Source organism: Pseudomonas sp. LAM2023, assembly GCF_016620375.1.
In the GTDB taxonomy this organism is placed as follows: Bacteria; Pseudomonadota; Gammaproteobacteria; order Pseudomonadales; family Pseudomonadaceae; genus Aquipseudomonas; species Aquipseudomonas anuradhapurensis.
Window position 1 is genome coordinate 798,570 of sequence record NZ_JAENHV010000009.1, and the last position, 55,224, is coordinate 853,793.

General features: G+C 64.4%; 54 protein-coding genes and 1 pseudogene (2 of these 55 running past the window's edge). 30 read left to right on the forward strand and 25 right to left on the reverse strand.

Translation table 11 applies throughout. The annotated features are described in order from the left end of the window. Positions 1-318: the 3' portion of an MFS transporter gene (locus JKP78_RS03725; RefSeq protein WP_186684714.1), read on the forward strand. Its footprint begins 1,008 nt before the window's first position; only the last 318 of its 1,326 coding nucleotides appear in the window; the start codon falls outside the window, past its left edge; its stop codon occupies positions 316-318. A 141-nt stretch (positions 319-459) separates the two neighbouring features. Here the strand turns inward: JKP78_RS03725 and JKP78_RS03730 are convergent, their stop codons facing one another. The 3 genes from JKP78_RS03730 to JKP78_RS03740 form a co-directional block, all read right to left on the reverse strand. Continuing rightward, positions 460-1,275, reverse strand: a complete 816-nt coding sequence (locus JKP78_RS03730) for a sugar phosphate isomerase/epimerase family protein (protein ID WP_186684712.1) — start codon at positions 1,273-1,275, stop codon at positions 460-462. 29 nt (positions 1,276-1,304) lie between these two features. Beyond that, positions 1,305-2,357 (reverse strand): Gfo/Idh/MocA family protein, encoded by a 1,053-nt coding sequence (locus JKP78_RS03735; RefSeq protein ID WP_186684710.1) that lies wholly within the window; start codon positions 2,355-2,357, stop codon positions 1,305-1,307. Between the two features lie 140 nt (positions 2,358-2,497). Further along, a complete protein-coding gene (locus JKP78_RS03740) occupies positions 2,498-3,274 on the reverse strand; it encodes an IclR family transcriptional regulator (RefSeq protein ID WP_186684708.1) in 777 nt (258 codons plus the stop codon). 194 nt (positions 3,275-3,468) lie between these two features. On the opposite strand from JKP78_RS03740, the gene JKP78_RS03745 reads away from it, so the two are divergent. Further along, entirely contained in the window at positions 3,469-5,187 is a 1,719-nt protein-coding gene (locus JKP78_RS03745; RefSeq protein ID WP_200626083.1) for an FAD-dependent oxidoreductase, read from the forward strand. 73 nt (positions 5,188-5,260) lie between these two features. Continuing rightward, a complete protein-coding gene (locus JKP78_RS03750) occupies positions 5,261-6,601 on the forward strand; it encodes a D-serine ammonia-lyase (protein WP_186684703.1) in 1,341 nt (446 codons plus the stop codon). A gap of 48 nt (positions 6,602-6,649) precedes the next feature. Here the strand turns inward: JKP78_RS03750 and alr are convergent, their stop codons facing one another. From alr to JKP78_RS03775, 5 genes and pseudogenes are all read right to left on the reverse strand, one after another. After that, a complete protein-coding gene (gene alr / locus JKP78_RS03755) occupies positions 6,650-7,879 on the reverse strand; it encodes an alanine racemase (RefSeq protein WP_186684701.1) in 1,230 nt (409 codons plus the stop codon). 137 nt (positions 7,880-8,016) lie between these two features. Further along, positions 8,017-8,147 (reverse strand): annotated as a pseudogene (locus JKP78_RS03760) (IS5/IS1182 family transposase); the annotation flags it as partial. Between the two features lie 59 nt (positions 8,148-8,206). Beyond that, positions 8,207-9,274 carry a lipocalin-like domain-containing protein gene (locus JKP78_RS03765; RefSeq protein WP_200626084.1) on the reverse strand — a complete coding sequence of 356 codons (1,068 nt, stop codon included), beginning with the start codon at positions 9,272-9,274 and terminating at the stop codon, positions 8,207-8,209. Beyond that, on the reverse strand, positions 9,264-11,726 hold the full coding sequence (locus JKP78_RS03770) for an ABC transporter permease (RefSeq protein ID WP_200626085.1): 2,463 nt from the start codon (positions 11,724-11,726) through the stop codon (positions 9,264-9,266). The genes JKP78_RS03765 and JKP78_RS03770 overlap by 11 nt, the downstream gene beginning before the upstream one ends. After that, entirely contained in the window at positions 11,726-12,391 is a 666-nt protein-coding gene (locus JKP78_RS03775; RefSeq protein ID WP_186684694.1) for an ABC transporter ATP-binding protein, read from the reverse strand. The genes JKP78_RS03770 and JKP78_RS03775 overlap by 1 nt, the downstream gene beginning before the upstream one ends. Before the next feature lie 307 nt (positions 12,392-12,698). Between JKP78_RS03775 and mrdA the strand changes: the two genes are divergently transcribed. Further along, on the forward strand, positions 12,699-14,594 hold the full coding sequence (gene mrdA / locus JKP78_RS03780) for a penicillin-binding protein 2 (RefSeq protein ID WP_186684692.1): 1,896 nt from the start codon (positions 12,699-12,701) through the stop codon (positions 14,592-14,594). A 37-nt stretch (positions 14,595-14,631) separates the two neighbouring features. Here mrdA and JKP78_RS03785 read toward each other — a convergent pair whose 3' ends face one another. Then, positions 14,632-15,258: a glutathione S-transferase family protein gene (locus JKP78_RS03785; protein ID WP_186684689.1), complete on the reverse strand. Its 627-nt coding sequence runs from the start codon at positions 15,256-15,258 to the stop codon at positions 14,632-14,634. A gap of 209 nt (positions 15,259-15,467) precedes the next feature. Here JKP78_RS03785 and JKP78_RS03790 point away from each other — a divergent pair, with 209 nt between their 5' ends. Continuing rightward, the gene (locus JKP78_RS03790; RefSeq protein WP_170029397.1) at positions 15,468-15,785 is read left to right on the forward strand and encodes a DUF2388 domain-containing protein; all 318 of its coding nucleotides are present in this window, start codon (positions 15,468-15,470) and stop codon (positions 15,783-15,785) included. Between the two features lie 92 nt (positions 15,786-15,877). On the opposite strand, the gene glcC is transcribed toward JKP78_RS03790, so the two are convergent. Beyond that, complete coding sequence (glcC, locus tag JKP78_RS03795) at positions 15,878-16,642, reverse strand: transcriptional regulator GlcC (RefSeq protein ID WP_170029396.1); 765 nt, start codon at positions 16,640-16,642, stop codon at positions 15,878-15,880. 196 nt (positions 16,643-16,838) lie between these two features. On the opposite strand from glcC, the gene glcD reads away from it, so the two are divergent. The 7 genes from glcD to pdxR all read left to right on the forward strand — a co-directional run bounded on the left by glcD (position 16,839) and on the right by pdxR (position 25,347). Next, the gene (gene glcD / locus JKP78_RS03800; protein WP_186684685.1) at positions 16,839-18,338 is read left to right on the forward strand and encodes a glycolate oxidase subunit GlcD; all 1,500 of its coding nucleotides are present in this window, start codon (positions 16,839-16,841) and stop codon (positions 18,336-18,338) included. After that, positions 18,338-19,390, forward strand: coding sequence for a glycolate oxidase subunit GlcE (gene glcE / locus JKP78_RS03805; RefSeq protein ID WP_186684683.1), 1,053 nt, complete (start codon positions 18,338-18,340; stop codon positions 19,388-19,390). The genes glcD and glcE overlap by 1 nt, the downstream gene beginning before the upstream one ends. Positions 19,391-19,399: 9 nt before the next feature. Further along, positions 19,400-20,635: a glycolate oxidase subunit GlcF gene (gene glcF / locus JKP78_RS03810; protein WP_200626086.1), complete on the forward strand. Its 1,236-nt coding sequence runs from the start codon at positions 19,400-19,402 to the stop codon at positions 20,633-20,635. Next, positions 20,628-21,026 carry a heme-binding protein gene (locus JKP78_RS03815; protein WP_200626087.1) on the forward strand — a complete coding sequence of 133 codons (399 nt, stop codon included), beginning with the start codon at positions 20,628-20,630 and terminating at the stop codon, positions 21,024-21,026. The genes glcF and JKP78_RS03815 overlap by 8 nt, the downstream gene beginning before the upstream one ends. Positions 21,027-21,073: 47 nt before the next feature. After that, on the forward strand, positions 21,074-23,245 hold the full coding sequence (locus tag JKP78_RS03820; protein WP_200626088.1) for a malate synthase G: 2,172 nt from the start codon (positions 21,074-21,076) through the stop codon (positions 23,243-23,245). Positions 23,246-23,446: 201 nt separating this feature from the next. Next, entirely contained in the window at positions 23,447-23,788 is a 342-nt protein-coding gene (locus JKP78_RS03825) for a hypothetical protein (protein WP_200626089.1), read from the forward strand. Between the two features lie 125 nt (positions 23,789-23,913). Beyond that, positions 23,914-25,347: a MocR-like pyridoxine biosynthesis transcription factor PdxR gene (gene pdxR / locus JKP78_RS03830; RefSeq protein WP_186684672.1), complete on the forward strand. Its 1,434-nt coding sequence runs from the start codon at positions 23,914-23,916 to the stop codon at positions 25,345-25,347. Here the strand turns inward: pdxR and JKP78_RS03835 are convergent. Then, complete coding sequence (locus tag JKP78_RS03835) at positions 25,340-26,536, reverse strand: cyanate transporter (protein ID WP_186684670.1); 1,197 nt, start codon at positions 26,534-26,536, stop codon at positions 25,340-25,342. The two genes, pdxR and JKP78_RS03835, sit on opposite strands and share 8 nt — an antisense overlap. Next, entirely contained in the window at positions 26,533-26,991 is a 459-nt protein-coding gene (locus tag JKP78_RS03840; RefSeq protein WP_200626090.1) for a nucleoside deaminase, read from the reverse strand. Before JKP78_RS03840 ends, JKP78_RS03835 begins: the two co-directional genes overlap by 4 nt. Before the next feature lie 195 nt (positions 26,992-27,186). Here JKP78_RS03840 and JKP78_RS03845 point away from each other — a divergent pair, with 195 nt between their 5' ends. After that, entirely contained in the window at positions 27,187-27,624 is a 438-nt protein-coding gene (locus tag JKP78_RS03845) for a carboxymuconolactone decarboxylase family protein (RefSeq protein ID WP_200626091.1), read from the forward strand. A gap of 97 nt (positions 27,625-27,721) precedes the next feature. Here the strand turns inward: JKP78_RS03845 and JKP78_RS03850 are convergent, their stop codons facing one another. Further along, positions 27,722-28,732, reverse strand: coding sequence for an AraC family transcriptional regulator (locus JKP78_RS03850; RefSeq protein WP_186684668.1), 1,011 nt, complete (start codon positions 28,730-28,732; stop codon positions 27,722-27,724). 168 nt (positions 28,733-28,900) lie between these two features. On the opposite strand from JKP78_RS03850, the gene JKP78_RS03855 reads away from it, so the two are divergent. Genes JKP78_RS03855 through JKP78_RS03865 form a run of 3 tightly spaced genes read left to right on the forward strand, consistent with a single transcriptional unit; the run spans position 28,901 to position 31,539 of the window. Next, positions 28,901-30,085, forward strand: coding sequence for an acetyl-CoA C-acyltransferase family protein (locus JKP78_RS03855; protein ID WP_186684666.1), 1,185 nt, complete (start codon positions 28,901-28,903; stop codon positions 30,083-30,085). A gap of 11 nt (positions 30,086-30,096) precedes the next feature. Next, positions 30,097-30,945 (forward strand): 3-hydroxybutyryl-CoA dehydrogenase, encoded by an 849-nt coding sequence (locus tag JKP78_RS03860; RefSeq protein ID WP_186684664.1) that lies wholly within the window; start codon positions 30,097-30,099, stop codon positions 30,943-30,945. 12 nt (positions 30,946-30,957) lie between these two features. Continuing rightward, positions 30,958-31,539, forward strand: coding sequence for a TetR/AcrR family transcriptional regulator (locus JKP78_RS03865; protein ID WP_186684662.1), 582 nt, complete (start codon positions 30,958-30,960; stop codon positions 31,537-31,539). Between the two features lie 110 nt (positions 31,540-31,649). Here JKP78_RS03865 and JKP78_RS03870 read toward each other — a convergent pair whose 3' ends face one another. Genes JKP78_RS03870 through JKP78_RS03890 form a run of 5 tightly spaced genes read right to left on the reverse strand, consistent with a single transcriptional unit; the run spans position 31,650 to position 38,148 of the window. Next, positions 31,650-32,027 (reverse strand): response regulator, encoded by a 378-nt coding sequence (locus JKP78_RS03870; RefSeq protein WP_170029381.1) that lies wholly within the window; start codon positions 32,025-32,027, stop codon positions 31,650-31,652. A gap of 43 nt (positions 32,028-32,070) precedes the next feature. Next, complete coding sequence (locus JKP78_RS03875) at positions 32,071-33,297, reverse strand: hybrid sensor histidine kinase/response regulator (RefSeq protein WP_200626092.1); 1,227 nt, start codon at positions 33,295-33,297, stop codon at positions 32,071-32,073. Next, positions 33,291-33,866, reverse strand: coding sequence for a chemotaxis protein CheB (locus JKP78_RS03880; protein WP_186684658.1), 576 nt, complete (start codon positions 33,864-33,866; stop codon positions 33,291-33,293). Before JKP78_RS03880 ends, JKP78_RS03875 begins: the two co-directional genes overlap by 7 nt. Further along, positions 33,863-34,684: a CheR family methyltransferase gene (locus JKP78_RS03885; protein ID WP_186684656.1), complete on the reverse strand. Its 822-nt coding sequence runs from the start codon at positions 34,682-34,684 to the stop codon at positions 33,863-33,865. The genes JKP78_RS03880 and JKP78_RS03885 overlap by 4 nt, the downstream gene beginning before the upstream one ends. Beyond that, positions 34,681-38,148, reverse strand: coding sequence for a response regulator (locus JKP78_RS03890; protein WP_186684655.1), 3,468 nt, complete (start codon positions 38,146-38,148; stop codon positions 34,681-34,683). Before JKP78_RS03890 ends, JKP78_RS03885 begins: the two co-directional genes overlap by 4 nt. 248 nt (positions 38,149-38,396) lie before the next feature. On the opposite strand from JKP78_RS03890, the gene JKP78_RS03895 reads away from it, so the two are divergent. After that, positions 38,397-38,747 (forward strand): response regulator, encoded by a 351-nt coding sequence (locus JKP78_RS03895; RefSeq protein WP_186684654.1) that lies wholly within the window; start codon positions 38,397-38,399, stop codon positions 38,745-38,747. 70 nt (positions 38,748-38,817) lie between these two features. Here JKP78_RS03895 and cobF read toward each other — a convergent pair whose 3' ends face one another. After that, positions 38,818-39,567, reverse strand: a complete 750-nt coding sequence (gene cobF / locus JKP78_RS03900) for a precorrin-6A synthase (deacetylating) (RefSeq protein ID WP_186684653.1) — start codon at positions 39,565-39,567, stop codon at positions 38,818-38,820. Positions 39,568-39,634: 67 nt separating this feature from the next. Continuing rightward, positions 39,635-40,924 (reverse strand): OprD family porin, encoded by a 1,290-nt coding sequence (locus JKP78_RS03905; protein WP_186684652.1) that lies wholly within the window; start codon positions 40,922-40,924, stop codon positions 39,635-39,637. Between the two features lie 360 nt (positions 40,925-41,284). Here JKP78_RS03905 and JKP78_RS03910 point away from each other — a divergent pair, with 360 nt between their 5' ends. From JKP78_RS03910 to JKP78_RS03920, 3 genes are all read left to right on the forward strand, one after another. Further along, positions 41,285-41,644 (forward strand): histone-like nucleoid-structuring protein, MvaT/MvaU family, encoded by a 360-nt coding sequence (locus tag JKP78_RS03910; RefSeq protein ID WP_170034136.1) that lies wholly within the window; start codon positions 41,285-41,287, stop codon positions 41,642-41,644. A 225-nt stretch (positions 41,645-41,869) separates the two neighbouring features. Further along, a complete protein-coding gene (gene gloA, locus JKP78_RS03915) occupies positions 41,870-42,397 on the forward strand; it encodes a lactoylglutathione lyase (RefSeq protein WP_186684651.1) in 528 nt (175 codons plus the stop codon). A 97-nt stretch (positions 42,398-42,494) separates the two neighbouring features. Next, positions 42,495-42,737: a hypothetical protein gene (locus tag JKP78_RS03920; protein WP_170029372.1), complete on the forward strand. Its 243-nt coding sequence runs from the start codon at positions 42,495-42,497 to the stop codon at positions 42,735-42,737. 64 nt (positions 42,738-42,801) lie between these two features. Here JKP78_RS03920 and JKP78_RS03925 read toward each other — a convergent pair whose 3' ends face one another. Further along, the gene (locus JKP78_RS03925; protein WP_186684648.1) at positions 42,802-43,623 is read right to left on the reverse strand and encodes a shikimate 5-dehydrogenase; all 822 of its coding nucleotides are present in this window, start codon (positions 43,621-43,623) and stop codon (positions 42,802-42,804) included. 152 nt (positions 43,624-43,775) lie between these two features. Between JKP78_RS03925 and JKP78_RS03930 the strand changes: the two genes are divergently transcribed. The 3 genes from JKP78_RS03930 to JKP78_RS03940 all read left to right on the forward strand — a co-directional run bounded on the left by JKP78_RS03930 (position 43,776) and on the right by JKP78_RS03940 (position 45,396). Beyond that, on the forward strand, positions 43,776-44,111 hold the full coding sequence (locus JKP78_RS03930; protein ID WP_170029370.1) for a hypothetical protein: 336 nt from the start codon (positions 43,776-43,778) through the stop codon (positions 44,109-44,111). Positions 44,112-44,204: 93 nt separating this feature from the next. After that, positions 44,205-44,387 (forward strand): hypothetical protein, encoded by a 183-nt coding sequence (locus tag JKP78_RS03935; RefSeq protein ID WP_170029369.1) that lies wholly within the window; start codon positions 44,205-44,207, stop codon positions 44,385-44,387. A gap of 190 nt (positions 44,388-44,577) precedes the next feature. After that, entirely contained in the window at positions 44,578-45,396 is an 819-nt protein-coding gene (locus JKP78_RS03940; protein ID WP_186685059.1) for a S24 family peptidase, read from the forward strand. Positions 45,397-45,433: 37 nt separating this feature from the next. Here JKP78_RS03940 and JKP78_RS03945 read toward each other — a convergent pair whose 3' ends face one another. After that, positions 45,434-45,745, reverse strand: coding sequence for a DUF1654 domain-containing protein (locus JKP78_RS03945; RefSeq protein ID WP_200626093.1), 312 nt, complete (start codon positions 45,743-45,745; stop codon positions 45,434-45,436). Between the two features lie 246 nt (positions 45,746-45,991). Between JKP78_RS03945 and JKP78_RS03950 the strand changes: the two genes are divergently transcribed. From JKP78_RS03950 to JKP78_RS03960, 3 genes are all read left to right on the forward strand, one after another. After that, entirely contained in the window at positions 45,992-46,666 is a 675-nt protein-coding gene (locus JKP78_RS03950) for a polysaccharide lyase family 7 protein (RefSeq protein WP_186684644.1), read from the forward strand. Between the two features lie 171 nt (positions 46,667-46,837). Further along, on the forward strand, positions 46,838-48,202 hold the full coding sequence (locus tag JKP78_RS03955) for a DUF2599 domain-containing protein (protein WP_200626094.1): 1,365 nt from the start codon (positions 46,838-46,840) through the stop codon (positions 48,200-48,202). Between the two features lie 105 nt (positions 48,203-48,307). Then, positions 48,308-49,546: a DUF2599 domain-containing protein gene (locus tag JKP78_RS03960; RefSeq protein ID WP_200626095.1), complete on the forward strand. Its 1,239-nt coding sequence runs from the start codon at positions 48,308-48,310 to the stop codon at positions 49,544-49,546. 103 nt (positions 49,547-49,649) lie between these two features. Here the strand turns inward: JKP78_RS03960 and JKP78_RS03965 are convergent, their stop codons facing one another. Next, positions 49,650-50,714, reverse strand: coding sequence for an SDR family oxidoreductase (locus JKP78_RS03965; protein WP_200626096.1), 1,065 nt, complete (start codon positions 50,712-50,714; stop codon positions 49,650-49,652). Positions 50,715-50,786: 72 nt separating this feature from the next. Here JKP78_RS03965 and JKP78_RS03970 point away from each other — a divergent pair, with 72 nt between their 5' ends. Further along, positions 50,787-51,191: a MerR family transcriptional regulator gene (locus JKP78_RS03970; protein WP_200626097.1), complete on the forward strand. Its 405-nt coding sequence runs from the start codon at positions 50,787-50,789 to the stop codon at positions 51,189-51,191. Between the two features lie 41 nt (positions 51,192-51,232). Here the strand turns inward: JKP78_RS03970 and JKP78_RS03975 are convergent, their stop codons facing one another. Then, a complete protein-coding gene (locus JKP78_RS03975; protein ID WP_170029362.1) occupies positions 51,233-51,601 on the reverse strand; it encodes a hypothetical protein in 369 nt (122 codons plus the stop codon). Between the two features lie 295 nt (positions 51,602-51,896). Between JKP78_RS03975 and pbpG the strand changes: the two genes are divergently transcribed. Next, positions 51,897-52,823: a D-alanyl-D-alanine endopeptidase gene (gene pbpG / locus JKP78_RS03980; protein ID WP_170029361.1), complete on the forward strand. Its 927-nt coding sequence runs from the start codon at positions 51,897-51,899 to the stop codon at positions 52,821-52,823. A gap of 147 nt (positions 52,824-52,970) precedes the next feature. Here pbpG and JKP78_RS03985 read toward each other — a convergent pair whose 3' ends face one another. Beyond that, entirely contained in the window at positions 52,971-53,408 is a 438-nt protein-coding gene (locus tag JKP78_RS03985) for a hypothetical protein (RefSeq protein ID WP_200626098.1), read from the reverse strand. Between the two features lie 203 nt (positions 53,409-53,611). Between JKP78_RS03985 and JKP78_RS03990 the strand changes: the two genes are divergently transcribed. Both JKP78_RS03990 and JKP78_RS03995 read left to right on the forward strand, forming a co-directional pair. Further along, positions 53,612-54,946, forward strand: a complete 1,335-nt coding sequence (locus tag JKP78_RS03990; RefSeq protein WP_200626099.1) for a lysine N(6)-hydroxylase/L-ornithine N(5)-oxygenase family protein — start codon at positions 53,612-53,614, stop codon at positions 54,944-54,946. Positions 54,947-55,119: 173 nt separating this feature from the next. Continuing rightward, on the forward strand, positions 55,120-55,224 hold the 5' end (the start) of the coding sequence (locus tag JKP78_RS03995; RefSeq protein ID WP_186684630.1) for a PepSY-associated TM helix domain-containing protein. The gene runs 1,089 nt beyond the window's last position; 105 of the gene's 1,194 nt are visible here — the first part of the coding sequence; its start codon is at positions 55,120-55,122; its stop codon lies off the right edge, out of view.

Sequence of the window (55,224 nt, forward strand, 5' to 3'; positions counted from 1 at the left end):
ACCTTCGCCGCCAATGCCAGTGGCCTGTGGGTCGCGGTGGTCGCCATCTCGCTGGCAGTGGGCGCGCACCAGGCGTGGACGGCCAATATCTGGAGCCTGGTGATGGACTACACACCCCGGCACCTGGTGAGTACGGTGTTCGGCTTTGGCAGCATGTGCGCGGCGATTGGCGGCATGTTCATGACCCAGATCGTCGGCAGCGTACTGACCGCCACAAACAACAACTATGCGGTGTTGTTCACCCTGATTCCGGCCATGTACTTCCTGGCGCTGGTGTGGATGTACTTCATGGCGCCGCGCAAGGTCGAGCACGCCTAGGCGCGCTGCCACTTACCTCTACGGGGCCCCTTGCGGGCCTTTTTTTGTTCAGGCCGCAATGGGCAATGCCTGCACCGGCCCCGCCGTCGCCAAGCCGGCTCCTGCCGCACAGCAGCTGGCTTGCCGGCGAACAGGTTTCGGTCAGACCTTGGCCAGCACCGCCATGGCTTTCTCCAGTGCCATGCGCGCACGCTGTTCCCCACTGATGCCCTGCGCCAGCAGCTGCCGCGTGGGAATTTCCAGGCTCAGCGGTACGTTCGGCGGCAAGGCGCGCAGCAGGCCGACCAGGTCGGCATCGCCTTCGCCGGGGAAACGCCGCTCATTGCGTGCCTGGCGCAGGATTTCGTCCATGTCGGCCGGCACCGGGCCAGCGACGTCGCACAACTGGGCGTAGCGCATGCGCTGCGGCGCCAGCTGCACCAGGTCGTGCAACGAACAGCTGGAGCGGTTGAAGTGGAACGCATCCACCAGCACGCAGCCGTTGCCGCGGTCGGCATTGGCTACCACCCGCATGGCCTGGCGCAAGTCACGTACATCGGTCCAGGGCATGAACTCCAGGTGCGGATGAATACCGTAGTCCGCCGCCAGGTCGCACAGCGCGGCGAAACGCTCGGTCAGTCGTGCCTCGTCCGCATCGTTGCCAGCCACCAGAAGTTCTGTGCCACCCAGTTCGGCGCCCACGGCCAGAATCGGCTCGAAACTGGCCACACTGGTGTCCGCCTTCAGGCGCAGGATTTCCAGGTCGAGCACCTTGATACCCGTGTCGCGCAGACGCGCCTGGGTCTTGCGGCGCAGGTCACCATCGGCCACCAGCGGAAAATGCTGCTCCTGCTCGGTGGCAGGTACCAGGCGCAGGCCAACATGGCTGTAGCCGGCGCGGGCTGCGGCTTCAACCATGGCGGGTGGGGACAGTTCGAGAACGGTCAGCGCCGCCAGGGAGAACATTCGATCAGTCATCAGTTGTCACCAGTCGATGAAGGGCGCATTCAGGCGACCTGTTCGGGCGCACAGGCCCGGCCGCTGTACGCTGCCTTGCGAATCGCTTCGATCAAGGCCAGGGTGCGGCCACCGTCGGCCGCGTCGATCAGCGGCGCCTGCTCGCCCCGGGCAACCCGCACGAAGTGCTGCAACTGCAGGGTCAGTGCTTCGCCTGCGGGAATGGTTTCCTCGCTGTGCAGCAATGGCGTGTGCCAGCCCGCGCCTGCCTCAGCGTAGTGCCAGCGCTTGAGCTGGGGAATGCTCAGCGCGCCCCGGGTACCGGCGAGCAAGTAGCATGGCTGGCCCTCCTGACGCGGGTACACCGGGCTTTCGCCAGAATCCAGTTCCCAGCTCCAGGGCGCGGCTACCGCGTCGGAGCCGGTCAGGCTGCCCAACGCCCCATTGGCGAACTGCAGCAACACCGCTGCGCTGTCTTCGTTGGCATACCCGCGCACATCGTTGCGGGTGAAGGCCTGTACCTGCTCCACCTCGCCGCACAGGTAGCGCAGCAGGTCCAGATCATGGATCAGGTTGGTCAGCAGGAAACCGGCACCCGGCTCGCGGCGCCATGGGGTGTCGAAGTAGCTGTCGGGCTTTTGCAATTGCCACAGCGCGGTAACGTTGATCAAGCGGCCCAGCTTGCCGTCGGTAATTACCTGGCGAGCCTGGTTGATCAGCGGGTTGTGCCGACGGTGATGGCCGACCAGTACCGGCACATTGCGCCGACGCGAGGCCTCGACCAGCGCGCGTACTTCATCCAGGTGCACACCCACCGGTTTTTCCACCAGCACGGGGATGCCGGCCTCGATGCAGTCCAGCGCAGTGGCGACGTGCAGGTTGTTCGGGTTGGCGACGATCACGGCCTCGGGACGCGCGCTTTCCAGCATGCGCCGATGGTCGGCAAAACATGGCACGCCGCATTCGGCGGCAAAGGTCTCGGCCTGCGAGCCCGGATCGGCCACGGCACACAGGCGGGCTTGCGGCACAGTGAACAGATGCCGGTAATGCTGCCGGCCCATGATGCCAGCGCCGATCAAGGCGATACGAAGGGGTGCGTTCAACAGCCTGTCCTCTTGTGATTGTTGTATTGAGGATTCCGGAACCAGGTTCCACAATCTGCGTTAAACAATCTAGAACCAGGTTCTGCTTTTAAGAAGTACAAGCACCACAAACTGTGCGGTTATCGACCAGAAATGCGCTCTCAGGCAAACAGCTCGCTGGCCCGGCTGGCTTGCGAGAGTTCCTCCGCTGCCGCCAGCAGCAACGGCGCCAGCTCCGTCAGGCGGCTCTGTGCCAGGCGCGCACTGGGCCCGGCGATGCTCAGCACACCGATCACCTGGTCACTTTGCGGGCGCCGGACGACCGCCGCCAGGGCCGAGGTGCCAATCGCCGAGGTTTCCTCGACCCAGGCGTAACCGCGCTGACGCGCCCGGTGCAGATAGGCCAGCAGCTCATCGGTGGAGCGTGGCGCCTTCGGGCCGAACTGGGCCGGGTCGGCAATCCCCTGCCGCAAGACCATCTGCAGCGCCTGTTCATCATCCAGGCTGGCCAGCCAGGCATGCCCGGACGCCGTGTAGAACAGCGGCGCATCGCGGCCCATGTCCGGGTCGTAGCGCAGCCCCGAGCGGGCGCCCTGGGACTTGGCAATCCAGGTCTGGCGGGCGCCGTCGATCACGCCAAGGCGCACCAGTTCGCCGCTGTCCTGAGCCAGGCGGTCGAGAATCGGCTGGATGATGTCGGCGCCGCTGCTGGCCAGGTAACGAAAGCCCAGAGCCACCAGCTTGGCCGAGAGCTGGTAACGGCTGTTGTCACGGTTCTGCCGCACATAGCCCAGCCTTGCCAGCTCGGTGAGCATGCGGTGGGTAGCACTCTTGGGGATGTCCATACGCTCGGCCAGGGTTTGCAAAGGCAGCCCCTGCGGTTCACCGGCCAGGTGTTCTACAAGACTGAAGGCGCGTTCGATCTGACTACCAGCCATGACTCAGGTCCCTGAAATTTTTGCGGATTCTAGAAGATGATTCCACAGGCACGATAGCTGGCGCAGCCAGGTCAGCAAGAATTGTCCGGTGATCGCCCATAACTTGCCATACCGGGCCTGCTCCCCCTTGCAGCGTGGTGCACCACCGAGAAAAATGTGGAACCTTGTTCCAGAAAAAACAGAGGACACCTGTGATGCCTTCCGCCTCGATTGAAACCGAATGCGATGTACTGGTCATAGGGTCCGGCGCCGCCGGGCTGGCTGCCGCGGTGACGGCTGCCTGGCATGGGCAGAAGGTAATCGTGGTGGAAAAGGAACCGGTGTTCGGCGGAGCCACCGCCTGGTCCGGCGGCTGGGCCTGGGTGCCGCGCAACCCGCTGGCACGCCGCGCCGGGATCGAGGAAAGCATCGAGCAACCGCGCACTTACCTGCGTAACGAGTTGGGGGCGTATTACAACGCAGAGCTGGTAGACGCCTTCCTCGAGGCGTGCCCGCACATGGTGGCGTTCTTTGAACAGCACACGGCGTTGCAGTTTGCCGACGGCAACGGCATACCGGACATGCACGGCGACACGCCAGGTGCGGCCGAGGGTGGGCACCAGGTGATTGCCGCGCCCTATGACGCCCGCGAAGTGGGCACACTACTACCGCGCCTGCGCCAGACCCTGCGCGAAACCTCGTTCATGGGCATGCCGATCATGGCCGGTGCCGACCTTGCCGCGTTCCTCAACCTGACCCGCTCGCCCAAGGCCTTGCTGCACGTATGCAAGCGTCTTGGCCGCCACCTTTACCACCTGGCCCGGTATGGCCGGGCGATGCACCTGGTCAACGGCGTGGCATTGGTGGCGCGCCTGGCCAAGTCGGCGCAGGACCTGAGCGTGCAACTGCAAGCGTCGGCACCGGCCAGGCGCCTGCTGGTCGAGAATGGCCGTGTGTGCGGGGCAGTGATCGCCACGGCGCAGGGCGAACAAGCGGTGCGCGCTAATGCAGTGGTCCTGGCTACCGGCGGCTTCCCCAACGACCTTGCGCGGCGCCAGCAACTGTTCCCGCGCGATGCCAGCGGCCACGACCACCTGGCCTTGCCGCCCAAGGGCTGCTCGGGCGACGGCCTGCGCCTGGGCGAGTCGGCTGGCGGCGTGGTTGCCACCGACCTGAAGTCGCCAGTGGCCTGGGCACCGGTGTCACTGGTGCCGCACCGCGACGGCAGTGTCGGCCACTTCCCGCACATCATCGAGCGCGGCAAGCCAGGCATCATTGGCGTGCTGGCCAACGGCAGGCGTTTCGTCAACGAAGCGCATGGCTATTACGACTACGTGGCGGCCATGATCGCGGCCGTACCGCCGCATGAGGAGGTGTGCTCGTGGCTGGTCTGCGACCACCGTTTCCTGCGCCGCTACGGCCTGGGCCACGCCCGCCCGGCCCCGCTGCCGGTATGGCCGCACCTGCGCAGCGGCTACCTTAGGCGCGGCGCCACGCTCGAAGCCTTGGCCGAGGCTTGCGGCATCGACCCGGTCGGGCTGCGGGCCACGGTCAGCGAATTCAACCACCACGCCCGTAACGGCCAGGACCCTGCCTTCGGCCGTGGCTCCACACCCTTCAACCGCAAGCAGGGCGACCCGCAGCATAAAGGGCCCAACCCCTGCGTGGCAGCGATCGAACACGGGCCGTTCTATGCGGTGAAGGTCCAACCCGGCTGCTTTGGCACCTTTGCCGGGCTGCGCACCGACGCCAGTGCCCGCGTGCTGGACGAGGCCGGGCAGCCCATCGTCGGCCTGTACGCGGCGGGTACCGACATGGCCAGTGTGTTTGGCGGCTGGTACCCGTCGGGTGGCATCAATCTGGGCCCGGCGCTGACCTTTGGCTATGTGGCCGGGCGGCATATTGCCGGGGCGCGGAACTATGAATGCAACTGATCGGCCTTGCCGACCAGGGGCAAATCTGATTACTTCGCTCAGCCAGCCCCGCCCCCATCCCAGGAACGCCACGATGATTCACGGCAAGACGCTGCAAGCATGGTGCAACTCCCATCCCCTGATCGAGGATCTGGTGGCACTGCATGAAACCCGCTGGTTCAACCCGAACATCGCCCCGGCCGCCCAGGCCCTGGCCGATGTCGGCCTGAGCGCCGCCGATGTCAGTGCGGCCAGCGCCCGGCTGGCGCGCTTTGCCCCGTACCTGGCCAGTGTATTTGCCGATACCGCCGCCAGCGGCGGCATCATCGAATCGCCATTGCGCCCGCTGCCCAGGCTGCACGCCAGCCTGCTGCAGGCGGCCGGCCTGCACGCCAGCGGTTCGCTGTGGCTCAAGGCCGACAGCGAACTGCCGATCTCCGGCTCGATCAAGGCCCGCGGCGGTATTCACGAAGTGCTCAAGCATGCCGAAGACCTGGCCCTGGCCGCCGGCCTGATCAGCGTCGACAGCGACTACAGGGCCCTGGCCAGCGACCAGGCGCGAGAATTCTTCAGCCGCTACAAGGTTGCCGTCGGTTCGACCGGTAACCTCGGCCTGTCAATCGGCATCATCAGCGCCAGGCTGGGTTTCCAGGCCACCGTGCACATGTCGGCCGATGCCCGGCAGTGGAAAAAGGACAAACTGCGTAGCCATGGCGTGAATGTGGTCGAGTACGCCAGCGACTACAGCGTGGCGGTGGCGCAAGGGCGCCAGCAGGCGGCGGCGGACCCGACCTGCTATTTCGTCGATGACGAGAACTCGCCGCACCTGTTCCTTGGCTACGCCGTGGCCGCCGAGCGGCTTGCCAGGCAGTTCGACGCGGCCGGTATCCAGGTGGATGCCGAGCACCCGTTGTTCGTCTACCTGCCCTGCGGCGTTGGCGGTGGGCCGGGTGGCGTGGCGTTTGGCCTGAAGCTGATCTGGGGCGACCATGTGCACTGCCTGTTCGCCGAGCCCACCCACTCGCCGTGCATGTTCCTGGGGGTTTACAGCGGTCTGCATGACGCCACCAGCGTGCAGGATTTCGGTATCGACAACGTCACCGCCGCCGATGGCCTGGCGGTAGGCCGCCCTTCCGGCTTCGTTGGCAAGGCCATGCAGCGCCTGCTCGACGGCTATTACACGGTCAGCGACGAAACCCTGTACCGGTTGTTGGTACTGGCTCATGACCTGGAACAGGCACGGCTGGAACCTTCGGCGCTGGCCGGCATGCCGGGGCTGCTGAAGGTGCTCGACTCGCCCGAATACCTGGCACGCATGGGCTTGTCGAGCGAGCGTATGGCCAGGGCTACGCACCTGGTGTGGGGGACCGGCGGCAGCATGGTGCCGGAGGCGGAATTCGCCGCTTATCTGAGCAAAGGCCGCTCAGGCACCTAGCACCCGAGCCCTGGGCCGGCAGCGCCAGGGCTTGCTGGAACGGCTCTGTCAGTCGACCAGAATCTTCGGGTTGGAGTTGCCCCATACGGTGTACAGGTCGGCCAGCAGCGCGCCGTTGATTTCCTCGATCTCGGCCTGGGTGATTTCGCCCCCGGCCTGCTTGCCGAACAACACCACTTCGTTGCCACCCTTCACATCGGGGAAGTCGGTGACATCGACCATCAACGTGTTCATCGACACCTTGCCCACCACCGGCACACGGTGGCCGTTGATCAGCACATGGCCCTTGTTGGTGAACACCCGGCGATAGCCATCGGAGTAGCCGACGGTGATGTTGGCCAGGCGCGAATCACGGGTCAGGGTGAAGGTGCGGTCGTAGCCTACAGTGTTGCCGGCCGGGTAGCTGTGCACCGCAGCCACGTGCGACTTGAACTGCATGACCCGCTGGTACTCGGTGTGCGTCGGCACGGTATCGCCGAACAGCGCGCCACCGGTGCGCACCATGTCCAGGCGCGCTTCCGGCACTTCCAGCGTGGCGAAGGAGTTGGCCGCGTGCAGGGTGAGCTTGCTGCGATCCAGCTTGGCATGCTTGATCAGCCAGTCGGTCTGCTCGTTGAAGGCGGCCAGGCCTTTGCGCACATCGTCCTTGTCTTCCACGGCGAAGTGGGTCATCAGCGCGACCAGCTTGAGGTGCTTTTGGTCGGTGATCTGCAGTGCTTCGCCACGGCCGGACCAAGTGGCCATTTCTACCCCGTTGCGGCTCATGCCGCTGGAATTGAGCGCCAGGTGGATGCGCAAGGTCTTGCCGTGACGCTCGGCCAGGGCATCGAGCTGGCGGGCGAACTCGGCGCTGCCGACCAGTTCTTCCATGTCGTACTGCAGGGCATCTTCCACTTCACCGAGGCTGGCCAGGCGCACCCGCACCAGCTGCCCGGTGAAGCCACTGGCACGGACCACACGGGCTTCCTCGTTGCTGGCCACCGCCACGCAGGGCACGCCCTGGGCAATGATCGAGGGCATCACCAGGCCGATGCCGTGGCCATAGGCGTCGGCCTTGAGCACGGCGCACAGCTTGGACTTGCCACCCAGCTCGGCCTGCAAGGTACGAATGTTGTGCTGCAGCGCGCTGGCACTGATTTCGACCCAAGCGTTGCTGTTCTGCACAGTCAGGGCGGTGGTGCCGTTGTCCATCGATAGCGGCGGTGCGGCGTACAGCGGGGCTTGGCCAGTGATCAGCAGAGCGAGGGAGGCAGCCAGGAGGGTACGGCGAAATGGCATGGTGATTTCTCTATTCTTTTTTTTGGTGATGTATGCGGCCGGAAAGACCCAAGGGAATTGGTGCTCGGCACGCCGTCAGCGAGGGTGCCACAGCCATTGGGGATATGGCCAGCTGTGTCGCGCCCAGCCAACACCGGCTAGGCTCTATACGAAAAAAAATGTCGCAACACCGCATGGAACAGGCCAGTGAAACCATGGCGGCATAGTTTTCCGCGAGCTTGTTGAAGCGTGTCACGATGCGGCGCTTCTCTTCCAGCCAGCCAAAAACCGCCATGGTCTCACTGGCCTGTTCCATGCGGTGTTGCGACATTTTTTTTCGTACAGAACCTAGTACCCGGTCATTTCCAGATAACCACGCCCACCCGCACTCCCGGTCAACCGCACCGGCCCTTCCCAGTACGGGAAGCGGGTGTCCATCCACGCCTGCGGCTCCAGCGCCTCGGCCTGCACATCCACGCCCTGCCCCGGCACCCGCACCCGCCAGCGCGTCGGCACCCGCTTGCCATTTTTCTGCCGCGTCCAGGCCTGCGCCTGCAGCTGGACCTGCGCGCCCGACAGCGCCACCACCTGACCTTGCGGGGCCACCCAGGTGCCGGCGCGATACGCCTCGCCCTGGGCCTGGCGCACCTGGAACAGCATCAGCTTGGCGCCGTTGTCCAGGTGCAGCGAAAACCAGTCCCAGCCGGTCTGCCCGGCGGCCAAGGGCTGGCTGCTCCACTCCCGGTCCAGCCAGGCCCGGCCTGTGACAGCAATACACTGACCACCACGCTGTACGTACCCACGCACGTGGTAGAACGGCTGGCTGTAATAGTACGAAGCCTGCCCCTTGCCGGACTTCTCGCTGTAGCCCTGCTCGCCGTGCAACACCAAGGGCCCATCGCTGTGCAGTTGCAGGTCATAGCGAAAGCCTTCGGTAGTGGCCAGCATCTGCAGGTTGTCGATGCCAGCGCTGCCCTGCAGCGTCCAGTCATTGATCCACGCCCGGAACGGCTGGGCCTGAACGCCGGCCTGGCCGATGCCGCCGCGCGCCAGGGTCTCAGCCGACTGGTGGCCGCCCGGGCCGGTCAACGCCGCGTGACCCAGCCACAGGTTCGGGCTGTTCCAGCTGGCAGTTTCCGGGCCGGGGCGCAGGGCCGAGCGGAACAGTGTCCACTGCACGCCCCAGTCCCGCTGGCGGGCATCCTGCAGGTTGGCGGTGACGTACCACCATTCGATGCGAAAGCCATCATGCGCCCCATGGTCGCGTGGAAAAGCCAGGTGCTGGCCACGGGTCACCTGGCTGAACGCCGCCGCCTGCTGGCCGAGCCCGGCATAGCTCTGCTCCGTCGGCTGCTCGCAGCCACCCAGCAAGCTACTTAGCAGGCCAGACAACAGCAGGCGCAGGCTATGCCTCATCGGTGAACGGCCTCAACAGTTCGCGCGGCTGGCGACGCGCCAGCTGCCACAGGGGCCAGGCGCTGGCCAGCAGGCTGGTCAGCAAGGCCAACAGGGCCAAGTGCAGCAGTTGTGCGGGGAACACGTAAAGCGGCAGGCGCCAGCCGAATGCCTGCACGTTCAGCACCGCGACCAGGCACCAGGCCAACAGGATACCCAGCGGAATCGCCAGCAGCACGGTGAGGCTGCTCAGCAGCAATGTCTGCCCAAGGCTCAACCAGGCCAGCTGCGCACGCCGCACCCCCAACGCCCACAATGGCGCCAACTGGCCCAGGCGGGTCTGGCCCAGGGTCAGCAGGTTGATGAACAGTGCCACACCGGCCACGCCAAGGGTCAGGCTGTTGAGTGCCGCGGTGGCGGCGAAAGTGCGGTTGAACACCTCGGTCGACCAGCGTTTCAGGCGGGCCTGCTCGACCACCCGGCTGTCGTCGAGGGCAAAGCGCTGCTGCAATGCGGCGATGAGCGATGGCGCCTGGTCTGCAGCTATATCGACGCTCACGCCAGTCAGGGAAGCCTGCACCCAGTGCTGGCGTAACCAGCCGGCATCGACCAGGACATGCCCCTTGGGGTTGCCGTAATCGGCATATATCCCCACGACAGTCAGCGCCGACGAGGTGTCTGCCGGCAACCTCAAGCGGTCACCCAGGTGCAGTTCCAGGCGCCCGGCCAACTGTTCACTGAGCATCACGGCCTGCCCGCGGGCCAATTGCTCCCAGGCACGTGGCTGTTGTTCCAGCAATGGCCAGCGTGCTCGATAGGCCGGATGGTCGAGGATGCCCTGAACCTGCACCGGCCAACCTTGCAACTGCGTTTCCACGCGCCAGACAGGCAGTACCGTGCTGACCGCGGGTTGCAGCCCGAGCCACTGGCTGATCTGCAGGCCCTGGGCGGTATCCCGTGGAGTGATGTACAGCGCGGCCGACAGGCGCTGGTCAAGCCAGCCGACAAAGGTCTTGCGAAAACCTTCGGTCATGCTGCCGACACCGACGCTGGCGGCCAGCGCCAGCAACAGGGCCATCAGCGCCAGCGCCAGGGCCGGCAGTTGCTGGCGACTGTCGGCGACGAACCATTGCGCCAGCGGCCGCCGGCAACGGCGCGCCAGCCAGGCCAGCGCCCTGTCGAGCAAGGCGGGCAGCCACAGCGCCGCCGCCAGCAGCAGCGCTGCCAGCATGCCGAACGCGCTGGGCAGGCTGTCACCCAGCATACCGCAGCCCAAGGCCAGCACCAGCAGCAGGCCCGCCAGCAAAGCCTGCCGCCGCAACCACGGCCCTTGCGCCAGGCGCCAGGCCTGGGGTTGTGCCAGCGCCAGCAAGGGTAGCCGGGCGGCCCGCAGTACACTGCTCAGCCCGGCCAGCAACGCCCCCAGCACGCTCACCAGCACACCCGCCAACCACCACCACGCCGGCAGGTTCAGCGTGCCGGCCACCTGGGCGCCATACAGGCCGCGCAGGCTGGCGGCCACGTCGGGCAGCAAGCTTGCGGCCAAGGCGTACCCACTGGCCACCCCAGCGACGCCACCCAGCACGGCGAACAAGCCCAGTTCCAGGACCAAGGCCCACAAGAGGATGTTCAGCTGGACACCACAGGCACGCAGGTTGCGTATCAGCCCGCGCCGCTGTTCCAGCGCCAGGCCAATCGCGGCGTGGGCGATGAACAGGCCGACGACGAACGCCAGCAGGCCGAGTGCCGTGAGGTTCAGGTGGAAACTGTCGGTCAGCCGCTGCAGGCCACCGTCATCCTGCCGCGCTTGCCATTCAAGATCAGCGGCGAATGCTGCCGGCAGCGGCCCTGGCGCAGTGGTCAGCAGCAGGCGCGACAACTGCCCAGGCGCGTGCAGCAATGCCTGGGCATGGCCGATATCGACCACGATCACCCCGGGGGCCAGCGCAGGTTGCAGAACTACAGGAGGCAGCACCTGCCCTTCGCTGTCGCGTGTGGGCTCCCCGGGGGCCACATTCAACTGCCGCAACGTATCTGTGCCAACCCAGGCTTGCCCAGGCGAGCCGATGAACGCCTGCAGGTCGAAGGCCTGCAGCTGCACCCCGGCAACGCTGCTGGCCGGCGGCAGGCTCAATGGCTCGATGCCGATCAACCGCACACTGCGCGGCGGCTCGCCCGGCAAACGCAGGCGGCCTTCCAGCACCGGGGAAACCGCCCAGCCCAGCCTGCGCAGTTGCACGTACAGCGCCTGGTCGAAGCGCTCGCCATTGCGCGCCACCAACTGCGCCTGCAGCGGCCCCGCCAATACCGCACTGGCCCGGGCATAGTCGCTGCGCGCCTGGCTGTTCAGCGCTTGCACGCCGGTCCACAGGGCCGTGGCCAGCCACAGGCCGGTGAAAATGCTGAAGCATTGCACACGATGGCGCCGCCAATGGCTGAGCAGCGCCCACAGCGCCAGTGGTAACAGTCTCATCAGCCCTGCTCGGCCCGTACGCGGCCGGCCTGCAAGTAGCAACGCTGCTGCAAGCGTGCCGCCAGGCGCGGGCTGTGGGTCACCATCAGCACACCACTGCCGGCCTCGGCGACCAGTTGCAACAGCAGGCTCAGCACCTCGTCGCTGCTGGCTTCATCGAGGCTGCCGGTGGGCTCGTCGGCGAGCAGCCAGGCCGGGCGCCCGGCCAGCGCGCGGCCGATGGCAACCCGCTGCTGCTGGCCGCCGGAGAGCTGTTCCGGGTAGCGCTCAAGCAGGCTCGCCAGGCCCAGGCGTTGCACCAGGTAGGCGACCCATTGCGGGTCATGCCGCGCAGCCAGCCGGGCCTGGAAGGCAAGGTTGGCCGCCACGTCCAGGCTGCTGATCAGGTTGTACTGCTGGAACACCAGGCCAACCGCCTGCCGCCGCCAGCGCGCCAGCGCCGCCTCGGAGCGGCCATCGAGCGGGGCGCCGTCGATCAGGATACGGCCACTGTCGGCGCGGTCGAGACCGGCCAGCAGGTGCAGCAAGGTGCTCTTGCCACTGCCCGACTCGCCCATCAGCGCCAGGCTGCTGCCGCGGGCCAGGCGCAATTCGACGCCCTGTAATACCGGCAGCAGGCCTTGTGGGGTGGAGAACGATTTGTGCAATTGTTCGATGACCAGCATCGATAGGCCCTGTTGGGTTCGGGTGTCCTTTTAGGCATAGCAGGTTCAGGGCAATGCGCGTGCATCGTTGCAGGGCGAGGTTGCAGCTTGGTAGCGCCGTGATGAACAAATCTTCATGTTGCCGGCGGCCCGCGTGATTACGGGCGTGGCAGCCGCCAGAGCTTTTGCGCCGGCAGGCTTTTGCCTTGAGAGGGCCTGGTAGCTTGCGTAGCATCACCGCCCCCGCTGCCACAGAGCTCGCGCCCACAGGTCAGCTTGCACGGCGTCCGCCGTCATCCAGCCCCACCACCCGCAGACAGAACCGCCGATGCCGCAACCCATCCCCCTCAAGGACCACGAAAAGGAAAAGCACCTGGTCAACCGCCGGCTTCTGGCCTGCGCCACCCTGGTGTTCTGCCTGTGTGCCGTGCTGGTGGGCCGGCTTTATGTGCTGCAGGTGCTGCAGCATGACCAGCAGAGCGCCGTATCGGAAAACAACCGCGTGCACGTGCTGCCCATCGCTCCCGAGCGCGGGCTGATCTATGACCGCAACGGCGTGGTGCTGGCCGACAACAAGCCCAGCTTCGACCTGACCATGACCCGCGAGCGGGCCGGCGGCGACACGGCCAAGGTGCTCGACACCCTGGCGCAGGTGCTGGGCCTGGGCGAAGACGAGCGCAAGCAGTTCGACAAGGACCTGCGTCGGGGCCGCAAGCCGTTCGAGCCGGTCACCCTGATGGTCGGCCTGAGCGAAGAGCAGATCGCCCTGGTGGCGGTGAACCAGTTCCGTCTGCCGGGCCTGGAAGTGGAGCCGCAGTTCATCCGCGAGTACCCGCTGGCCGAACACTTCGCCCATTCGGTGGGCTACGTGGGGCGGATCAACGAAAAAGAGGCCAAGGCCCTCGACAACACCGAGTACCGCGGCACCCAGTCGATCGGCAAGACCGGTATCGAACACTTCTACGAAAGCCAGCTGCACGGCCACGTGGGTTATGAAGAGGTCGAGACCAACGCCCAGGGCCGCGTGATGCGGGTGCTCAACCACAAGGACCCGACCCCCGGCAAGGACATCGTCCTGACCCTGGACGCGCACCTGCAACTGGCGGCGGAAAAAGCCCTTGGCGACCGCCGTGGCTCGGTGGTGGTGCTCGACCCGGCCAACGGTGATGTGCTGGCCATGGTCAGCAACCCCAGCTTCGACCCCAACCTGTTCGTCAAGGGCATCAGCTTCAAGCAGTACGCCGCGCTGCGCGACTCGATCGACCGGCCGCTGTTCAACCGCGTGCTGCGCGGCCTGTATGCACCGGGCTCGACGGTCAAGCCGGAGGTCGCCATTGCCGGCCTCGACAGCGGCGTGATCACCCCGGGCAGCCGGGTCTTCGACCCGGGCTACTACGAACTGCCCAACTATGACCACAAGTACCGCAACTGGAACCGCAGCGGCGATGGCTGGGTGGACATGTACATCGCGATCATGCGCTCCAACGACACCTACTTCTACGACCTGGCACACAAGCTGGGCATCGACCGCCTGCACGACTACCTGGCCGAGTTCGGCCTGGGCCAGAAGGTGTCGCTGGACATGTTCGAGGAAGCCGCCGGGCTGATGCCGTCGCCCGAGTGGAAGCGGGCCACGCGGCGCCAGGCCTGGTTCCCCGGCGAGACGCTGATCCTCGGCATCGGCCAGGGCTACATGCAGGTCACTCCGCTGCAACTGGCCCAGGCCACCAGCCTGCTGGCGAGCAAGGGCGTGTGGCACCGCCCGCACCTGGCGATGACCGTGGGCGGCGCTACACCGGTCGACCCGCACCCGATGCCCGACATCGTGCTGCATGACAGGCATGCCTGGGACCAGGTCAGCCAGGGCATGCAGATGGTCATGCACGACCCGCGCGGGATCGCCCGTGCCGCAGCGGCTGGCGCGCAGTACCGGATTGCCGGCAAGAGCGGCACCGCGCAGGTGGTGGCAATCAGGCAGGGCGAGCGCTACAACCGCGACAAGACCCAGGAACGGCACCGCGACAACGCCCTGTTCGTCGGTTTTGCGCCTGCTGACCACCCAAGCGTGGTGGTGGCGGTGATGATCGAGAACGGGGAAGCCGGTGGGCGGGTGGCGGGCCCGGTAGTACGGGAAGTGATGGATGCCTATCTGCTGGACGAACAGGGGCATCTGAAGCCTGAATATGCTGGTGGCGCAAGCGCACATACTGCGCCACACAGCTAGGCGTGAAAACGGCGTGACAACTCGGCAGGGGAACGTCTCAGGCGGCTGCGCGAGGCATCAGCTCGTACGGGTGCTTCCAGCCCGGTAACGCCTGGATCCGGGCCTTCCAGGCCTCTATATGGGTGAATTCCGCCAACCGGATGCCGGTGTCCTCCGGCATGTACACGTACCCCGCCAGCGACAGGTCGGCGATGGTCAGGCGCCCAGCCACCATGAACGGAGTCTTTGCCAGGTGTGCGTCGACGATGCGGTAGGCCGCCTGGGCACGTTCACGCAGGAACCGGGTCACGTCCGTTTCGCCGGTGTTCTTCAGGCAAAACAGGAAGCGCAGCGCTGCGTAGTAACTGGTGAACTTGTGGTTGTCGAACAGCATCCAGCGCCAGATTTCGCGTTTTTCGTCTTCGTCGCGCGGGCCGAACTGTCCGGTCTGCGCAGCGAGGTACTCGAGGATCAGCGCAGACTGGGTGAGGGTCTTGCCGGCGTGTTCCAGGACCGGCACCTCGCCCTGTTCGTTCACTTCCTCGCGCCAGGCCTGCTCGCGGGTCTGGCCATGGAAGAAGTCGACGAACACCGGTTGCCAGGCCTGGCCGGTGAGTTCGAGCATCAGGGCAGCCTTGTAGGCGTTACCGGATTCGGCGAAGCAATGCAGTTTGTAGTCGGGCATGAGAGGACCTTCAGATTCCGTTGAATGATCGCGCAGGCCCGTGGTGGGCAAGCCCGAGCAAATCACGCCGGGCGTGCCACAGTCAATGCACGCGTGCAGCCGCTGAACGCCCCTGCCGTGGAACACCCATGGAACTCCGGCCATGTTCACGCGCTCTTAAACACTGAGTGGTTTATTTCCCTGTGCTGCACGTTACTGGAGAACATGCCATGCGCCACCTACTCCTCGCCCCTGCCTTGCTGCTCCTGCTGCCTGCCGGCGCTGCCCTGGCTGACGTCGATGCGGGCGACGTCGCCACCTCGGCCGGTGTTTCCGCTTCGCTGTATTCGACCTTCAAGGACGACAAACGGATCATCCCGGCGCGTGACGAGCTTTCCGCTTATGTCGCCAGCGGCGGTGCAATCCGTGGCGCCTACGTGGAGGCGGCGCTGGAACAGGCGCGCAAGGACCACCCTGGCCTGCAGGCCAGTGACGAAGAACTGGCCCGGGCCATCCTGTCGCAGGACGATAGCGTAGCCAATCATTGACCAGGCCAGCCTGCAGCTGACCCGCTCCCACAAGGCCGCTGCGGCCCCTGTGGGAGCGGGTGCCCCCTCGAAAGGGCCGGCGCAGGCAAATTTCACCCCCAGCCATCCATGCGCATGGTCGCCCGCACCAGGCGCTGCTCCTCCTGCTCGATTTCGCGCAAGCTGTCGCGTATCCCGTTGATGTGTTCGCGAGCCGCGCGCTGCGCCTGCTCGGGCAATTGCTCCATCACGGCGTGGTACAACCGTGCATGCTGGCGGTCGATCTGGCGCTTTTGCGCGGGGCGGCAATACAGGTTGTTGACCGACGCGAAGACGGTGCTCAAGGTCAGGTCACTGAGCGATTGCAAGGTGTGCACCAGCACCGGGTTGTGCGAGGCCTCGCTGATGGCACGGTGGAAGGCATGGTCGCGGCGGGCATGTTCACGGGCATCGAGTGGCTCCTGGGCGGCATGGGCGGCCAACATCTCTTCATAGCGCCGGCGGATCAGCAAACGGTCGATATCGGTGGCACGCAAGGCAGCCAGGCGCGCCGATTCAGCCTCCAGCAGTGCGCGCACCTCCAACAGATCGAACAGCGTGCGCGGCTGCGAGCTGAACAGGTGCATCAACGGCGTGCCGCCTGCCTGGCCGGTCAGGTCGGCGACGAACGAACCGCGCCCCTGCTCGGTGTCGATGATGCCGCGCCCGCGCAGGATGCGCAGGCCCTCCCGCAAAGCCGAGCGCGAGCAGCCCAGTTTTTCCACCAGGCGCCGCTCCGACGGCAGCGCCTGGCCGACCTTGAGCACGCCCTCGACGATCAACCGTTCGACCCGTTCGGCCACCTGGTCGGCGACCTTGGCCTTGCCTTCAGTACCCACTGCGCACCCTCCTGCTGGTAGGACCACTTCGCCTACCCGGCTCAATCTAGCCGAGCAAACCCGTAAATTACCAGCACCGGCTACATAAACTGGTAGGACCAGTTCGCCAACCACTCGACCGCGGCCGCCATGACGCTCAGGCTGGACAGGGTGAGCGATGTGCCAATAACGACAAAAACCGTTGCCGAGTGAACCCATGAACATCCTGTACGACGAACGCGTCGATGGCGCACTGCCCGCCGTGGACCAGGCCGCCCTGCTGCAGGCGCTGCGTGAAGCCCTGCCGGACCTCGAAGTGCTGCACCGCGAGGAAGACCTCAAACCCTACGAATGCGATGGCCTTTCGGCCTACCGCACGGTGCCGCTGCTGGTGGTGCTGCCCGAGCGCCTGGAGCAGGTGCAGACCTTGCTCAGGCTCTGCCACCAGCGCGGTGTGCCGGTGGTTGCGCGCGGCGCCGGTACCGGCCTGTCGGGCGGCGCCTTGCCGCTGGCCAAGGGCGTCCTGCTGGTGATGGCGCGCTTCAATCGCATCCTCGAAGTCAACCCGCAGGGCCGCTTCGCCCGGGTGCAGCCCGGCGTGCGCAACCTGGCCATCTCCCAGGCTGCCGCCCCGCACGGCCTGTACTATGCGCCAGACCCGTCGTCGCAAATCGCCTGTTCCATCGGTGGCAACGTGGCCGAAAACGCCGGCGGCGTGCACTGCCTGAAGTACGGCCTGACCGTGCACAACCTGCTCAAGGTCGAGATCCTGACCGTCGAAGGCGAGCGCCTGACCCTGGGCGGCGATGCCCTGGACAGCCCCGGCTTCGATCTGCTGGCGCTATTCACCGGCTCCGAAGGCATGCTCGGCATCGTCACCGAAGTCACCGTCAAGCTGTTGCCAAAGCCACAGGTGGCACGGGTGCTGCTGGCCAGTTTCGACAGTGTCGAGGACGCTGGCCGGGCGGTGGCCGAGATCATCGCCGCCGGGATCATCCCCGGCGGCCTGGAAATGATGGACAACCTGGCGATCCGCGCCGCCGAGGACTTCATCCACGCCGGCTACCCGGTGGACGCGGCGGCCATCCTGCTGTGCGAGCTGGACGGCGTCGAAGCCGATGTGCACGACGATTGCGAAAGGGTCGCCGGCGTACTGGCCCGGGCCGGGGCGCGCGAGGTGCGGCTGGCCAGCGACGAGGCCGAACGCGTGCGCTTCTGGGCCGGGCGCAAGAACGCCTTCCCGGCAGTGGGGCGCATCTCCCCCGACTATTACTGCATGGACGGCACCATCCCGCGCCGCGAGCTGCCACGGGTGCTCAAGGGCATCAGTGACCTGTCCCGTGAGTATGGCCTGCGCGTGGCCAATGTCTTTCATGCCGGCGACGGCAACATGCATCCGCTGATTCTGTTCGATGCCAACCTGCCTGGCGAACTGGAGCGCGCCGAGGCCATTGGCGGCAAGATCCTCGAGCTGTGCGTGGCCGTCGGCGGCAGCATCACCGGCGAGCATGGCGTCGGGCGCGAGAAGATCAACCAGATGTGCGCACAGTTCAACGCTGAGGAAATCACCCTGTTCCATGCGGTCAAGGCCGCCTTCGACCCGCAGGGCCTGCTCAACCCGGGCAAGAACATCCCCACCCTGCACCGTTGCGCCGAATTTGGCGCGATGCACGTGCACCACGGGCAGTTGCCCTTCCCCGAGCTGGAGCGCTTCTGATGAGCATCGACCGCGATATGAGCCAGGCCTTGCTGGAGCAGGTCAGCCAGGCATTGAACCAGGGCACGGCGCTGCGTATCCAGGGCGGCAACAGCAAGGCCATGCTCGGCAACCCGGTTGCCGGCGAGGTGCTGGACACCCGCAGCCACCGCGGCATCGTCAGCTACGACCCGACCGAGCTGGTGCTCACCGCCCGGGCCGGCACGCCGCTGCGCGAAATCGAGGCGGTGCTGCACGAAGCCGGGCAGATGCTGCCCTGCGAACCACCACACCTGAGCGCCGAGGCCACCCTCGGTGGCATGGTCGCGGCCGGGCTGTCGGGGCCACGGCGGCCGTGGGCCGGGTCGGTGCGCGATTACCTGCTGGGCACACGGGTGATCACCGGCCACGGCAAGTTGCTGCGCTTTGGCGGCGAAGTGATGAAGAACGTTGCCGGTTACGACGTGTCACGGCTGATGGCGGGCAGCTTCGGTTGCCTGGGGCTGCTGACCGAGGTGTCGCTGAAAGTGCTGCCGCGTCCGCGTCAGTGCCTGAGCCTGCGCTTGCCAATGAGCCGCCACGAGGCCCTGCTGGAACTCGCCGAATGGGGCCAGCAGCCACTGCCGATCAGCGCTGCCTGCCATGACGGCGAGGCGCTGTACCTGCGCCTGGAGGGAGGTGAAGGCTCCGTGCAGTCAGCGCAGCAGCGCTTGGGCGGCGAACCGCTCGACAGCCGCTTCTGGAGCGACCTGCGCGAACAGCGCCTGGCGTTCTTTGCCGACCCTGCACCGCTATGGCGCCTGTCCGTGCCGCTGGCCACCGGCGAGCTGGAGCTGCCCGGCCGACAACTGCTCGACTGGGGTGGCGCCCAACGCTGGCTGAAGTCCACCGCAGCAGCAGAGGACATCCGCGAGCAGGTTGCCAAGGTTGGTGGCCATGCCACCTGTTACGCCTCCGGCGCGGCCAGCAGCCCACCGCTAACCGCTGCGCTGATGCGCTACCACCGTGCCCTCAAGCAACAACTCGACCCCCAGGGCATATTCAACCCTGGCCGCCTGTACCCGGACCTGTGAGCCCAGACCATGCAAACCAACCTCAGCGAAAGCGCCCGTCGCCTGGCCCGCGCCGACGAAGCCGAAAGCATCCTGCGCTCCTGCGTGCATTGTGGTTTCTGCACCGCCACCTGCCCCACCTACCAGTTGCTGGGCGATGAACTGGACGGCCCACGCGGGCGCATCTACCTGATCAAGCAGGTGCTCGAAGGCGAACCGGTGAGCGTCAGTACCCAGACGCACCTGGACCGCTGCCTGAGCTGCCGCAACTGCGAAACCACCTGCCCGTCCGGGGTGAAGTACCACGACTTGCTGGACATCGGCCGCGCCGTGGTCGACCAGCAGGTACCGCGCCCACTCGGCCAACGCCTGCTGCGCCAGGGCCTGCGTGCGGTGGTGCCGCGCCCGGTGCTGTTCAAGGCCCTGACCCGCAGCGGCCAGGCGCTGCGCCCGCTGCTGCCGGCCGCGCTCAGGCACAAGCTGCCGGCACGGGTCGCCGCCCCCGGTGTGCGTCCGCCAGCTCGCCATGCGCGCCGCGTGCTGCTGCTGGAAGGCTGCGTGCAACCGGCCCTGTCGCCCAACACCAATGCCGCCGCCGCACGCCTGCTGGACCGCCTGGGGATCAGCGTGGAGCCGATCCGCCAAGCCGGTTGCTGCGGTGCGGTGGACTACCATCTCAATGCCCAGGAACAAGGCCTGCAGCGGGCACGGCGCAATATCGACGCCTGGTGGCCAGCCATCGAGGCCGGTGCCGAGGCCATCGTGCAGACCGCCAGCGGCTGTGGCGCGTTCGTGCGTGATTATGGCCACCTGCTGGAGAAGGACCCGCTTTACGCCGCCAAGGCCGCACGCGTCAGCGCGCTGTCACGCGACTTGGTGGAGGTGCTGCGCGACGAGCCGGTCGAGCAGTTGGGCCTGTGCACCGACCAGCGCCTGGCCTTCCATTGCCCGTGCACCCTGCAACACGCACTGAAGCTGGGCGGCGCCGTGGAAGCCTTGCTCACACGCCTGGGCTTCACCCTGACCGCGGTCGCCGACAGCCACTTGTGCTGCGGCTCGGCCGGCACCTACTCGCTGACCCAGCCTGAGCTGTCGCGGCAATTGCGCGACAACCGCCTCAACGCCCTGGAAAGCGGCAAACCGCAAGTCATTGCCACCGCCAACATCGGCTGCCAGGCCCACCTCGATGGGGCCGGGCGCACGCCGGTGCGGCACTGGATCGAAATTGTCGAAGCAGCCTTGAACCCGGAGAACCACCATGCATAGCAAGTCCGTGATCGGCCAGGCCGAAGTCGCCCGTGTGCTCAACGCCGCCCGCCAGCAAGCCCTGGCGCAACAGTGGAGCGTGACCATCGCCGTGGTCGATGACGGCGGCCACCCGCTGGCCCTGGAACGCCTGGACGGTTGCGCCCCGGCCAGCGCCTACATTGCCATGGAAAAAGCGCGCAGCGCTGCGCTTGGGCGCAGAGAGACACGCGACTACGAGGAAATGGTCAATGCAGGCCGTACGGCATTCGTCACCGCGCCGCTGCTGACCAGCCTCGAAGGGGGCGTGCCGCTGCAGGTGGAAGGCCAGGTGGTAGGCGCCATTGGCGTATCCGGGGTCAAGCCCGGGCAGGATGCCCAGGTGGCCATGGCCGGGGCCGCCGCCCTCTGAATCCTGTGCAGCCACTTTCCAAAGACAGACTATCGAGCGAACAGACCATGCCAAACCCTCCACTGCACATCGCCCCCACCCTGCAGCGTTTCATCGAAGACGAAGTACTGCCTGGCACCGGCATCGAGGCCCGCGCCTTTTGGCAAGGCTTCAGCACCCTGGTTCACGACCTCGCCCCGCAAAACCGCGCCCTGCTTGCCGAACGCCAACGCCTGCAGGCCGAACTGGACAACTGGCACCGCCAACACCCCGGCCCGATCAGTGACATGGCCGCCTACCAGCAGTTCCTGCGAGGCATCGGCTACCTGGTGGACGCGCCCGCCAACGTGCGCGTCAGTACCCGCAACGTCGACCGCGAGATTGCCGTGCAGGCCGGCCCGCAGCTGGTGGTACCGCTGAGCAACGCCCGCTATGCCCTGAATGCTGCCAACGCCCGTTGGGGCTCGCTGTACGATGCGCTGTATGGCACCGATGCCATCGCCGCAACCGGGGGTGCCGAACGGGGCCAGGGCTACAACCCGGTGCGTGGCGCCAAGGTGATTGCCTTTGGCCGCCAGTTCCTCGATGCCAGTGCGCCGCTGCAAGGGGCATCACATGACGATGCCAGGGCCTACACGGTCGACCATGGCCGGTTGCAGGTGACCCTGGCTGATGGCCGTCAGGTCGGCCTTGAGCATCCTGGGCAACTGCGCGGCTACCAAGGCGAGCCGCATACGCCGACAGCGATCCTGTTGCAGCACCACCAACTGCACTTCGAAATCCAGATCGACCCTAACCACGCGATCGGCCAGCAGGACCTGGCCGGGGTCAAGGACATTCTCCTGGAGGCGGCGCTCACCACCATTATCGATTGCGAAGACTCGGTAGCGGCGGTGGATGCCGACGACAAGGTCAACGTGTACCGCAACTGGCTCGGCCTGATGAAGGGCGACCTCAGCGAGCAGGTCAGCAAAGGCGGCAAGACCTCTGTCCGCAGCCTGGCGAAAGACCGCAACTACCACGGCGCGGACGGCCAACCGTTGACCCTGCCGGGCCGCTCGCTGCTGTTCATCCGCAACGTGGGCCACCTGATGACCAACCCGGCCATTCTCGACCGTGACGGCCAGGAAATTCCGGAAGGCATCCTCGATGCCGTGGTCACCAGCCTGATCGGCCTGCACGACCTCAAGCGCCGTGGCAACTCCCGCGAGGGCAGCCTGTACATCGTCAAGCCGAAGATGCACGGGCCGGCCGAAGTAGCTTTTGCCGACCAACTCTTCAGCCGCGTCGAAGCGCTGCTGGGCCTGCCTGCGCACACGTTGAAGATGGGCATCATGGACGAGGAGCGGCGTACCAGCGTCAACCTCAAGGCCTGCATCGCCAACGCCGCGTCACGGGTGGTGTTCATCAACACCGGCTTCCTCGACCGCACCGGGGACGAGATGCACACGGCCATGGAAGCCGGGGCCATGCTGCGCAAGGGCGACATGAAGGGCAGCGCCTGGATCCAGGCCTACGAGCGCAGCAACGTGCTGGTCGGGCTGGCCTGCGGCCTGCGTGGCAAGGCACAGATCGGCAAGGGCATGTGGGCCATGCCCGACCTGATGGCGGCCATGCTCGAACAGAAAGTCGCCCAGCCCAGGGCTGGCGCCAACACCGCCTGGGTGCCCTCGCCCACCGCCGCGACGCTGCATGCACTGCACTATCACCAGGTGGATGTGGCAGCCGTGCAGCAAGCGCTGGAACAGGTTGACCTGGATGCCCAGCGCGCAGAGTTGCTGCATGACCTGCTCAGTGTCCCGGTCAGCCCCGACCGCCCCTGGACTGCTGCCGAAATCCAGGCCGAGCTCGACAACAACTGCCAGGGCATCCTCGGCTATGTGGTGCGCTGGGTCGAACAAGGCGTCGGCTGCTCGAAGGTGCCGGATATCCACGATGTGGGCCTGATGGAAGACCGCGCCACCCTGCGGATTTCGGCGCAGCACATTGCCAACTGGCTGCACCATGGGGTGGTCGATGCCGAGCAGGTCGAGGCGACCTTGCAGCGCATGGCCGCCGTGGTCGACCAGCAGAATGCCGCAGACCCTGCGTACCGGCCAATGGCGGTCGATTTCGCCGCTTCACACGCGTTCCGAGCCGCACGGGCGTTGGTGTTCGAAGGGCGGAAGCAGCCGAGCGGCTACACCGAACCCTTGCTGCACAGCTGGCGGCTGCGCTTCAAACAGGAGGTCCAGCGCTAGAGGCGCCAGGCACCCATGAGGGAAGCGGCCTGGTGTTACGACAGGCCGCTTCCTCGCTGCTACTCGCCAGTCGGGGGTGGCATCTGTCACGCGCAGTATTTTCCTACGCGGTGCTCGGAAGTGTCTTACTTGTTGCCCCTGGCCGATGAAAACATGATCGGCACTGGATGACGCAAGATCGCGATCCAGAGGAGGCTCCGCATGCACCTGTACGCTCGCTCCACCGCCGAATTGCGCAGCACCCTGCGCGAACTGCTGGCCCACGACATGGACAACCCGGATGAAGACCCCCACCTGTCGGGGGTGATGTTCTTCTGCGCCACGGATGAACGCTCCAGGCAACTGATCGAGCGTATCGAGTTGCTGGCCAGCGAAGTGTTCTTCGACGCGAACGGGCGGGCCATTGCCCAGCATATGAAGGCGGCAGCCGTGGAAGGCGTGCGTATCAAGCGCAACCGCACGGCGCCTGCGGATGAAACGGTGATACGCATAGCGTTGGCGGACAAAGGCTACATCACGGTGAGTACAGCCCGTTTTTGCTGACCAGCAGCCTGTCAGCGGCTTGGTCAACCCATCGCTGGCTTGCCGGAGATGGACCGCAGGGCGGCCCCATGCCCTTCCCTCGTCTATCCGCTATCCTGAGCGCTTCCCCCGCTCCGGACCCGCCCATGGAACTGCACATCCGCCTGCAAGGCCGCAAAGGCCTGGCCGACCAGCTCTACCAGCAATTGCGTGCCGGCATCGATAGCGGCCACCTGGCTGCCGGCACCCAACTGCCGCCAAGCCGCCTGCTGGCCGAGCAACTCGGCGTGTCACGCAAGACCGTGGCCGAAGCCTATTCCCGGCTGACTTATGACAACCTGCTGAGTGGCGTGGTCGGCCGTGGCACCTTCGTCACCCCGCGCCAGCCGCTGCGCAGCAGTGACTCATCGGCCATTCCCCTGGCCAGTGCCGCTGCGCTCGAACGCTGGCAGCAGCGCGCCACCGTGCTCAGCCGACGGCAGCTGGAATCACCCTCACGCTATGACTTCATCGGCGGGGCTTCGAGCAAGGCGCAGTTCCCGTTCGACCAATGGCGCAGTTGCCTGAACTACGCCTTGCGCCGCAGCCAGCGCCACCCCGAGCGGCACTTCCCGGCCCAGGGCCTGCCCGAGCTGCGCGAGGCCATCGCCCATCACATCGCCTACGCCCGAGGCGTGCACTGCAGTGCAGCCGACCTGCTGGTATGCAACGGCGCACAGCAGGCATTGGACCTGATCGCCCGGGTGCTGGTCGAGCCGGGTTGCCAGGTGGCCATGGAGGACCCTGGCTACCCACCCGCACGGCAGCTGTTCCTGGCGCTGGGCGCGCGCCTGCAGTCGGTGCCGGTGGATGACGAAGGCCTGTGCGTGGAACAGATCGCCGACGGCACTCGGCTGATCTATGTGACGCCTTCGCACCAGTTCCCGCTGGGCATGCCGATGAGCGAGCCACGCCGGCACGCCCTGCTGGCGAGGGCCGCCGAGCTGGGGGCGTTGATCGTCGAAGACGATTATGACTGCGAGTTCCGCTACCACGGGCCGGCTGCAGACGCGCTGCAGCGCCTCGACCGCCATGGCCTGGTGGCCTACGTGGGGACGTTTTCCAAGACCCTGCTGCCAGAACTGCGGCTGGGCTATGCCGTGCTTCCGCCGGCCGTGCTGCAAGCCGCCTGCGTGGCCAAGCACCTCAGTGACTGGCACAGCCCGACCCTGCTGCAGTGGGCGCTGGCGCGTTTCTTGGCCGAAGGCCACCTGAACAAGCACATCCGCCGTTGCCACGATATCTACAGTGCCCGTCGCGAACGCATCCTGGCGCGCCTGGGCGGCGACCTGGGGCCATGGTTCAGCGCCATCCCTGCCAGCGCCGGCTTCCACCTCAGCGCCCTGGCCAGCCCAGGTGTGGATGTCGAGTTGCTGACCACCCTCGCACGCAAGGTGGAGGTCGGCCTGTACTCGCTGGCACCGTTCTTCAGTGAGGCAGCGGTACGCCCCGGGCTACTGCTGGGCTTCGGCGCCATCGAACTGCTGGATATCGACCCGGCGCTGGACCGGGTGCGCGACACCCTGCAGCGCCTCAGTTGACTGGTGCAGCCTTGCCTGGAGCCAGCGGGCGGGCGATGGCCGCAGCATAGCCGCGTGGGCTGAAGCAGGCGGTCACCAGCAACATTGTCAGCACGGTCACGCTCAGCAACGTCCACGATGCCTGGAAGCCACCGCTCACATCCCGCAACCAGCCGGTGATGTACGGCACGATGCCGGTGATGATGAAACCGATCCCCTGCACGAAAGTCGCCAGGCTGCCCGCCTCGGCCGGGGTCTTCAGATGTTCGAGGGTCAACGTCAGGCTCTGGCTGAAACAGGCGCCCAGGCCAAAGCCGATCAACGCCACCCATAGCCCCGGGGCCAGTGTGGGCGCCAGCAGCAGGCCGAGGAAACCCACCAACTGAATCGCCAGCGCCAGCCACAGACCGGGGCGGCGGTCTGCCCAGCGCCGCAACAGCAGCGGCAGGCCCAGCGCCCCGGCCACCTGGGACAGGGTCATCAGGCCAACCAGGTCTGCACCGCCCTGGGCGCTACCGCCGTGCTCGATGTGATAGGCCGGCAACCAGGCGACCATACTGGTATAGCCGCCGTTGATCAGGCCGAAGTACAACGCCAGCAACCAGGCCCGGCGCGTCCCGAACCAGTGTCCACTCGCGGCACCGGCCTGCGTCGGTGCAAGCTGGCGAGGCCGCAGCATGGCCCAGGCCAGCAGCGCCAGAAACGCAGGGGCCGCCCACAGGCCCAGGCCGACCTGCCAGTGGCCGAAATAGCTGCTGACATGCGGCCCGAGTACTGCGGCCAGGCCGCCACCGCTCATCAGCGCCGCCGAATACAGGCCCATCGCCGCCGCCAGGCGGCCGGGGAACCAGCGGTTGACCAACCCTGGCATCATGCCCTGCACCAGCGCCACCCCCAGGCCGGCCAGCAACGCACTGGCGATCAATGCCCAGGCACTGTCCAGTTGCAGGCGCCACAGGCAGGCCAGGGCGATCGCCGCCAGGCCGGCGAGCATGCCGCCATGCTCGCTGATCCCGCGCCGCAACCACGGTTGCAGCAGCGGCACCAGGCCCATGCACAGCACCGGCACTGCCGTCAGCAAGGCGGCCTGCTGATAGCCCAGGCCAGTGCTGGCGCGCATGGCTTCGAGCAACGGGCCGATACTGGTCAGGATTGGCCTCAGGTTGACTGCCAGCAAGATCACCAGCAACAGGTTCAACGCCGTCCTCATTGCGCGTTGGCCTGCTGCCATTCCAGGTACAGGCCGGCTTCGCCGCTGGGCTTCAGCGCACGCAGTGGCAGGCTCTGCTGCTGCGGCGGGCGGGCCATCTGCGCGTACACCGCCGCGGTGGACAAGCCGTAGGGTTCGCCCTCGCTGTTGTCATAGGCAAACCACGCCCGCTCGATACCACACAGGTGCATGGCGGCCAGGCACATCGGGCACGGATGGCCGCTGGCGTAGATTTCGGCACCCGCCAGGCGCGCCTGGCCCAGCGCATGGCTGGCTTTGCGGATGGCCTGCATCTCGGCGTGGGCGGTAGGGTCCTGGGCGCTGTGGATCTCGTTGACCGCGCGCGCCAGCACCTGCCCCTGGTACACCAGCACGGCGCCGAAGGGCCGGCCACCGGCGCGGATGTTGGCGCGGGCCAGGTCGAGGGCTTCGCGCATGAAATGTTCTGCGGACATGAATGGCTTCTCCAGTAGCAATACCCGGTCATTATCCCGGCCCGGACGCCCGGGCAGAAATGAAGAGATTGGATGCCGGTCAGTGGCCAGCCGAATAGCCGATTGGCCTCCCGCTTATCTGCAAGATTGGCTATCGGGGCGGCACAGGGCCGACGCTACAGTAGCGCCATCCCTCACACCCCCTTGGAGATAGCCATGCACAACCGTATCGAATGGGCCAAGCACGCCCCTGAGGCCTATCAGGCGATGGTCGGCCTGGAACAGGCCCTGGCCAGGAGTGGCCTGGAGAATTCGCTGCTGGAACTGGTGCGCCTGCGGGCTTCGCAAATCAACGGCTGCGCCTACTGCGTCAACCTGCACGCCAACGATGCGCGCAAGGCCGGTGAGACCGAAGCCCGCCTGCAGACCTTGTGCGTCTGGCAGGAAACCGCCTACTTCACCCCACGCGAACGCGCTGCGCTGGCCTGGGTCGAAAGCCTGACCCGGCTGTCCGAGCACGGTGCGCCGCAGGCACATTATGAAGCCTTGCAGGAGCACTTCGAGCCGGCCGAGGTGGCCAACCTGACCTTGGCGATTGCCACCATCAATGCCTGGAACCGCTTTGGCGTCGGCTTTGCCATGGTGCCGGCCTGATCATTTGAGCCGCTCCCACAGGGAATTCATGGCATTCGAAAGTTGCGCGGTACCTGTGGGAGCCAGCTTGCCGGCGATTGGCCGATGCAGGTAAATGCTATCGCCCGGCCAACCGCGCCCGGTAGCTGCCCGGGCTCTGCCCGGTCCACTTCTTGAACGCCCGGTGAAACGCACTGGGTTCCTGGAAACCCGCCTGCTCGGCGATCTCGGCAATGCTCAACACCCCTTCGCGCAGGCGCTCGAAGGCCATTGCCCGGCGCACCTCGTCCTTGATCTGCTGGTAGGAGCGGCCTTCCCGCTCCAGCTGGCGGCGAAACGTGCTGGCACTGACCCCCTGCTGCTGCGCCAGTGCCGCCAGCGTCGGCCATTGCCCATAGCGCCGCGCCCGCAGGTGCCGGTATACCTCGGCCACCAGCCCGTTCTGGTTGCGGAAGCGAATCACCAGCCCCTGTGGCGCGCTGCGCAGGAAGGTTTTCAGGGCGGCCAGGTCCTGCACCACCGGCAGGCGCAGGTAGGCGCTGTCGAACTCCACTTCGGTACGCCCGCTACCCAGGCGCAGGTCTGGCCCCCACAACAACAGGTCGTCCTCTTGCGCCGGGCGCGACACCGCCAGCTCGGTGCGGTCGATGGCGATCCGCCGCCCGGCCAGCCAGCACAGCATGCCGATCATCAGTACCAGGTAGGTTTCCTCGGCATACACCCGGGTCAGCGGGTCGGCAATGGTCGAGTGCACGCTGATCACGGCCCGCCCGCCACGCACCGTCAGGCTGCCGCGCAAGTCACGCAGGAACAGGCCGAAACCGGCCATGCACTGGCGCAAGGCTTTTTCCAGGTTGGGTTCGAGGATCAGGCCCCGGCAGATCAGCGCGAAGCTGCCCTGCGGCATGCCATGGCTGTCGAGGCGGAAGAACTCGTCATCCAGGCGCTGGATCAGCGCCAGCCACAGCTGGGCGAACGCCTTGGCCGGCACGCGGGCCTGGGGCTGCGCGAGCAGTTGCGGGTCGATGCCCACCGCGCGCAGTTGCGCATCGCGTTCTTCGGGGCAGTCGCGCAGGGCGTGGAGCATGGCATTGAGGAAGTACACGGCGACCGAATCGCTATCGCGCATGGCGGTTTTCGCTGTCTATGCTGAGTGGCAAAAAGTGCCAGGTTGTTTGAACAGTTCCGGCATAGGCTGCAACAGAGCCTTTGCCTAGACTCGGTCCCACTCCGGGATCGCCGGCCATTCTCGCAGAGCCTGGCCCGGTCCCGCCATGCCTTCGCAATCGGAGCCCCTATGAGCAGCGCAGAAATCTACGTCGTCAGTGCCGTCCGTTCAGCCATCGGTGGCTTTGGCGGTTCCCTCAAGGACCTGCCGCTGGCTGACCTGGCCAGCGCCATCACCCGTGCCGCCATCGAGCGCTCGGGGGTTGCCGCCGAGCAAATCGGCCACCTGGTGATGGGCACGGTGATCCCCACCGAGCCACGCGATGCCTACCTGGCCCGGGTCGCGGCGATGAACGCCGGCCTCCCCAAGGAAACCCCCGCCTTCAACGTCAACCGCCTGTGCGGCTCCGGCTTGCAGGCGATCGTCTCGGCGGCCCAGTGCCTGCTGCTCGGCGACACCGAGGTGGCCGTGGCGGCCGGCGCCGAATCCATGAGCCGTGGCCCGTACCTGCTGCCACAGGCACGCTGGGGTGCGCGCATGGGTGACCTGCAAGGTATCGACTACACCGTCGGCGTGCTGCAGGACCCGTTCGAGCACTTCCACATGGGTATCACTGCCGAGAACGTCTCGGCCAAACACGGCATTACCCGCGAGATGCAGGACGAACTGGCCCTGACCAGCCAGCGCCGCGCCGCCCGCGCCATCGCCGAAGGCCGTTTCGCCAGCCAGATCGTTCCGCTGGAATTGAAAACCCGCAAGGGCAGCGTGCAGTTCAGTGTCGATGAACATGTGCGTGGCGAAGTGACCGCCGAGCAGCTGGCCGGGATGAAGCCGGTGTTCAAGAAAGACGGGACCGTCACCGCCGGCAACGCCAGCGGCATCAACGATGGCGCTGGCGGCCTGGTGCTGGCCACGGGTGACGCGGTGCGCCGCCTGGGCCTGAAGCCGCTGGCACGCCTGGTGGGCTACGCCCATGCCGGCGTCGAGCCGGAGCTGATGGGCCTGGGCCCGATCCCGGCCACCCGCAAGGTACTGGAAAAGACCGGCCTGAAGGTGCAGGACCTGGACGTGATCGAGTCCAACGAAGCGTTTGCCGCCCAGGCCTGCGCCGTGGCCCGCGAACTGGGCTTCGACCCGGAAAAGGTCAACCCCAACGGCTCGGGCATCTCGCTTGGCCACCCGGTGGGCGCCACCGGCGCGATCATCGCCACCAAGGCCATCCATGAACTGCAGCGCATCCAGGGCCGCTACGCCCTGGCCACCATGTGCATCGGCGGTGGCCAAGGCATCGCCGTGGTCTTCGAGCGCGTCTGAGGGAAGCTGACATGAACATTGAACAAATCGCCGTGATTGGCGCCGGCACCATGGGCAACGGCATTGCCCAGGTGTGTGCAGTCGCCGGCTACCAGGTGTTGCTGGTGGATGTTTCCGACGCGGCGCTGGAGCGCGGCGTGGCCACCTTGAGCAAGAACCTCGAGCGCCAGGTCAGCAAGGGCAGCCTCGATGCGGACAAGGCTGCGGCGGCGAAAACGCGGATCCGCACCAGCACCGACTACAGCCAGCTCAACGGTGCGCAACTGGTGATCGAGGCGGCCAGCGAAAACCTGCAGCTCAAGCAGCGTATCCTGCAGCAGGTTGCGGCCAACGTCGCCGCCGAGTGCATCATCGCCACCAACACCTCATCGCTGTCGGTCACCCAGCTGGCTGCCAGCATCGAGCACCCCGAGCGTTTCATCGGCGTGCATTTCTTCAACCCGGTGCCGATGATGGCACTGGTCGAGATCATCCGCGGCCTGCAGACCAGCGACAGCACCTATGCCCAGGCACTGGTGGTGACCGAAAAGGTCGGCAAGACGCCGATCACCGCCGGCAACCGCCCGGGCTTCGTGGTCAACCGCATTCTGGTGCCGATGATCAACGAAGCGATCTTCGTGCGTCAGGAAGGCCTGGCCAGTGCCGAGGACATCGACACCGGCATGCGCCTGGGCTGCAACCAGCCGATCGGCCCGCTGGCGCTGGCCGACCTGATCGGCCTGGACACGCTGCTGGCGATCATGGAGGCCTTCCATGAAGGCTTCAACGACAGCAAGTACCGCCCTGCCCCGCTGCTCAAGGAAATGGTCGCGGCCGGTTGGCTGGGGCGCAAGAGCGGCCGCGGTTTCTTCACCTACTGAGGAGCGAACGCCATGCCCCCGGTCAATGCCGCGATGCGCTGTGCCAATTTCGAGGAGCGACGTGAGCGGGCCATGGCGCTGTTTGCCGAAAAGGGCTTTGGCCAGGTCAGCATGCGCGAGCTGGCGGCCCATGTAGGCCTGACTGCCGGCTCGCTGTACCACCACTTCCCCAGCAAGCAGGACCTGTTGTACGACCTGATCGAAGAGTTGTACGAGGAGTTGCAGGCTACCCTGGACCAGGGCCGCCGGGCCATGGCCCGCGGGGCATCGGCGTTGTCCTGCCTGATTGCGGCGCACTGGCAGCTGCACGCCGAGCGACCGCTGCAGTTTCGCCTGGCGGAGCGCGACTTGTGTTGCCTGAGCGACGACCAGCAGGGGCGCCTGGCCTTGTTGCGCAAGCGCTATGAGGCGGGGTTGCTGCGGTTGATCGCACCGCAGGCGAAGCTGCAGGGGGAAGCGCTGGTGGCTACCGCGCATGTGCTGGCGACACTGCTGAACCAGTTGCCGGGGCTGTTGAAGGCGTTGCCCGAGGAACAAGGGCTGGGCTTGATGGAAAGCATGCTGGTGGGTGGCCTGGAGCGGACACTGCGCTAGCCTGTTACGGCCCTTTCGCGGGTAAACCCGCTCCCACAGCAACTGTGCAAGTCTCAAGGTTTGCACAGTTCCTGTGGGAGCGGGTTTACCCGCGAAAGGGCCAGTGCAGGCTAGCGCAGAAGCGACTGGATCTGCTCGTGCAGGGTATCCAGGTCGAACGGCTTGGCCAGAATCGGTGCCTTGCGCGTGATCGGGCTGCCGGATTCAAGAATCTCGGCCGGGTAGCCGCTGATGAAAATCACCTTCAGGTCCGGCCGCAACTTGACCGCCGGTTCGGCAATTTCCACGCCGGATATCCCTCCGGGCAGGCGGTAGTCCGTCACCATCAGGTCCAGGTGCGGTTTGCTGGCCAGAATCGCGAATGCCTGCTCGCCATCCTCGGCCACCAGTACGTGGTAGCCCTCGCCTGCCAGGTAATCCCGCAGGATCATGCGAATCGCCGGCTCATCCTCGACGACCAGCACCACATCTTGTGCATCTTCACTCATGTCAACGCCTTGAAATGCTTGCAACAGCCATCAGACCCCAGGCTCATGCAGAGGTTGCCCGCGCCTGGTCGTTTTGTTGTTCGCAGGCTGCCAACGGCAACTGCAGGGTGAACGTGGCACCCTTGCCCTCTTCGCTGTCGAGCAGGATACGCCCGCCATGGGCCTGGACGATCTGCTCCGATATGTACAGCCCCAGGCCCAGGCCACCGCTGGCCTGCTGGGTAGCCACCCGCTCGAACTGCTGGAAAATGCGCTGCTGGTTGGCCGCGCCAATGCCGATGCCATGGTCCTGCACCTGTACGCAGGCCAGGCCATCTTCCTCGTACACACGCACCTGCACCGGTTTGCGCTCACCGTAGCGCAAGGCATTGGACAGCAGGTTGGCCAGCACCTGCTCGATGCGAAACTCGTCCCATTCACCGTGCAGCGGCTCGCAGCGTTGCAGTTCGATGTGGGTATCCAGGGCACTGGCCTGGGCCGCAAAGTTCTCCACCAGGCCCCGCACCAACTGGCCCAGGTCGAACGCCTTGGGCCGCAGCGACAGTTTGCCGGTGCGAATGCGCGACACATCGAGCATGTCCTCGACCAGGCGGATCAGGCTGTTGATCTGCCGCTCGTCGCGCTCGACCATGGCCTGGAGCTTGTCACTGCTGAACGCGGCAAGGTTGCCGCGCGAAAGGTGCAGCTTGCGCAGCTGGGTTTCGAGGATCAGACCATTGAGCGGAGTGCGCACCTCATGCGACACGATCGACATGAAGTCATCGCGCATGCGCACGGCATGCTCCAGCTCGGCCCGCGCCGTCTGCAACTGCGTCAACAGCATTTCCTGTTCCTGGCGGCTACGCTCCAGCGCCTGCAACTGGCGGTCGAGCACCTTGCGCTGGCGGTACAGGTCGACGAACACCGACACCTTGCTCTTCACCGCCAGGGTGTCGAGCGGTTTGTGCAGGAAGTCCACCGCACCGCTTTCGTAGCCCTTGAAGGCGTAGTTCATCTCACGCCCGGCGGCAGTGACGAAGACAATGGGGATGTTGCGGGTCTTTTCCGTACCGCGCATCAGCTCGGCCAGCTCGAAGCCGTTCATGCCGGGCATCTGCACATCGAGGATGGCCAGGGCGAACTCATGTTCGAGCAACAGCGACAAGGCGGCTTCGGCAGACTGGGCCTGGTGCACCTCGCGATCTTCGCCCTGGATCAAGGCGTCAAGGGCCAGCAGGTTTTCCGGCAGGTCATCGACGATCAGCAGTTTGGCGGTGGTGTGGCTTAGCATGCGCTGGATTCCAGGGCAGCGAGCAACTGCTCGATACCACTCAAAGTAAGGATATGGTCGGGCTGATGCAGGGCCAGGGCAGCCTCCGGCATCAGCGCAACCTGTGCATCGCGAGGGTCCTGGACGATGGTCCGGCCCCCGCTGTTCTTGATATAGGCAAGCCCTGCGGCACCATCTTCATTGGCACCGGTGAGCAGCACGCCAAGCAGGCCGGCACCGTAGGCGTCGGCGGCTGACATGAACAGGAAGTCGATTGCCGGTCGGGAGAAATGCACCGGCGGCTCCTGGCTGAGCGACAAGGTGAAATCGCGTTCCACCGACAGGTGATAACCCGGCCCGGCCACATAGATCTGCCCAGGCCGCAGCAGCTGCTTGTCGCGCGCCTCGCACACGGGCCGATGCAGGCGGCGTTGCAGCACTTCGGCCAGCTGGCTATGGCGGTCATCCGGCAGGTGCAGTACGCAGACCACCGGCAGGGCAAAGCCGGCCGGCAACGCGCCGAGCACCTTGAACAGGGCCGTCACCCCGCCTGCCGAGGCGCCGATCACCACCGCGCGCACGCCGTTCATGATTTACGGTAGATCCGTTCGGGCTTGACCAGCGGCTCGAAGCGCTCGGCATAGGCGGAAAAATCCACCGACTCCTTGCTGCCCAACACCAGGAAGCCACGATGGCACAGCGACTCGTGGAACAGCCCCAGGGCGCGGTCCTGCAATACCTTGTCGAAGTAGATCAGGACGTTGCGGCACGACACCAGCTGGGTTTCGGAAAACACGCTGTCGGTGGCCAGGCTATGGTCGGCGAAGGTTACGTTTTCGCGCAGCGAGCTGTCCATGATGGCATTGCCGTAGGCCGCCGTGTAGTAGTCGGAAAAGTCCCGCCGGCCACCGGCCAGGCGGTAGTTTTCAGCGTATTCGTACATGCTCTGCATCGAGTAGATGCCCTGCTTGGCCTTGTCCAGCGAATGCGGGTTGATGTCGGTGGCGTAGATGATGGTGCGCTCCAGCAACCCTTCCTCGCGCAGCAGGATGGCCATCGAATAGACCTCCTCGCCAGTGCTGCAGCCAGCAATCCAGACCTTGATCGACGGCCAGGTGCGCAACAGCGGCACCACTTCGTTGCGCACTGCCAGGAAGTGCTCCGGGTCGCGGAACATCTCGCTGACCGGGATTGTCAGGTACTGCAGCAACTGCATGAACATGCCGGGGTCGTGCAGCACGCGCTCCTGCAGTGCCGATACCGTCAGGCAATCGAACTGGCGCAGCGCATGCAGGATCCGGCGCTTGATCGAAGCGCCGGAATAGTTGCGGAAATCGTAGCTGTACTTGAGGTAGATGGCCTCAATCAGCAAGCGGATTTCGATGTCGGTGTTACGTTCGCTAGTCAAATTCGCTCCAGTTGCGGCAGCCAGACACGGATCAGCGAGAACAGACGGTCCAGGTCGATCGGTTTGGCCAGGTAATCGTTGGCGCCAGCCTGCAGGCAACGCTGCTGGTCATCCTTCATCGCCTTGGCGGTCACGGCGATGATCGGCAACTTGCGCCACCGCGCTTGCTGGCGGATCAGGCGGGTGGCCTCGAAGCCATCCATTTCCGGCATCATCACGTCCATCAGCACCAGGTCGATGTCATCATGCTGTTCCAGGCGCTCGATGGCTTCACGCCCGTTGCGACCGATCTCGACGATCGCGCCCTTGTGTTCCAGCGCGCTGGTGAGGGCAAAGATGTTGCGCACGTCGTCGTCCACCAGCAACACCTTGCGGCCCTCGAACACCTTGTCGCGGCTGCGCGCAGTCTTGAGCATGCGCTGGCGTTCGTTGGACAACTGCGACTCGACCTTGTGCAGAAACAGCGTCACTTCGTCGAGCAGGCGTTCCGGCGAGCGCGCACCCTTGATGATGATCGAGCGCGAATACTTGAGCAGGTCGGCTTCTTCTTCGCGGGTCAGGTTGCGCCCGGTGTACACGATCACCGGCGGGAAGGCGCGGATGTCCTCGGCGGTCATGCGCTTGAGCAGCTCGTTGCCGAGCATGTCCGGCAGCTTGAGGTCGATGATCATGCAGTCGTAGATGTTCTCGCGCAGCAGCGCCAGGGCATCCTTGGCCATGGCCACGGCGGTGATCTCGATATCCTCATCGCCGATCAGCCGGGCAATGCTTTCGCGCTGCAGGTCGTCGTCTTCCACCAGCAGGATGTGCTTGAGCTTCTGGGTCAGCTTGGCCTCCAGGCGGGCGAACACTTCCTTGAGTTCCTCGCGGCTGGTGGGCTTGACCGCGTAACCGACGGCGCCCATGTGCATGGCCGCCTCGACCCGGTCTTCCACGGAAATGATATGCACCGGGATGTGCCGGGTGCTGGCCTGCTCCTTCAGGCGTTGCAGCACGGTGAGGCCGGAATGGTCGGGCAGGCGCATGTCCAGCAGGATGGCATCGGGAATGTACTGCATGGCCAGCTCGAAGCCCTCGTCGGCGCCCTGCGCGACCAGGCAGCTGTAACCCAGCTCGTGGGCCAGGTCGAACAGGATATGGGCGAAGTTCGGCTCATCCTCGATCACCAGAATGCAGCGGTTGGCGAACGGCGCGCGCTCGCGGTCATCGGCAAACGCCGGGGCCGGGCGTTGTGGCTTGGTCGCCACGGGTGTCGGCGCAGCCGGTGGCAAGGCATCGACCGCCGGGCGCAGGGCGAGCGGTTCGGCGGTCTGTGCCTCACGCTCGTAGCGCTCCGGCAGGATCAGGCTGAACACGCTGCCCTGGCCGAGGCTGCTGTCGACGCTGATCTGCCCTCCCAGCAAATGCGCCAAGTCGCGGGAAATCGACAGCCCCAGGCCGGTGCCGCCATAACGCCGGTTGCTGGTGCCATCGACCTGATGGAAGGCACCGAAGATCGCCTGCTGCTGGTCGGCGGCAATACCGATGCCGCTATCGCGCACGGCAAAGATGATGCCGCTGTCGGGCTGGTAGCCAATGTTCAGGCTGACCTGGCCGCGCTCGGTGAACTTGATGGCGTTGGACAGCAGGTTCTTGAGGATCTGCTCCAGGCGCTGGCGGTCGGTGAACAGGGTGGCCGGCACCTGGGCGTCGGTGGTGACCTCGAAGGCCAGGCCCTTGTGCGCGGCCAGCGGCTCGAACATGCCGCGCAGGCCTTCGACCAGGCGCTCCAGCTGGGTGGTTTCCGGGCGCACTTCCAGCTTGCCGGCCTCGACCTTGGCGATGTCGAGGATGTCGTTGATCAGGTTGAGCAAGTCGTTGCCGGCCGAGTAGATGGATTCGGCGAACTTGACCTGTTCCTCGCTGAGGTTGCCTGCGACGTTCTCGGCCAGCAGCTTGGCCAGGATCAGCGAACTGTTCAGCGGTGTGCGCAGCTCGTGGGACATGTTGGCGAGGAACTCGGACTTGTACTTGCTCGAACGCTGCAGCTCTTCGGCGCGCGCCTGCAGTTGTTCCTGGGCGTGGAGCAGTTCGTCGTTCTTGCGGTCCAGCGCCTCGGTGCGCTCGGACAACTGCTCGTTGGTCTGCTCCAGCTCCGCCTGCTGGGTTTCCAGGTGGGCCTGGGACTCCTTGAGCACGCGGGATTGTTCCTCCAGCTCTTCGTTGGCGGTTTTCAGCTCTTCCTGCTGCACCTGCAGCTCTTCGTTCAGTTGCTGGGTCTCGGCCAGCACTTCCTGCAGGCGCTGGCGGTAGCGGGCGCTGTCGATCGAGATACCGATGTTGCCACCAAGCCGTTGCAGCAGTTCCTCGTCACGTGGGAGCAATGGCCGCAGGAAGCCCAGCTCGAGCACGCCATTGACCTGCGAGCCCTCGCCAGCCGGCACCAGCACTGCGCTGAGCGGCAAGCCCCGGCCCAGGCCGGAGCTGAGGTGGAAATAGCCTTCTGGCAAGTTGTCCAGGCGCAGCAGGCGCCCCTCGCGCACGGCCTGGGCCAGCAAACCTTCGTGATCGCCCAGCACCTGCTCGCGGGCCTGTTCTTCGGCATCCAGGCCGTAACAGGCCACCCGCACCAGGTGGCCATGCTCGTCGCGCACGTACATGGCCCCGACCACGCTGCCCAGGTAGCCAGCAAAAAAGCGCAGGATATTGTCACCCAGCATGGACAGGGTCAGCTGGCCCAGTACCTGCTCGGCCAGCTGGGTCTGGCCGTTGCGCAGCCAGGCCTGGTGCTCCAGGTGCTCGGTGGCGCGTTGCTGGGCGTGCAGGTTTGCATCGTAGCTGGCCGACAGCGCCAGCAGGTCACGCCGCCCCAGATAGGCGAGCAAGGCGCTCAGGCCGACGATGAACAACACGAACGACAGCATGACCGTCACCGTGACACTGCTGACCCGCTCGTTACGGGCCATGCGCAGCTGCTGCTCGGCACTGATCAGGGCATCGAACTCTTTGCGGATCTCATCGGTCAGGCGCTTGCCGCGACCACTGCCGATCGTCGCGCGGTAGTCGCCCTGGCTGCGGCGCTGGGCAATCAGTTCGCTGCCAAAGGCGTTCCAGGCCTGTTGCAAGGCGATCAAGCGGTCAATGCGCTCGACCTGCTGCGGGTTGTCCTCGACCATGCTGCGCAGGCCCTGCAGGCTGCCGAAAATACGCGGTTTGGCCACCTCATAAGGATCGAGAAAAGTCTCGTCGCCGGTGATCAGGAAGCCGCGCATACCGGTCTCCATGTCGATCGACAGCTTGACCGTCTCGTTGGCATTGCCGATGACCCGGTCGGTGTGCTCGACCCACTGCATGGCCGAAAGCAGGTAGTTGATCACCACGACAAAGGCCAAGGCCCCCAACAGGCCCACCCCCAAAGGGAGGCCGACGTTGCGGGTCAACAACTTGCGGAAGCTGCGCTGGTCCATCGAGGCTGCTTGAATCATGTGAAAACGCCCGAGCAAGAAAAGTCCATGAAGAGTGTGGCCGATCAATCGTTGTTGTTATCTGCCACTGCACCGTCCTGTTAAGCGAGTCTAACCAGCTTTAGCGGGTCTGGCAGGGCATTTAGCCAGTATTTGAAGGTGGTGTGCGCCAATCGTTCCATCTGATTGCATGGACCGGTATCCTCGGGAACTTCTGCTGCCACCCGGTGCACAGATTAAAGACATTCCATTTGTACAGGATCAGAACCATGCACCTTCTGGTAGTCGAAGACGACGACATCGTCCGCATGCTGATAGTCGAAGTGCTCGACGAGTCAGGCTATAAGGTCATTCAGGCGGAAAACGCCAGCGCGGCGCTGCGCATCCTCGAAAACCCGGACCAGCCGCTGGCGCTGATGATGACCGACGTCGGGCTGCCGGACATGCGCGGCGAGGCGTTGGCGGCCAAGGCGCGCGAACTGCGGCCGACGCTGCCGGTGCTGTTCGCCAGCGGCTATGCCGAAAGCGTCGATGTACCAGAAGGCATGTACCTGATCAGCAAGCCGTTCAGCATCGACCAATTGCGCGATCAGGTGATGGCCATCGTGGGTCCTGCTTGAGGTGAACGCACCCGGCTTTGCAGGCTTGCGTGCAGGCCGCATGGTCTCCAGCTGATGCGGTAGCCGTACCTCACAACTCCCTGCGCAACAGGTAGGTATCCATGATCCAGCCCTTGCGCCGGCGCTGCCGTTCGCGCACTTCGAGGATCTGTGCCTTCACCGCCTGCAACGGCCCGGCAATCAGCACTTCATCTTCGGTCCCCAGATACGCGCCCCAGTAGATCACCAATGCCGGGTCATCGAGCTGGGCAAATGCGCACTGGCCATCGAGCATCACCACCACATTGTCGATACGCCCCTGCGTCGCCAGGCATCGCCCTGGCAGCACCGTCAGCGGTTCACCAATGCGGTTGAGCGGCACCTGGTGACGCGCAGCTAGGGCCTGCACGCTGCTGATGCCGGGAATCACCCGCAGGCGCAGCGCTACGCCGCGCTCGCGGACCAGGTCGAGAATGCGCAAGGTACTGTCATACAAGGCCGGCTCGCCCCACAGCAGGAAGGCGCCCACCTCCCCGGCGCCGACCTCCTGGTCGATCAGTTGCGCGTAAAGGGCCGCACGCTGGCGGTGCCAATGCCGTACCGCACCCAGGTAGCCGTCGGCATGCCCCTCGCGCACAGGGTCGGCCACCTGTACCAGGCGATAGCCGCCCTCAGGCCGGTAACGTTGCAGGATAGCCTTGCGCAGTTGCACCAGCTCATCTTTGTCGCGGCCCTTGTCGAGCACGAAGAACACGCTGGCCTGGGCCAGCGCCTCGACCGCCTCGTAGGTGATCTGGCGCGGGTCACCGGGGCCGATGCCGATCAACAACAGGTCTTTCATTGCCCTGCCCTTTGCGCGAACCAGCAACCATTGTCGGGCGGCTGCCGGTATTTGGCAAAGCAAGCGATCAGAACAGCGAGAAGTTGTAGCTGACGATGACCCGGGTCTCGTCCATGTCACGTGCCCAGCGTTCATAGTTGCTGCGGTAAGTGGAATTGCGCAGGCGTACGCTGACGTCCTTGAATGTGCCAGTTTGCACCTGGTACTTGAGTTCGGTGTCGCGTTCCCATTCCTTGCCTTCGGCCGTACTGCCCGGCACCTTGATACTGTCGCCGTTGATGTAACGGGTGAAGAAGGTCAGGCCGGGTACACCCAGGGCTTTGAAGTCGTAGTCATAACGCACTTGCCAGGAGCGTTCCTGGGCGGCGGCGAAATCGTTGACCTGGGCGTAGTTGACCAGGTACGGGTTGCTGCCATCCAGGTACGGCATGGCACTGTCGCCGTACATGCGCTGCCAGCCGGCACTGAGCTTGTGGCCACCCAGGCTGTAGCCGAGCATGCCGCTGAGTGCGCGGTGGTCTATTTCACCAGCGCGGGCATTGCCGATGTCATCACTCTTGATCAAGCGCAGGTCGGCCGACAGGCTGCCCACCGCCAATGGCTGGCTGGCCACCAGGCCGAGAAAGTGCTGGCGGTAGATGTTCTCCAGCTTGGCCATCTGGTACTGGGCGCTGAGGCGCTCGTTGAAACGGTAGTCGACACCGGCCAGGTCAAAGTGGTCGGCCTCGATATCGCAGGCATAACGCTTGTTCTTGCAATGCACGCGAATGTCCTGACGGTCGGTGGAATCCCGTGCGGTGTATTTATCCAGGCGGGCCAAGGTCAACTTCAGGTCTTGCACTTCTTCGGAAGTCAGCATGGCGCCGTGGAACATGGTCGGCAGCAGGCGGCCATCGTTGTACTTGAGCAGCGGCACGTCCGGCATCATCGAACCGTACTTGAGCACGGTATTGGAAACCTTGGCTTTGCCGGCCAGGCCCATCTTCGCGTACTGGTCGGCCGAGTGCCGCGGATCGTGACCAGAAGACGGCAACAGGCCGCTGTTACTGTCCGCCGGGCTGGAATCCAGTTTGAAGCCGAACATGCCCAGTGCATCCACGCCAAAACCTACCGGGCCCTGGGTAAAACCGGATTGCACATTGAGGATGAAGCCTTGTGCCCATTCTTCGCGCTTGGACGCTCCCTGCTTGGAACTGCTGTGACCATCACGAAAGTCCCGGTTGAAATAGACATTGCGCGCTTCAACCTTGGCACTGCTGTCTTGAAGAAAACCAGCGGCTTGGGCATTGGCACCGGCACACAACAGGAACAGGCCGGCAACACGACGCCCGGGGGCGCGGGGAAAAGGGGCAAACATGCGGGGAAACATCCAGAATCAAGGCGAGTAAATAACCGGTGGCACAGGCTGGCCACGGTATAGCGGCGCGGCCGAAGAATACCCGGCCATCATCAGAAATGATCGCGCAACCGCTCTACAACGCACCATTGGACCATGGTCTAAGCGCCGGACAGGGCCACCGTGAAGAAAAAGACAAATAACGCACGGGGCACCGGGAAAGTTCCCCGCTTACTTCAAAAAAAGTTAGCAGTTTACCCGGTACCCGTGAATGACTACACTCGATATCAGCGAACAACAGAACCTACCCGTGTGGCCGGCGTTTTTATTTCTTCAATGTTCGTCACGCCCTGCCACCGCCGACGTACAGGAGTGATTACAGTGTCCAGACTTGCAGAGTTTCGTGCTGCCGAAAAAGCGCTCCAGGAACAGATGGCGCAACTGGAAGCGTTGAAAAAGGATGCCGGCCTCAAACGCGAAATCGAATTCGAGCAGAAACTAGTCGGCCTGATGAAAAGCTATGACAAGAGCCTGCGCGATATCATCGCCATCCTCGACCCGAAGGCCGCGCCCCGGGCGCCCAGTGCCGCGCCCAAACAACAACGCCGCCCACGCGTCGTGAAGGTTTACACCAACCCGCACACCGGCGAGCGAATCGAAACCAAAGGCGGTAATCACCGTGGCCTCAAGGCCTGGAAAGAGCAGTACGGAGCCGCCACGGTAGAAAGCTGGGTACGCTGATGAAACGTCCACGCAGACTTCACACTTTTTTCACAACGGCTGGCTCAGTATCGAGACAGCTAAAGGACTAGCGACCCCATCACGCGCCCGCACATGCGGGCCTCTAATTCCAGCGCCCTGCCTTGTGCAGGGCGCTTTCATTTGCGCAATCGGCGCACTGCCGTATCATGGCCAGCCTGTCTGTTTTGCCGGTGCCCTGCGCCCGGCCTTGCCTCAGGAGTTCCCATGAGCCTGCACGATCTGCAAACCCTGCCTGGCGTCACTGCCCAACCGGACGCTGCCACTGCTCAGTTCGTCTTCAACCACACCATGCTGCGGGTCAAGGACATCGAAAAGTCCCTGGACTTCTACACCCGTGTGCTGGGCTTCCGCCTGGTGGACAAGCGCGACTTCCCCGAAGCGGCCTTCAGCCTGTACTTCCTTGCCCTGGTCGACCCGGCGCAGATCCCGGCCGATGACGCCGAACGCCACCAGTGGATGAAGTCGATCCCCGGCGTGCTGGAGCTGACCCACAACCACGGTACCGAGAACGACGCCGAGTTCGCCTACCACAACGGCAACACTGACCCGCGCGGGTTTGGCCATATCTGCGTTTCGGTACCGGATGTGCGCGCCGCCTGCGCTCGCTTCGAGGCACTGGGCGTAGCGTTCCAGAAACGCCTGCAGGATGGGCGCATGAACCACCTGGCCTTCATCAAGGACCCGGACGGTTACTGGGTCGAAGTCATCCAACCGAGCGAACTCAAGGGCTGAACGTTCCCCGCGGTGCGCTCGTCGGGCCGGGAACTCCCGGCCCCTTGCTATGGTATATGAAGGTAACTGCTTCACATGCCACAGCGAGGTAAGGACGATGCAATCTCTTCACTGTGAATACCGCCAGCACACCATCACCGCCAGCGTGATGCCCCACCCCGACTCTCCCCTGCCCTACGCCGCCGGATGCCGGATTACCGACCCTGAAGGGCATACCAGCAAGCGCATGGCGATGCCGATGAAGTTCTTCTCCGACCTGGAGAACGCACAACATGTGTCGCTGGCCCATGGCCGGGCGCTGGTCGACCAGCAACTGGATGAAGGGCACAAGGTGTTCTGATCCTGGTTGGTTCTGTCTTGGCCCTTTCGCCGGCTTACCTGCGAAGGGGCCAAAACAGGCGCAATCAGATATCCCGGGCGTAAGCCACTGCCGCCTCCACCTGCGCCGACGTCGGTCGTACACCGGTATACAGCACGAACTGCTCCAGTGCCTGCAGCGCAATCACCTCCAGCCCGGAGATCACCGGTTTACCCAACGCCTGCGCCCGCCGAATCAATGGTGTATGCGCCGGCATCGCCACCACGTCGAACACCCGTTCCGCGGCAGCGATGGCGTTCTCGGAAAACGCCAGCTGCTCGGCCTCCGCACCGCCCGCCATGCCAATTGGCGTCACGTTGACCAGCATCGGCGGGCATAGGTCTTCCAGCTCAGCCACCCAGCGATAGCCGCACACATCTGCCAATTGCCGCCCGGCCTGCTCGTTGCGCGCGACGATGATGCCCTCGGCGAACCCGGCATCGCGCAGGGCACTGGCTACGGCCTTGGCCATGCCACCGCTGCCACGCAGGGCAAACGCCGTGCGCGGGTCGACCTGGTGCTGCGCCAGTAACTGGCGTACCGCCAGGTAGTCGGTGTTGTACGCCTTCAGATGGCCGTTGGTATTGACCAGGGTATTGACTGACTCGATGGCCGCCGCGGAGGGGTCGACCTCGTCGACCAACGCCATGCAGGCCTCCTTGTACGGCATCGATACGCCGCAGCCGCGGATGCCCAGGGCGCGGATGCCCGCTACTGCTGCCGGCAGGTCATCGGTGCGCATGGCCTTGTAGTAGAAATCCAGGCCCAGCTGCTGGTACAGATGATTATGGAAGCGCACCCCGAAGGTACCGGGGCGGCCGGCCAGGGAGATGCACAACACGGTATCTCTGCTGGGACTTGTCGACATAACCTGCTCCTTTGTCATAACTGAAACGTTTTTGCAGCGTAACAGAGGCAACCACTGGTCGTCCCTTACACAACCTTTACCGTTTCCCTGTGCTCAGCCGAGCAAGAGTGAGGTCATAGTTAACAGGACCCCACGCCTTGCGAGGTTGCTTTATGAACCGCCACATTCCTTCAGTCGCCCTGCTGGTCGGTGCCCTGGCCATCAGCGGGCCCGCTGCCGCCCATGGTGGCCATGGCGGCGGTGGTTGGTATGGCCCGGGCCCGCTGCTAGGTGCCGCCGTGGTTGGCGCGGTGGTCGGGGCAACGGTTTATGGCGGGCGCGAGCGTACCGTGTATGTCGAGCGCCAGCCGGTCTACTACGCACCGCCGCCGGTGTACATGCAACCGCCACCACCACCGGTGTACTACCAACCGTACTATGCGCCACCGCCGGGCTACCGCAGTTACTACGGCCCGCCACCGGTGTATTACGGCCCGCCGCGCTGGTGAGGGTTGATAGAACTAATGACCACTATCGAGGAAGTTGATTTCAAAGCGCCTCGGCTGCTGCGTATGGTGAAGCCATGTTTACAGGAGGTCCCCATGGCCACTATTCAGATCATGTCCGTTGTCGGCAGTGCCGTCCCCGCTGCGTTGCGTGAACAAGGCCTGCTGGCCTGCTGGTACCTGGTGCGCAACGGCGAAGCCGTTAGTGGCCCGATGCCGAGCCGGGCCTCGGCCCAGGCGCTGATCGAACAGCTGCAACCAGGCACCCTGGTCGCCTGACCCGTATTTGTTGTGCGTTGCTCCCTACGCCCTTCTGGCCCGCCGATTGGCGGGCCTTTTTTTATCGACGCAGGCCGGCTGACTTTTGTTGCAGGCCTGAATCGGTTTAGCCTGGCGCTAGCCACGGCGCAGAAAATATTTACCTTCATAGCTATTTAGCAACGAGCTAAACACTGGCATGCTTCGCCTCATGGACATCTACGAAATCCGCAAGCACAACCTGCTCAAGCTGATCGGCAACCAGAGAAAAGGCTCCTGTGCAGAGCGCTGGGGAATGGCCCCTGCACACCTCAGCCAGATCCTCTCGAACAAGACAGCGAAGAACCTGGGTGATGATGTGGCGCGCAGAATCGAGGGTATCGAGGGCTTGCCCAGGGGGTGGTTCGACACCATGGCGGCTGGTGAGCAGGCACAGGCCGACGTTGGCGACAGCAGGCTGTCCGCAGCTGACTTGGTCAAGCAGATGCTGGCCATAAGCGGCAAAGGCATTTCCGAGGAAACCCGGCAACGGCTGCTGGCTGCTGCCGAGGAGCCGGTAAAGGCCACGCTGGTCAAGGCTGACTTGGCTCAGCCCGGCCTGGTGGGTGACGAGGTATGGATCGCTCACTATGACGTGCGGGCGGCCATGGGCGGCGGGCAGGTCCCCCATGACTACCCTGAGATGTTCAAGGACGTTCGCGTCAGCCCAAGCCACCTGCGCGAGCTGGGCGTGGAATTCAGCGACCATCACCACCTGAAGATGGTGACCGGCTGGGGCCAGTCGATGGAGCCAACCATCAGGCACCGCGACCCGCTGATCGTGGACGTCAGCATCCGTGAGTTCGTCGGCGATGGCATCTACCTGTTTTGCTGGGGTGACCACCTCTATATCAAGCGGCTGCAGATCGCCGATGAAGAGCATTTCGAAATGATTTCGGACAACTCGCGACACAAGGACCGCATGGTCCGTCAGGAGGAAACCTACATCCAGGCCAGGGTGCTGCTGGTGTGGAATGCGCACCTGGTATGACGCCAAGCCCGCCTCCTGGCGGGCTTTTTTCTGCAATTCAGAACGGTGCAGCCTCGCCCGCCTGCTGCTCTACGGCAAGATCGTCGCACGCCCCCACGCTGCTGCGCGCCCAACGCAGGGTGACACTGTCGTCATCGTTGAAGGCCAGGTCCAACTCGGGCGTTTCGGCCAGCAGGCCCAGCACTTCCTCCCACTCAGCCTCACCATCCGTATCCAGGCGATGGAGCACAACCCAACGCTGGGTCTGTGCCAGCGGGTGGTTGATCATCGCTGACACCCGCAGGCTAAGCCGCTCTAAACCGGTCATTTGCTGGCGCTGCTGCAGCGTCGGCTTCATGTGCTTGGACATAGGCTCACTCCAAACCTGTATTTTTGTACAGTATTCGAGTAAAGCATAGCCCACTGCAAAAACCAGCGTAAAGCCCGTTTCCAGGAAAAATCCGACCTGGAGAAGATTTATCGACGAGCGAAATTAATTTAGCTCAAGTTATTGACATGAATTTAGCCCGCGGCTAATTTTTTTATCGACAGCGACGCCATAGTCGCTGCCAGCCCCAGGGGCACAACCCGTTATCGATTATCAAGGAGTACCTCCATGAGCGTAGACATCAGCAACCTCATCATTTCCGTTCCGGTGGCCGAATCCTCGACCAGCCTAGTCGCCGATGAACTCACCGGCAGCGAAGCGATCGTCCAGTATCCAGAATATGTGTCAGTGCTCGCCGACGGTTCGGTGCAGCTGTCTGCCCCGACCAAAGGCGTGTCGAGCAAAAGTACCCGGCGGACACGCTGCGAGTGGTCGGAGCCAACCTACTGGACGCTGGCCGGTGCCCCGAATCACTGGAATCGTCAAGTGATGACCCTGACCAAGGTCAACTGGGCGCAGAAGGTGGTCGTGGCGCAGATGCACGTGTACGGCGACGACAGCCCGCCAGTGAAGGTGTTCTGGAGAAAAGGCGATATCACCCTGGGGTTTCGGCAGACCTACAACCAGACCGATCCGGTGAACTCGACGGTGCTCAGGGGCGTCCCGCTGGGGGCGAAGTTTTCCGTGAGCATCCACGCCACCGCCCAGGGCACCGTCAACGTGACCGCCAGTTGCAACGGGGTGACCGGCAGCTCCGGCGACCTGCAGTTCGACAGCAGCTGGGCAGCGCACCAGTTCGAATTCCATGGTGGGGTGTACAACCAGGTCGATTATACCGATACGACCCCACCCGATGATGGCTCGATCTGCATCATCAGCGATCTGTCACTGGTCCATGCCTGAACTTGGCTAGCCGAAAAGACGTCCCGATGCCCTGTGCTCCGGCGCAGACAGCACGGGACGTTCTGCGACGAGATCGCCGTTGTCTGGCCAGCGCATTTGACCGCAAGGGGCCGGCTAACTACGCTGCGGCTACAAGCGTGAACCATTTTTGTGCGACAAGGAGTGTCGGCAATGTACCCGCATGTTCGTTCCCTATTTCTCATCACCTATGCCCTGCCCTTCACCCTCAGTGCGCTGGCCGCCCAGGCGCCGCTCGACCCACTGGAAACCGTCAAGCGCATCAACCGCAACTACAACACCATCAATAACCGCTGCCAGGAGGCCGACACCGGTGCCGCACGCGGGCACTACTACTGCAGCGGTGTGACCTTGCGCATGGTCAATGACGGGCCGTTCAACCCTTGGGACTACAGCCCCTATGCGGTCAAGATCGGCGCCACCTCCTATAGCTGGCTGCGCAAGGACCTGAGTACGCGCATTCTCATCCACCCGGCCGGTTTCATCCTGCGCCTGCCCACCGACGCAGTGGCCTTGAAACTGCCGGTGAAGGAGCAGGGCTGGACCTGCATCTACGCCTTCGACGGCGGCACCGGGCCAGAACGCAAATGGTACGGCTGCGGCTTCTTCGACAACCGCGAACCGCCGCGCGCCGCCCAGGGCACCCTGAGCAACCGTAATGCCGCGCTGGCCTATGGCACCTGCGCGGAAGCCGGGGTCGCCACCGCCGAGCAGTGGACACAGAAATACACCGGCGTGTTGAAGGGCCCCATCCAGTACAACCAGTGCTCCTGGAACGCGGAAAAACCGAGTGACTGGAATGCCATGATCAAGGTCCACGAATCGCGCCTGAACCCCACCCGCAAGGACCCTTTCGCCTACAGCGCCCAGGTCACCGAATTCATGCTCAAGAATGCCTCGGCGAGCAACGACGGCAGCGAGAACATGAAGCACATCGATGCCTTCATCTACAACGTCAACAGCACGCAGAACTTCGCCACCCGCGGTGACGTGGCACCACCAAAACCGGAGAATGGCCTGAACAGTGCGCGCAACTTCCAGAAGAAACTCAAGGCGCAGGGCTATAGCGTGCCGATTCTGCGGCTGGACTTCACCCAACCGCCGGAGCAACGCTTCAGCTATGTCGCCGCCGACCAGGCAATCGACCTGTCCCCTGCCGGTGGCGGGCAACCCGCGCCAGTGCCAGCGGCGCCGCGCTATATCGCCGCGACCAGCTGGGCCAAGCGCTACGACCCCGGCACCCGCCGAGAGGAATGGACCCTGAGCGTGGTGCCGACCCCGGCGGGACGCGCCTTGCCCGACGCGCAAGTCGGGGCGCTGTACGACCAGCTGTTTGCCCTCAGAGGTGCCGACGGCCAATGGCGCGAGAATGAGACCTCTGCCGGCAGCATGCGCCAGCAATTGAGCTGCGTGCTGGTCAACTACCGGGCCAAGACGCCGTGGAACCTGGAGCCTTTCCGGCCAAGGCTATCGGAAAGCGAAACCCGCGCCGCAGGTTGCAACCCGGTCCCGCGCTGACCACTCGACCGTTTGACTGTTCACCTGGCAAGCAAGGAGGTGCAGCCGTACCCGAATGAAGTTGGACCGCAGGTTGTTTTTTGGCTAATCAGGGAGATACAGGCCATGCAAAAACGTTTGAACAGGATTGTCCCGCTACTGACCTTGCCGTTGTGTCTGCACATCACGTCGGCCAACGCCGAGTCCTGCGAAGAGACCCTGAGGCAGGTGGAAAGCCTCTACAACAAAACCGTCGACAGCTGCGGCAACGACCCAGCATCCGACTGTTCCGGCCTGTTGATCAGGGGTACCCACCGCGCCGACCCGGCGAAGGGCCAGCAATGGGACGTATGGAACCCAAGCCCCAAGGCGCGGGAGCTGGGGACCTTTGCCGCCTCCTGGATGCGTGCCGACGGCATCAGCTATGAAGACCCGGGCATGAGCACGCAGAACGGCTACATCATCAAGCCGATCGACCTGGTGCGCGCCCCCGAGACGCCGGTGCATGTGTACTGCGCCTTCCCCAACGACGCCTGGACCGATTTCCGTGATGACCGGGGCTGCGGCAATAACCGCAATACCAGCCAGACCGAGGCCGTTTGCCAGGCCATGGCCCCGCCCATCACCAACGCCAGTGCCTGGGTCGCCCATTTCACCCGGTTCAACAACGACCGCCTGCAGGACCAGCTGCAATGTGGCTTCAACATGCGCAACCCGATGAGCAGCCAGGACCGGGTCAATGCGTTCCGCAACTTCATGGGTGCCCGACGTGTCATCAACACCCGGGAGTTCCAGACCCAGACCGAGCTGCGCCTGGGCAACCCGAAAGATGATGAATTGCCGATCCTGGCGTTTTTCTACAGTGATCAGCGCGGCCTGAACGATGCCCTGGCCAACCAGCGCGACTACAAGAACAAGACCGGCAAGGACCGCAACATCGTCAAGATCAACTTCCCGCGCACGCCCAACGGCAAGGCCAGCTTCTCCTGCACCCAGGCAGCGCCGCTGCCCACGCAGCGGTTCTGCAACAGGTACATTGAGTCCAGCACCTGGGTGCAGCGCCCGGATCCGAAACTGGGGCCGGACACCTGGTCGCTGCAGGTCGTGCCCACCGCCTGCGGCCGGGCGATCAAGGACGACCAGACCGACCGGATGTTCGCCGAGCTGTACAACAAGCACAAGGACGATGCGCAATGGCGGCGCTACAGCGTCAACGGTGGCTCGCTACGTCGCCAGCTGGTGTGCCACCTGGCAGCAAGCTATGACAACAAACCGGTCAGGGACAAACCCGAATGGAACCTTGAGCCGGCGCGCCCGTACGTCGACCAGGCCACCGCCGTAGCGCAGTACTGCAACCCGTATTGAACCGCTGGCCCGGACCTGCCGGTACTGACCGCTATCGGCGGGTTCCAGGCCTTGGTTTTCATGGCATGCGCCAGCTTGACGAGCATGGCCCGAGGGGCTTGGCTCAGCCGGGCAAGTGAGCCATGACGTAGCGCACCGTCCGTTCCAGTGTCTGTGCCATGTCAGGATGCGTTAACCGATACTTGCACTCCAGGTGCTCGCTCTCGCTCATGTCGAAGCGTTGCGTCTGGATGAAGTTCAATGACTCCGCGCGGATCTCCAAACGGGCGGCCAGCCCGGGAATCGTCGCTAGCCAGCGGAGCAACCCGATCGCGACATGGCGCCGGGGTGGCTTGACCCCCAGCGTTTGCGCCAACTCCTTGAGCAGCCCCTGCAGGTTGGGCGTCTGCTCATGCAGCGCCAGCACCTGCCGGTTGGCCAGCAAAGGGTCGAACGCGACGCGGGTCATCAGCGTCACCAGGTAATCGACGCTGACCATTGGCAACCAGTGCTGGGGGGAACCAGGCACAGCCTTGAAACGGCCTTGCGCCAGATTGCGAATGAGTTCGACCAGCGGCTGGCCTGCCAGGATGTGCCCACTCTCGCTGTGGCCACACACCGTTGCCGGATGCACCATGGTGTAATCCGCGTGTGCTTCCTGCATGTAGCGGATGACCGCGAAATGCGCTTCGAGCTTGCTGCCTTCGTAGCCACCCACGCGGCGATAGACTGCGCGCCAGTCAGTGTTTCCGGGGCAGTCGTAATCAACCCCGATACCGTCGAGGAAGGCGAGGTTCTGTACCATGTAGCCGCCCACCATCAGCAGGCGGGCGTGCAAGCTCGCCGCCAGCCTGGCGACCCTCAGCGCGCCTTGCACATTGACCGCGCGGGCACGTTCCATCGTCAGCCCCCAAGAGAACTCTGCGGCCAGGTGGAAAACCACCGAGACGCAGGACACGCTCTGCCTGTCTGCCTCGCTGAGCCCAAGCCCGTCCCTGCTGATATCGCCCGCAACGGCATGCAGATTCGCCGGGTTACCGCCCAGCTGGCCGACCTGCTCCCTGAGACGCGCGAGGTGGCCCGGGTTGCGCATCAGTACCCAGGTCTTGTGCCCAGTCGCAGAAAGCCGGGCCAGCAGATGTTGCCCGACAAACCCGCTACCGCCTGTAACGAAGCATTCCACAGCCATGACCGAATCCTTGTTTGCATGATCGGCGCAGGCTAAGGTATAGAGCCTGGTCTACAGTCAAGGAATTTCGCTGTGAATGTTGGAGAGTTGGAGCGCCGCAGTGGCATCGGCCGTCACGCATTGCGCTATTACGAAAAGCTCGGGCTTATCGGCGCCCAACGACGGGCCAACAACTACCGCAGCTACAGCGAACACACCGTTGCTGACCTGCAGTTCATCCAGCTTGCCCAGAGCATGGGGTTTTCACTCGCGGCGATCGGCGACATCCTGGCTGCCAAGCGCGGCAACACCATCGATTGCGCACAAGGCGCAGCCTTGATCGCGGAAAAAATGGCCGAAATCCAGGCGAAGATCATTGCCCTGCAAGCCGCCCATGCATCTCTCGATGCGGAACGTAAAAAGCTTGAAGCCAGTGCCATCGCTAAGGGGCTGATGCTGCCGCATCTTCCGGTACAGGAGGCGGTCTCCAGGCAATAAAAAACCCAGCGCAATGGCTGGGTTCAGGCGTTAGCGCTTGCTCACTGGGAAACGCTTCGGCTGTGGTGCCAGTACAGATATGCCAAGCCTACTGGAGCGATGAAAATCGCCATTGACCAGCAAAGCGCCATGGTGAAAACCTTGACCGACAACATGAACAGCGCGTTCACGAAAAAGACGTTATTACCCATGATGAAGCCCACGACGCTTTCGTAGACGAAACGAGAGTACGGGTATAACAAGGTCGAGACGACTGCCATCAGCAGCAGGCCGGGTTTGCCGGTCAGGCCGGTGGGGCTATTGGCAGCGAAGCCCAGAATCAACGCCGCGAAAAGCGCGCCGAAGAAAAGCTGGCGGATGTAATAGCTCGGTGTCAAACCGCCAAACGTCATTGCAATGATGCGCCGCATAAGATCCCTCTCAGGCTGGTAACAAAGGCGCAGACTTTACCAGTTACAGAATTCACGGGCAAAGTGGCAAATGGCAACCCGAACTTGATTAGCCAGGGCGGCTGGTGTTGCTTGCGAACGTGCAGAAACCGAGCCACGACTTATCCAGCCGCGATACAGGATTAAATTTCCTTCACCTTGCGCCCTTTAGTCATAAGGCATTCGACAGCATTTCAGCCATACTCCAAAATGCAGCGGTTTTTGGGGGAAAACCCTTGCACAGCCAACGACATACCAACTTTTAGTGAGCCTGAACGTGAAAACATCCCTGTCCATCCTCAGCCTGCTGCTGTTGCTCACAGGTACCGCGACCCTCCCGTCGACCGCTGCTGCACAATCCCCGGCCCAGGTTCAACGTGACCCGTCCAAGCTGCACCTGGCTTCGGGCAGCGCTCTGCTGATCGATCTGAACAGCAACCAGGAGTTGTATTCGAACCACGCCGACCGCGTGGTGCCGATCGCCTCGGTGACCAAGCTGATGACCGCCATGGTAGTGCTCGACGCCAAGCAGCCCATGGATGAAATGCTCACCATGACCATCGCCAACAACCCGGAAATGAAAGGCGTGTATTCGCGGGTGCGCCTGGGCAGCCAGCTGGACCGCCGCGAGACCTTGCTGATTACCCTGATGTCGTCGGAAAACCGTGCGGCCAATACCCTGGCCAACCATTACCCGGGTGGCTACCCGGCGTTCATCAAGGCGATGAATGCCAAGGCCCGTAGCCTGGGCATGGCGCACACTCGCTACGTCGAACCGACCGGCCTGTCGACGCAGAACGTGTCCACCGCCCGCGACCTGGCCAAGCTGCTGATGGCCTCGCGCAAGTACCCGATGCTGAGCGAGCTGTCGACCACGCGCGAGAAGACCGTGGCCTTCCGCAAGCCCAACTACACGCTGGGCTTCCGCAATACCGACCATTTGGTGAACAAGAGCAATTGGGACATCAAGCTGACCAAGACCGGCTTCACCAATGAGGCCGGGCATTGCCTGGTGCTGTTGACCCGCATGGACAACCGCCCGGTGGCCATGGTCATCCTCGATGCGTTTGGCAAGTACACCCACTTCGCCGATGCCAGCCGCATGCGCCAGTGGCTGGAAACCGGTGCCGCCAAGCCAGCGCCGGCGGTGGCCATGCAGTACAAGGCAGAGCGACAGAACAAAGGGCGCCTGGCGGCGGAATGACGGCGCTTGATGACAGCGCTGTTTATGCCAGGGGGCGCGGGTGTCCGTCGAAAGAGGGATTGCGCCTATCGGATCGAGCGCCGCGCGGGCGGCGCTCAAGCTGCTCAGCCAGTGCACCATCGCGCACGCTCGAGGCTGTATCCAGCATCAGGCCTGGGTACTGACCATCCCACCCGCGCTGCTGCCACCGGTCGTCTGCAATGCTTCGAGCAACTGCGCGGTGGCCTGCAGGATTTCACCATTGAGCGTGGCGATGCTCGCCTGCCTGGCACTCACGGCAGCCAGTTTGGCCGTTTCTTCCATCGGCTGAGCCATCAACAGGGCTAATTGCTTCTGCTCGTCGGCCAATTGTTTTTGCAATTTCTTGATCATCTCGCGCAATTGCTTGATATGCGCAGGTTCAGCACTGTCGCTGCTGCTCTCGGCACCTTGGGCTTTGCTGTCAGCGCTGACTTTCGACAGGTCGACCTGAATGCTGGCTGCCCCGCCCTCTTCGTTCTTCTGCACATCCTGGCTGACGACCGCCGAGGTACTGCCCGACACTTGGCCCGCGGTGCCGACGCTGATTGCTGCAATGGCGCTCATGTGTTTCTCCCTGCAAGAAAAAATGGGTCCTTGATCTGATCTGCCTATCGGCCGCAAGGCGCAGGTCTTTAGCCCCGGCTTGTTACCAAGCAGCCGGGCGCCGGTAAATTCCCGAGCGTTTGGCTCGTTCCAACCCATGTACCTACGCAGGCGCCGGCTCATCCCGGCGAGCGTCCACCTTCGACCACTATGGAATCGCAGCCATGAGCCAGTCTGCCCCCCCGGAAACTGTCAAGGACTTGATCGGCGTGGGCTTCGGCCCTTCCAACCTGGCCCTGGCCATCGCCCTGGAAGAACTCGCCGAGTCCCAGGGCCATGCCCTCGATGCGCTGTTCATCGACAAGCAGCAGGACTACCGCTGGCACGGCGAAACCCTGGCGACCCAGAGCGAGCTGCAGATCTCGTTCCTCAAGGACCTGGTATCGCTGCGCAACCCCACCAGCCCCTACAGTTTCGTCAACTACCTGCACCAGAAGCAGCGCCTGGCCGACTTCATCAACCTCGGCACCTTCTATCCCTGCCGCCTCGAATACAACGACTACCTGCGCTGGGCCGCCGAGCACTTCGCTACCCAGGCGGTGTATGGCGAGGAGGTGCTGCGCATCGAGCCGGAAGTTCAGGCGGGCCGGGTCGAACACCTGCGCCTGGTGTCGCGTGACATACAAGGGCGCGAATACAGCCGCCGTACCCGTTCGGTGGTGGTCGGTAGCGGCGGCACGCCGAAAATACCGGAGAAGTTCGCCGCCTTTGGCGACGACCCGCGGGTATTCCACCATTCCCGTTACCTCAGCAGCCTGAACCAGCTGCCGTGCACCGCCGGCACACCGATGCGCATCGCCGTGATCGGTTCCGGCCAGAGCGCCGCCGAGGCGTTCATCGACCTCAACGACAGCTACCCATCGGTCAAGGTCGACATGATTCTGCGCGGCTCGGCGCTCAAGCCCGCCGATGACAGCCCGTTCGTCAACGAGATCTTCGCGCCGGACTACACCGACCTGGTCTACAACGAACCGGCCGACCAGCGCAGCAAGCTGCTCGGCGAATACCACAACACCAACTACTCGGTGGTCGACCTCAACCTGATCGAGCGCATCTACGGCATCCTCTACCGGCAGAAAGTGGCGCACCAGTACCGCCACAACGTGCTGTGCAGGCGCCAGGTGGAAACGGTGCTGGCCACCGGCGAAGGGCTGGAGCTGACCCTGCGCGACCTTGCCACCGGCCAGCAGCAAACCCACCGCTATGACGCCGTGATCCTTGCCACCGGCTACGAGCGCCGCTCGCACCGTGACCTGCTGGCACCGCTGGCCGGCTACCTTGACGATTTCACGGTCGACCGCAACTACCGCGTGCTGGCCAGCCCCGACCTGCAGGCCTCGGTGTACCTGCAAGGCTTCTGCGAAAACAGCCATGGCCTGAGCGACACCCTGCTCTCGGTGCTGCCGGCACGCGCGGCAGAGATCGGCCGCGCGCTGTACCAGGACCTGGCGCAGCTGCACGGCAAACCGCAGGCGGCGGTCGCCCTGACCCGCGCCTGAGCCGCTGCTTACCACTGCCTGGCCGGCCCGGCGCAATACGCGCAGGCCGGCCTTGGCGTTTCTGAAACATTTACTTGCATTTAAAACGGCAGGATTTTGATTCTCATTCGTCCTTATCAGTACAGCCTCTTTGGCTGGGCACACGCTCGACCACCCTTGCAGAAGACTGTCCGATGGCCAAAACCGCGAAAAAATCGAAATCCAGGCTTTGGTTCCTGGTCCACAGCTGGCTCGCCCTGCCGATCTGGTTCTTTGTACTGATCGTCTGTTTCACCGGC

Bases quoted from the DNA above. Each gene is read 5' to 3' on its own strand.
- JKP78_RS03890 (WP_186684655.1), bottom strand. From the start codon at position 38,148: ATGATTCAAGCAGCCTCGATGGACCAGCGCAGCTTCCGCAAGTTGTTG.
- glcE (WP_186684683.1), top strand. From the start codon at position 18,338: ATGAGCATCGACCGCGATATGAGCCAGGCCTTGCTGGAGCAGGTCAGC.
- JKP78_RS03985 (WP_200626098.1), bottom strand. From the start codon at position 53,408: ATGAGCGCCATTGCAGCAATCAGCGTCGGCACCGCGGGCCAAGTGTCG.
- JKP78_RS03895 (WP_186684654.1), top strand. From the start codon at position 38,397: ATGCACCTTCTGGTAGTCGAAGACGACGACATCGTCCGCATGCTGATA.
- JKP78_RS03790 (WP_170029397.1), top strand. From the start codon at position 15,468: ATGCGCCACCTACTCCTCGCCCCTGCCTTGCTGCTCCTGCTGCCTGCC.
- JKP78_RS03770 (WP_200626085.1), bottom strand. From the start codon at position 11,726: ATGAGACTGTTACCACTGGCGCTGTGGGCGCTGCTCAGCCATTGGCGG.
- JKP78_RS03840 (WP_200626090.1), bottom strand. From the start codon at position 26,991: ATGTCCGCAGAACATTTCATGCGCGAAGCCCTCGACCTGGCCCGCGCC.
- glcD (WP_186684685.1), top strand. From the start codon at position 16,839: ATGAACATCCTGTACGACGAACGCGTCGATGGCGCACTGCCCGCCGTG.
- JKP78_RS03740 (WP_186684708.1), bottom strand. From the start codon at position 3,274: ATGGCTGGTAGTCAGATCGAACGCGCCTTCAGTCTTGTAGAACACCTG.
- JKP78_RS03820 (WP_200626088.1), top strand. From the start codon at position 21,074: ATGCCAAACCCTCCACTGCACATCGCCCCCACCCTGCAGCGTTTCATC.
- JKP78_RS03815 (WP_200626087.1), top strand. From the start codon at position 20,628: ATGCATAGCAAGTCCGTGATCGGCCAGGCCGAAGTCGCCCGTGTGCTC.
- mrdA (WP_186684692.1), top strand. From the start codon at position 12,699: ATGCCGCAACCCATCCCCCTCAAGGACCACGAAAAGGAAAAGCACCTG.
- JKP78_RS03750 (WP_186684703.1), top strand. From the start codon at position 5,261: ATGATTCACGGCAAGACGCTGCAAGCATGGTGCAACTCCCATCCCCTG.
- JKP78_RS03865 (WP_186684662.1), top strand. From the start codon at position 30,958: ATGCCCCCGGTCAATGCCGCGATGCGCTGTGCCAATTTCGAGGAGCGA.
- JKP78_RS03850 (WP_186684668.1), bottom strand. From the start codon at position 28,732: ATGCGCGATAGCGATTCGGTCGCCGTGTACTTCCTCAATGCCATGCTC.
- gloA (WP_186684651.1), top strand. From the start codon at position 41,870: ATGAGCCTGCACGATCTGCAAACCCTGCCTGGCGTCACTGCCCAACCG.
- alr (WP_186684701.1), bottom strand. From the start codon at position 7,879: ATGCCATTTCGCCGTACCCTCCTGGCTGCCTCCCTCGCTCTGCTGATC.
- glcF (WP_200626086.1), top strand. From the start codon at position 19,400: ATGCAAACCAACCTCAGCGAAAGCGCCCGTCGCCTGGCCCGCGCCGAC.
- JKP78_RS03950 (WP_186684644.1), top strand. From the start codon at position 45,992: ATGAGCGTAGACATCAGCAACCTCATCATTTCCGTTCCGGTGGCCGAA.
- JKP78_RS03940 (WP_186685059.1), top strand. From the start codon at position 44,578: ATGGACATCTACGAAATCCGCAAGCACAACCTGCTCAAGCTGATCGGC.
- JKP78_RS03935 (WP_170029369.1), top strand. From the start codon at position 44,205: ATGGCCACTATTCAGATCATGTCCGTTGTCGGCAGTGCCGTCCCCGCT.
- JKP78_RS03905 (WP_186684652.1), bottom strand. From the start codon at position 40,924: ATGTTTGCCCCTTTTCCCCGCGCCCCCGGGCGTCGTGTTGCCGGCCTG.
- JKP78_RS03990 (WP_200626099.1), top strand. From the start codon at position 53,612: ATGAGCCAGTCTGCCCCCCCGGAAACTGTCAAGGACTTGATCGGCGTG.
- JKP78_RS03745 (WP_200626083.1), top strand. From the start codon at position 3,469: ATGCCTTCCGCCTCGATTGAAACCGAATGCGATGTACTGGTCATAGGG.
- JKP78_RS03945 (WP_200626093.1), bottom strand. From the start codon at position 45,745: ATGTCCAAGCACATGAAGCCGACGCTGCAGCAGCGCCAGCAAATGACC.
- JKP78_RS03960 (WP_200626095.1), top strand. From the start codon at position 48,308: ATGCAAAAACGTTTGAACAGGATTGTCCCGCTACTGACCTTGCCGTTG.
- JKP78_RS03870 (WP_170029381.1), bottom strand. From the start codon at position 32,027: ATGAGTGAAGATGCACAAGATGTGGTGCTGGTCGTCGAGGATGAGCCG.
- JKP78_RS03730 (WP_186684712.1), bottom strand. From the start codon at position 1,275: ATGACTGATCGAATGTTCTCCCTGGCGGCGCTGACCGTTCTCGAACTG.
- JKP78_RS03880 (WP_186684658.1), bottom strand. From the start codon at position 33,866: ATGAACGGCGTGCGCGCGGTGGTGATCGGCGCCTCGGCAGGCGGGGTG.
- pdxR (WP_186684672.1), top strand. From the start codon at position 23,914: ATGGAACTGCACATCCGCCTGCAAGGCCGCAAAGGCCTGGCCGACCAG.
- JKP78_RS03955 (WP_200626094.1), top strand. From the start codon at position 46,838: ATGTACCCGCATGTTCGTTCCCTATTTCTCATCACCTATGCCCTGCCC.
- JKP78_RS03775 (WP_186684694.1), bottom strand. From the start codon at position 12,391: ATGCTGGTCATCGAACAATTGCACAAATCGTTCTCCACCCCACAAGGC.
- JKP78_RS03975 (WP_170029362.1), bottom strand. From the start codon at position 51,601: ATGCGGCGCATCATTGCAATGACGTTTGGCGGTTTGACACCGAGCTAT.
- JKP78_RS03930 (WP_170029370.1), top strand. From the start codon at position 43,776: ATGAACCGCCACATTCCTTCAGTCGCCCTGCTGGTCGGTGCCCTGGCC.
- JKP78_RS03860 (WP_186684664.1), top strand. From the start codon at position 30,097: ATGAACATTGAACAAATCGCCGTGATTGGCGCCGGCACCATGGGCAAC.
- JKP78_RS03825 (WP_200626089.1), top strand. From the start codon at position 23,447: ATGCACCTGTACGCTCGCTCCACCGCCGAATTGCGCAGCACCCTGCGC.
- JKP78_RS03925 (WP_186684648.1), bottom strand. From the start codon at position 43,623: ATGTCGACAAGTCCCAGCAGAGATACCGTGTTGTGCATCTCCCTGGCC.
- JKP78_RS03855 (WP_186684666.1), top strand. From the start codon at position 28,901: ATGAGCAGCGCAGAAATCTACGTCGTCAGTGCCGTCCGTTCAGCCATC.
- JKP78_RS03785 (WP_186684689.1), bottom strand. From the start codon at position 15,258: ATGCCCGACTACAAACTGCATTGCTTCGCCGAATCCGGTAACGCCTAC.
- JKP78_RS03765 (WP_200626084.1), bottom strand. From the start codon at position 9,274: ATGAGGCATAGCCTGCGCCTGCTGTTGTCTGGCCTGCTAAGTAGCTTG.
- JKP78_RS03835 (WP_186684670.1), bottom strand. From the start codon at position 26,536: ATGAGGACGGCGTTGAACCTGTTGCTGGTGATCTTGCTGGCAGTCAAC.
- JKP78_RS03920 (WP_170029372.1), top strand. From the start codon at position 42,495: ATGCAATCTCTTCACTGTGAATACCGCCAGCACACCATCACCGCCAGC.
- cobF (WP_186684653.1), bottom strand. From the start codon at position 39,567: ATGAAAGACCTGTTGTTGATCGGCATCGGCCCCGGTGACCCGCGCCAG.
- JKP78_RS03875 (WP_200626092.1), bottom strand. From the start codon at position 33,297: ATGCTAAGCCACACCACCGCCAAACTGCTGATCGTCGATGACCTGCCG.
- JKP78_RS03965 (WP_200626096.1), bottom strand. From the start codon at position 50,714: ATGGCTGTGGAATGCTTCGTTACAGGCGGTAGCGGGTTTGTCGGGCAA.
- JKP78_RS03845 (WP_200626091.1), top strand. From the start codon at position 27,187: ATGCACAACCGTATCGAATGGGCCAAGCACGCCCCTGAGGCCTATCAG.